The sequence below is a fragment of the Nocardia sp. NPDC059691 genome (assembly GCF_042733915.1).
Lineage (GTDB): Bacteria > Actinomycetota > Actinomycetes > Mycobacteriales > Mycobacteriaceae > Nocardia > Nocardia sichangensis.
Genome location: NZ_JBHWFB010000001.1, coordinates 432,119 through 489,789, shown reverse-complemented (window position 1 = coordinate 489,789; position 57,671 = coordinate 432,119). Strand labels below are relative to the sequence as shown.

Here is a 57,671-nt window from a genome sequence, read left to right as displayed (position 1 = left end):
TACGGCTTCTTCGCCTCCGGTGGCCCCGAGGGCGTCGGCGTGGCCGCGGGCCGCGCGATCAAGATGTGCATCATCGCGGTCGTTTTCGCGAACCTGTTCATGACATTGGCGATCTGGGGCGTCAACCCCGGCATCCGGATCTCGGGGTAGACACCAGATGATCATCGATCCCAGTGGGCGCGGGCCCACGATGCGGCAGCTGCTCATCGCAGGCGTGTGCGGTCTGGTCGTGTTCGCGCTGGTGCTCGGCTTCCTGATGCTGCGCTACAAGGGCTACTTCCAGGAGAAGGTCAACGTCACCGCCAACCTGACCACCACGGGTGACGGTCTGCCCGAGCAGGCCGACGTCAAGTTCCGCGGCGTGCTCGTCGGCGCGGTGAAGACGGTCGACGTGGCGGCCAAGGGCGAGCTGCAGCAGGTGCGGATCGAGATGAAGCCGGAGTTCGCCGGCGACATCCCGTCCAACGTGACCGCTCGCGTGGTGCCGAGCAACCTGTTCGCCGTCACCTCCGTCGAACTCGTCTTCAACGGTCCGGCCGACCAGTACCTGCACGAGGGCTCGGTCATCGAGGAAGACCGCAGCAAGGGCACCATCGCGCTGCAGGACACGCTCACCACGGTCCGCAACATCCTCGACAAGATCGATCCGGTGCAGTTCGGCCGGGTGCTGGGCACCCTGTCGCAGGCTCTCGACGGCAGCGGCCGGATGCCCGGCTCCACCGTCGATCGGCTGGACCGCTGGCTGCTGGCCGTCGACGAGTCGATTCCCGATCTCGGTGTGCTGCTCGGCGACTTCTCCGCGTCGTTCCACGCGCTCAACCAGTCCGCGCCCGAGCTGGTCGACGTGCTCGGCAGCTCGGTGCAGACCGCACGCACCATCGCCGACCGGCGCAGCGAGCTGGTCTCGCTGATCACCGGCAGCAGCGGAACCATCGACACGGTGAACGACCTGTTCGCGCGTAACCCGAACGTGGGCATCGAGGTCACCGCGGGCACGAACGACATGTTCGGCGCCCTCGCCGCGGACCCCGACGCGATCACCAGGAGCTTGCTGAACCTCAGCGAGACCATGCGCCGGATGGACACCACGTTCACTTGGGGTCCGCAGAAGCAGCAGGTCTGGGACGCGGGCATCACGCTCACCCCATACCGGCCCTACACCGTGGCCGACTGCCCGCGCTACGGCGAGATGGTCGGACCGAGCTGCTACACCGCCCCCGCCGTCGCCGATGTCGGCGAGCTGCCGGAGCAGCTGAAGCCGCGCGCGCTCGCCTCGGCCGCCGGGCTTCCTCCGGTGGTGCCGATGCCCGGTCTGCCGCTGATTCCCGGCGTCACCACCCCGGATCCGAACCGCGCCACCGCGGCCGCCCCGACCGGCGGCGCTCCCGCTCCGTTCGCGGGCACCCCGCTCGAGGGTCTGTTCCCGATGCTGCCCCCGGGACTGCTCCCGCCCGCCGCGGCTCCAGCGCCCGCGCCCTCGGCTCCGGCCGCCGCGCCGGGGGGCACGCCGTCGGCGGCGCCGATCTCCTACCGGGGTGACTCGGCGATCACCGCGCTGCTCGGCCGCACGCCGACCACCGCCGAATACCTGCTGCTGAGCACGATTCTGAAGGGCGGAACCATGCAGGTGGCCGACAACGGTGCCGCACGATGAGCATTCGCAAACCGCTGATCGGATTCAGCATCTTCGCCATCGTGTCGATCCTGGTGACGGTGGTGGTGTGGAACACGCTGGCGCGCATCGTCAGCGGCGACACCTACACCTACTCCGCCACGTTCTCCGATGTGCTCGGCCTGCACGAGGGCGACGACGTCCGCATGGCGGGCGTTCGGGTCGGCAAGGTCGAGAAGATCGAGCTCGGCCGCGACGGGAAGCTGAAGAAGTCGGTCGCCAAGGTCACCTTCGTGGTGCAGCGCGACCAGACGATCTACAACGACACCAAAGCGCTGGTCCGCTACCAGAATCTGATCGGTCAGCGGTACGTGGCGCTGGCCCCCGGCAAGGGGTCGAACCCCGCGCCGCTGAAGAACAACGGTTCCATCCCGATCGACCGCACCGAGCCGTCGTTCGACGTGTCGGGTCTGCTGAACGGGTTCCAGCCGCTGTTCCAGGTGTTGCAGCCCGAACAGGTCAACCGGCTGTCGGAAACCTTCATCCAGGCATTGCAAGGTGACGGCGTCTCGCTGAGCGCGTTCATCGTCCAGGCCGCCCAGCTGGCCACCGACTTCCAGCGCAGAGACGCGATCCTGTCCGATGTGATCACCAACCTGTCGGGCGTGATGTCCGGGTTGGCGAAACGAGGTGATGAATTGGAGACCCTGGTGACCCAGACCCGGGCCTTGATCGGCGGGCTGTACGAACAGGGACAGTCGTTGCTCGCCTCGACCGAGCAGATCGCGAGCGCGACCACATCGGTGGTCGGCATGCTCGACCGGGTCCAGCCGAGTCTGCGCACGGCGCAGAACTCCACCAGCGCGGCGCTGACGCTACTGCTGGACAACGGCGCCAAGCTCGACCAAGCCGCGATCGACCTGCCGAACGTCCTGTCGGCGGCGGGCAGGCACACCTCGGAGGGCGGCTACGCCAACGCCTACCTGTGCGGCCTGGACGTGTCGCTCTACGGCGTCCTGTTCCCCCGCGGCCTGTTCTCCCAGATCGGTGGCACCTCGCACTCGGCGGTGTGCCGCCCATGATGACGAAGCTCAGGTCCAGGTTCGAGAGCAACCGGTACTTCTGGTTGGGCATCATCGGCGGCGCCCTCATCGTGGTGCTGCTGTTGGTTTCCAGCGTCTACAAGCTGATCGGCGTCGGCGAGCAGTCGATCAAGGCCGAGTTCGTGCAGGCCGCGGGCATCAGGGTCGGCGACAAGGTGAACATCGCCGGGGTGTCCTCGGGCCGGGTGGTCGGCGCCGAACTAGAGGGCAGTCACGTGCTGCTCACGCTGAGCGTCAGCGACGACGTGAAACTCGGCCCGGACGCGCGTGCCTCGATCAAGATGGCCACGCTGCTCGGCGCCAGGTACGTCGACCTCGAGCCGGGCGACGGTTCGGGGCTGAAGGGCAAGCGGATCCCGGTGTCCAACACCTCGGTTCCGTACAACCTGGCCGACGTGGTGCAGGTGGGCACTCCGAAGTTCGAGGCGCTCGACACCAAGAAGCTGGCCGATTCGCTGAACCTGATCAACGAGCAGATGAACGGCTCGCCCCAGCTCACCGCCCAGGCGCTGGACAGCGTCGGCGCGCTGGCCAAGGTCATCGACAGCCGCAAGACCGAAGTGGACGCCCTGCTCAAGGATCTGGATCGGGTCACCAGGATCCTCGCCGACAACCGCAACAGCATCCTGCTGGTGATCACCCAGGGCGAGGCCATCGCCAACCGGGTGATGGAGCGCCAGGCGCTGCTGCGCCAACTGCTGGACAACGTCGCGGCGCTGACCAAGCAGCTGGAGGCGATCGGCGCGGAGAACAACGATCAGCTCGGCCCGACCATCCAGCAGCTGAACACCATGGCCGAGGGCCTGCAGAAGAACAAGGACAACCTGGATCGGATGCTGTCGCTCATGCCGCCGACCCTGCGCTACCTGGCCAACTCCTGGGGTGGCAGCGGTCCGTACGGCGATGTCGGCCTGCCGTGGCTTTTCCCGGACAACTGGTTGTGCTTCGCCCAAGTTATCGAGGGGTGCCAGGGATGAAATTTCGCACGGGCTTTCCGCTGAGGACCGTCGCGAAGACGCTCCTGATCAGCGCCGCCGCGCTGACGGTCGGCAGTTGCTCGCTGCTGCCGAGTTCGGTGAACGACGCGTTGGGCAACACCCTGCGGATCACCGCCGACTTCGACAACATCGCGGGCATCTACGAAGGCAACCCGATCACGGTGCTCGGGCTCGACGTGGGCAAGGTCGACAAGATCGTGCCCAAGGGCACGCTGATCGAGGTGCACATGTCCCTCGACAAGGACGTGAAGATCCCGCAGGACGCGATGGCGGCGATCATCTCGCCGTCCATCGTCACCGACCGGCACATCGAACTCACCCCCGTGTACACCGGCGGCGCGACCTTGTCCGACGGTTCGCACCTGCCCAAAGCCCGCACCAAGACCCCGGTCGAGCTGGACACGATGATCAAGACCATCGATCAGTTCGCCGCCGCGTTGAAGCCGGAGCCGGGACAGGAGGGCCTCGGCCCGTTGTCGGGTCGAGTGCTGTACCCGATGCTCAACGGCAACGGCGAGAAGATCCGCGACACCCTCAACGCGCTGTCCAGCGCGCTGAAGGTCGGTGTGGACAACAAGGACGCGATCTCCAGCATCATCATCAAGCTGAACGACCTCACCACCATGCTGGCCGACAACGATCAGTCGGTGCGCGATTTCAGCAACCGGGTGACCCAGATGACCGGCCTGCTCGCCGAACAGGCTCCCGGCTTGCAGGCCACACTCGACCAGTTGCTCGCCTTCCTGCAGAACACGAGCACCACGCTGACGCAGTACCAGGACCAGTTGCAGGGCACGATGACCGGTCTGACCAACGTGACCCAGCAGCTGCGCGACAACGCTCGCGGCCTCACCGAGGTCGCCGACCTGGCGCCGATGGTCATGCAGAACGTCGACAACATCATCAACCGCGAGCATCAGTACGTCCGGTTGCACGCGGTGATCGGCACCGCGCTGTCGGGTGAGATCGTCAGCCTGTTCTGCGAACGCATCCAGATGAAGGCCGATGGCTGCCGCACCGGAAACATGCAGGACTTCGGCCCCGACTACGGGCTCACCGCCGCACTGCTCGGACTGACGAAATGACGTACCGAATGACGATCAAGGCACGCAGGGCACTGGTCGCCGTCGCCGCGGTGGCCGGTGTGGCGGTCACCTCCGGCTGCGGGCTCACCGTGGAGAAGCTGCCGCTGCCGAAACCGGGCCAGGGCGGGGAGACCTACACCATCCACGCGGTCTTCGAGAACGCGCTGAACCTGCCCGACCAAGCGAAGGTGAAGATCGGCGGTTCGGACGTCGGCGTGGTCACCGACATCAAGACCAAGAACTTCCAGGCCATCGTGGACCTGACCATCCGCAAGGACATCGAGTTGCCCAAGGGCAGCACGGCGGAACTGCGTCAGGCCACCCCGCTCGGTGACGTGTTCGTCGCGGTGTCCAAGCCCAAGACCGAGCCCGGCGCGGCAATGCTGCACGACGGCGACACGCTCACCATCGACAGCACCTCGGCGGGCGCGACCGTCGAGCAGTTGCTCATCTCGGTCTCCATGCTGTTCAACGGCGGCGGCATCGCCAGCCTCTCCAAGCTCGGCTCGGAGCTGGACTCCATCGTCGGCGGGCGTGGCGAGCAGCTCGCCCATCTGATCACCGAGATGACCGGAGTGGTTGGCAGTTTGAACGCCAACTCCGCCCGGGTGGACAGCGTGCTCGGCGAGTTCAGCACCCTCGCCAACACCATCGAGGGGCGGCGCTCGGAGCTCGGCGAGGTGGCCGACACGTTGCCGCAGATGATCGGCGCGATCGCCGAGAACAACCGGGCCCTCGGCGATCTGCTCACCAAGTTGTCCACCACCAGCGCCGCGCTGGGCGACTACGCGAACACCTCGACCGAGAACCTGAACGGGCTGCTGGACAACACCCGCCAGCTGATGGACGCCATCGCGAAGACCGGTGACGGCTTCGGCGTCCTGCTGGATCGGCTGCGGGTAATTCGGCCGAAGGTGGACGCGACCTTCCGCGGCAGCAGTTTCGCGGTGTACGCGACCGCGACCAACCTGGACATCAGCGCGCTCACCGATCCGCAGCACGGCAAGCTCCAGGATCTCAACGACTTGCAGGACTTCGCGGGCAGCCTGATCCAGGTGCTCCAACTCGTTCAGGGTCGAGTGGCGGGAGGCCAGCGATGACCTCCGTGCGCAAAGTGTTCGGAAGCAAGATCTTCCTGTCGAACCTGGGTCTGGTGCTCGTGCTGCTGGTCGGCGCCGCCTACCTGATGGTGAACGTGATGCGGGTGAACCCGCTGCGGTCCGACTACACGGTCACGGTGAATCTGGACCGTTCCGGTGGTCTGCAGCCGGGCAACGACGTGACGTTGCGCGGCTGGCGCATCGGCAAGGTGACCTCGATCCAGCTGACCGATCGCGGCCAGGCCATCGCCGCCACCGCGCAGATCGAGTCGAAGTACAAGATCCCGGTGGACACCCAGATCGCGGTGCAAGCGCTGTCCGGTGCGGGTGAGCAGTACATCGACTTCCGGCCGAACGCCGAGCAGGGGCCGTATCTGGCCAACGGCGCGGTGATCAAGTTCGATCCGGACAAGATCCACACGCCCACGCCGGTGTGGTCGGTGCTGGACAACTCCAGCGCCCTGATCGCGCAGATCGACCCGGATCACTTCCAGGTCATCCTGAACGAGCTGGACATCGCGCTGAGCGGAGGCCCGGATCAGCTGCGCGGGCTGGTCAACGGCATCAGCTTGGCGATGGCGGGCCTGGATTCGCTGCTGCCGCAGACCACGAATCTGATCACCAACCTGCGCACGATCGCGAACACCACGTCCATGGCGCAGCCCGATCTGGCCACGCTGACCAGCAACTCCGGCGTGCTGTTCGAGCAGTTCAACAAGGCGAACGCGGAACTGCAACGGGTGCTGGAGACGGCGCCGGGCCAGCTCACCAGCCTGGGCGCGGTGGTGGACAAGACGGCCGATCCGATCACCAGCCTGGCGACCAACTTCCAGGCGATCACGAAGGCGGCGCAGCTGCGACTGCCCGCGCTGCGCGCGCTGTTCCCCTCGCTCGCGCTCGGTGGCGAAGCGCTCGGCATTCCGGCGCACGACGGCGAGTTCCACGCGATGATCGACATCTGGCCGCGGCCGTTCTGCACCTACAACACTCCCAAGATCCGCAACGAGGTCGTGCAGGACGGCACGATCCCGAAGTGGAACTACTGTGAGAACCCGCCGCCGGGTCAGCAGATCCGCGGCGCCGCCAACGCGCCGCGGCCCGACGTGCCCGACAACGGCGCGCACATGCCGCCGGGCGTGGATCCCAACGAGCGGACGCTGCCTCCGGTGCGGTGAGTCGTACCCGGCCCGGCGGTCGTCCCGCCGGGCGGGCATACTCGCCGGTGGAACCCGTAAGGTTCGCTGTCGCGGGCCGCTGAAGCCAATCGGTGCGCACCGACGCGCGCCGGGAAAGTGCAGGTTTTATCGATGTCTACCGACGACGCCGAGACCGGCAAGGACGCCGAGACCACGCCCGCCTCCGACCACGACACCGACGCGGTGACCGAGAAGTCGCAGGATGCCGCCGGCGCGGCGAAGCCCGACCTGTCCAAGGCGGAGAAGGCAGACAAGGCCGGGAAATCCACCTCGCTTCCGCTGGTGGCCGCGTTCGCGGCCGGCGTGCTCGCGGTCGCCGCGATCACCGCGGTGGTCGTGTTCTTCTTGCAGGGTAAGGACCGCGGCGACAAGCTCGACGCGATCCGCGACTCGACCAACGCCGCGTGCGCGTTCGGCAAGGACGTCTCGGTCTACGACTACTCGAAGAACCTCGACGACTACTTCACCACGGTGAAGGCGGGCTCGTCGGGCGAGTTCCTCAAGGAGTTCGACGACGCGACCAAGGCGTTGAAGGACGCCATGGTGCAGGCCAAGGTCAAGTCCTGGGTCGATGACGTGCAGTGCGGCTACCAGTCCGGTGACCAGACCTCGGCCAAGGTGCTGGTGACCCTCACGCAGTACCGGACCAACTTCACCCAGGCCAACCCCGAGCGGCAGTTCGTCGTGGTGATCGCCCAGCTGCACAAGTCGGGCGACAAGTGGCTGGTCGAGAAGCTCGATTCGCCGATGTTGAAGGGCGCGGGCACCGGCCTACCGGGCGCTCCCGCGCCGGGCGGTGCTCCCGCGCCGGGCGCCCCGGGGCAGCCCGCACCATCTGGTCAGCCCGTACCGCAGCCGGGCAACTAGCCGAGCGCCTCCGGCGGTGGGCCGAGCCACCACCGCCGGAGGTCATTCGGGCAGCTCGCGGCCCTTCGGCGGGCGCATCAGAACAGCGTCAGAGCCTGTGGCGCCGACGGCGCGGCCGCCTTCCCCGCGGCCTCGTCTTTCGGCGCTTCCGGCGCCGTCGGCGTTTCCTCCACAGTCACCGCGAGCATTTCCACGGTGTTCGCCTCGGCGACAGCCGCGGTGACCGCGGCCTGCCGAGCCGCTTCTCCGGCCAGTGCGTCTGCCTGCTCGTTGAAATAGTTGCCGACGTGTCCGCGGACCCAACGGAACCGGACCGGTCCCGGCCTGCTCGCGATGGCCCGATCGATCTGCCGGACGAGTTCGACGTTCTTCACCGCCCCACCGGTCGACGTGCGCCAGCCGTTGAGCCGCCATCCCGACACCCACTCCGAGGCGCATTTGATGGCGTAGAGCGAATCGCTCTCGATGAGCAGGGGTTCGGACCCGGGGTGGGCGACGATCGCCTCCAGCACCGCGCGCAACTCCGCGACCTGGTTGGTTCCGGAAGCGGCTCCCCCGCTCGCCGAGGAGCCCTGATGATTGACCCAAGCCCAGCCGATGGCGCCGCCGGGATTGCGGAGGCAGGATCCGTCGGTGCTCACGATGATCATGGCTGGCACCCTACGCAATCCGACCGACAAGATCGGTACCGTGGAATTCCTCTATCTCCCTCCGTAACCGCGACTCCGTGCGGCGCAACGCCGTTCTCACCGCGGCGTCGAGCAGGCCGGCGCTCAGGCGTCCGAGCACTCCGCGAGGTGGACTGTACTCCGCCTCGGAGGTCAGCACCGAGCGCCCGTAACCGAGCGGGTCGAAGCGCAGCCGCAGTGTGCCGGAGAAATGTCCGCGCAGTGCGTACCCGATCACCGCGTTGCGACGGTATTCGGTGATCTCGCAGGTGGCGGTCGGCTGCCAGAGCGCGAGGCGGCTGGTGGTGGCGAAGACCGCGCCGAGTCCGCGGTCCTGGTCGCCGGTCGGTACGAAGTCCGCGATCCCGAACATCCAATCCGGTACGAATAGATGGTTGTCCGTGTAGTTGAAAGCGACCTCGACGGGCGCTCCGACGTCACTCGCGTACTTGATGTGGCCCATAGGCCCTCCCTGTTCCACGACTGGCGTTAAAAGTACTACAGCTCTCCTCTTTATTCGAGGGCTCGGCGCGATTCGATGCGACGAATCGCAAGATTGCGACCGAGTAGTTGCTTGGGAAAAGGCTCCTCCGCAGCGCGCTCAGAGTTGGTCGACGATGTATTCCGCGATCGGCATGGCCGAGGTCGCCGCAGGTGAAGGGGCGTTGAGCAGATGAACCGAGCGCTCGGTGCGCTCGATCATGAAGTCGTGCACCAAGGTTCCTTCTCGCAATACCGCTTGCGCGCGAATTCCCGCTTCCCGGGGGAGCAGATCGGCGAGCGTCAGCTCCGGGCAGTAGCGGCGGCACTGTGCCAGGTATCCCCGCTTGAACAGCGAATTGCGCAGCTCTCGCAGGCCGGTGCGCACGTTCGCCTTGGCGACGCGGTGGAAACCCGGGAACCCGAGCACTTCTCGCGCGTCCCGCAGGTCCAGACTGCCTTTGCGGTAGCCCTCCCGCGCGAGACCGAGCACCGCGTTCGGACCCACCGTGAGCGCTCCGTCGATCGTCGGGCTCAGATGCACGCCTAGGAAAGGCAATTCCGGATCGGGGATCGGATAGATCAGCGTGCTGACCAGGCCGTTGCGCTCCCGCGGCAGCTGGTAGTACTCACCACGGAAGGGAACGATGCGAAAGTCGGTGTGCAGCCCGGCGGCTCGTGCCATCCGGTCGGCTTGCAGCCCCGCGCAGACCACCAGGCGGCGAGCTGTCCACGACCCGGTCGGGCCGGCGGCGGTCACCGCGTCCGAGGTCTCGGTGAGCGTCGCGACCTCGGCGCCCAGCACGAATTCGCCACCGGCGCAGCGGACTTCCTCGGCCAGCGCCTCGGTCACCCGAGTGAAGTCGATGATGCCGGTGTCCGGGACGAAGAGAGCGCCGACACCGGTGACGCGCGGTTCTCGCCGCGCGAGCTCCGCGGCGTCGATCAGCTCGACGGCCACGCCGTTGACGACGGAACGTTCATGCAGTGCGAGCATGCGTCCGTACTCGGCATCGTCGGTGGCGACCAGCAATTTGCCGCAGACCCGGTACGGAATGTCGTGTGCCGCCGCGAAATCCTTGGTCCATCGCGCACCCCGGCGGCACAGCTCGGCCTTCAGGCTGTCCGGTGGATAGTAGATGCCGGAGTGGATGACGCCGCTGTTGTGCCCCGTCTGATGGACTGCCAGACGCTCTGCCTTCTCCAGCAGCACCAGGCTCGCACCGGGATGGCGCACCAGAATCCGGTGCGCGGTCGCCACGCCGACGATGCCGCCGCCGATGACGCAGAAGTCGTAGGCGCTCATGCCGAGCAGGGTAAACGGTGTGTCACACCACGGTGGAATCCGCTGCGCCGTGCGTGGACGCGCGTTCGTCGGTTCCTTTCGCCGCGGGAGCGGGGTGCCGATCCAGGCGCAGGTCGTGCTCGCCCAGACTCGGGTCGGAGAATGCCACTCGCACCTCGCCGCGCTGGGTATCGAGGTCGGTGCGCATGGTGGTCACGGCGCCCGGTTGCTCCGGCATGGAGCCGGAGCGGAACAGACCCGTGAGCGCCGTCAAGGCATTCGTGTCCACGGTGACCGAGACCGTGTCGGCCGCGCTCTCCGCGACTTGCGCGCCGACGTAGGCGTCACCGAATCGAACTCTCCCGCCCAGCGGCGTGCGCCCAGGCGGTGTGGCAGGCGAATCGACCTGCGGCTCGGCGATTTCCGGCTGGCGGGCACGCGGAGCGGAAACCGCTGCGGGCAAGACGAAGCTGTTGCCGGTCAGCACGGGATAGAAGCCCGTGCCTCGTCCGCGATCGGGCTCGTCCGGGGCGGCTGGGGTGACCGGCGCGGCGATCGGAGTATCGGGGCGCTGCGTATCGGCGATCTGGTGGACGATATAGGCGCCGGCCGCGACGGTCAGGCTGAGACTGGCCGCACCGGCGAGCACGACGGCGGCATGCCGTGCGACCTGGGCAGGTCGGTGTGCTGTCACGATGCGCTCCTTTCCCTGCGACGCTGCTCCCCACAGGCGATCAGCACCATGGAAAGCTGTACGCCTGACCAGATTACCTGTGCGGTGGAGGGGCATACCTCATCGAAGAGAGCGGAATCACAACAGGGCGCGGCACGGTGCGAGCCGGTGCGCCCTGGTGTGCATGGCATCGATGTTTCCGTGAACGCACGGGCGGGTAAATATTCGGGTAGCTGGCGAGCGCCATTCTCGACTGCCATCTCGAGACACCCGGCCAACGGCGTCCGGCCGTCGACATGAACACGGCGCACCCAAGTGTGGCGCTCGCCCGCTCCCGATTCCGCATGGATCGGGCCGGGTGTGGGCGGGTCAGGCGAACTGGCCCGCTGTCCTTCCTTCGCCCGTCGGTCCCGCGAAAGCTTGTGCGATAGTGAGCCATTCCGCGGCGTCGTCGCCGTGCGCCAAGATTTCCAGATCGTTCGGATGGCGGCGCTGTGTCACCAGCAGACAGAAGTCGAGTGCGGGTCCGGTCACCCGCTGTTCGGCGTCCTCGGGGCCCCACGACCAGACGGTGCGATCCGGCGCGGTGAGTTCGACCCGGAATTCCGCTGCGGGCGGGGTCTTTCCGTGCACGGTGTAGGCGAAATTCCTGGTGCGCACGCCGATATGGGCCACGGTGCGCAACCGCGCCGTGGGCGAGCGGTGCACGCCGATGGCATCGGCCACGTCCTGCCCGTGCGCCCAGGTCTCCATGATGCGGGCGGTGATCATCGACGCGGCGCTCATGGGCGGGCCGAACCACGGCAGTTTGGCGCCCGCGGGCACGGCGCGCAGTGCGGCGGTGAGCGACGCGCGCCCACGCCGCCAGCGGTCGAGCAACTCGGCGGGCGGTTCGGTCGCGGCCTTCTCGGCGGCCTCGTCGACGAACGTAAGCGCGCGAGGTCCGGCTTCGGTCAGCAACTGCTGGAAGCGGGCGGCGTCCGCGGTGGCGATCGCCGCGATCTCATCGGTCCAGGCCAGATGCCCGATCTGGTGTGCGATGGTCCACCCGGGCGCGGGTGTGGCGCGCGCCCATTCCGCGGGCGCCAGCGGGGCGACGAGTCGTTCCAGGTCCGCGCATTCGTCGGCGAAGTCGCCGAGCAACGCCTCTAGATCAGCCATCTGTGCCCCTGCCGGTTCCGGGCCCACCGCCTCGTGCGCCACCGTCGTCCAGCATCGCAGCGAGCTCAAAAAAAGGCAAGCACGCTTGTTTTATATTGGGGGAGGCAGCCCTGCTACCAGCCGAAAAGGATCAAGTGGGCGGCTCCGACGACGAGTCCGAGGACCGCACCGTGTAGATACAGCAGCCAGGCGTCCTGCTCGACGGAGGCGTAGAACATCTCCATGAACTCCCCTGGCGTGAGCCGCCGCAGCTTACGCGCGGCGAACTCGTCGATGGTCTTGGCCTGCTCCCGGGTGAATTCCTCGTCCTCGACCAGGGTCGGCGCCAAGCCGACCGCGGCGCCCGCCGCGCCCACCGTGAGGTTGTCGAACTGGCGACGCCCCAGCGCCGCCCGCACGAGTGTGGTGGTCGGCCCGAGCTGACGATGGATCTCGTCGGCGATCAAGCGCTCCAGCAACTGCCTGGTCTTGTCCCCGTTCGGGCCTTCCAGCAGTTCCTTGGACAGATTCGGCAGCGTCAGCACCTGGTAGGCCAGGATGTGCGCCAGATCGGTCGCCGCTTGCGGCTGCCGTTTGGCCAGTAGTGCTTGCTTCCACAGGTACTTGTACCTCGGTTGCGGATCACCCGGCTCGAACACCATCTTCACCGCGATGACATTCACGATCACGCCGATCGCCGCCGAGGCGAGCAGCACGATCACCCAGCCGGGGACCAAGCCCAGCACCGGAATCTGCTGGTGCACGTGCAGGTACAGAGCCAGCAGCACGCCGAAGGGCGCGCCGAGCAAGCCGATGCGCACCATGAAGCGCAGTTCGGGCGCCGCGATGGTGGTGGTCAAGTCCTTCAGAATGGCCGGGTTGTCCTGCAGGTAGCGGATCACGAAACCCTTGATGCCGATCAATTGGTCGACGTTGTCGCCCAGCGACGCGAACGCGCGGCGCGACAGTGCGGGCAGTTCCCGATCCACTCGCTGGTAGATCAGCTGCTTGGCGGCGCGCGGCACCGTACGCCACAGGTCCGGGTTCTCCCGGTGCATCAGCTCGTCCACCAGCGGGCGCACCTGCTGCCGCGCCAGCACCGCGATGTAGTCGGCGATGCCGTCGAGATCGAGTTCGTGGATGAAATCCTTGGGGCTGCCGATCCGCATCAGGGCCTTGTCCACGCAGATGCTGGCCATCTTCTCCGCCCGCGCCGGGATGAAGCCCTGGAATCCGAGGCGCCGGCCGTCGCCGGAGAAGGTCGGCAGCACTTGCACCCGGCGGGGGAAGTACGGATAGAGCACGTGCAGGCCCGGGATGCGGATGCCGCGAAAGACGATCGGCCAGAACAGCATCAGCACGCCGGTCCAGTTCGTCAGCCATCCCGCCAGCGCGCTGAAGATCGGGAACGTGATCAGGTCGACTACGAATTTCGGCTGCCCGGTCACGCTCTCCCAGTCGATGAACACGCCAGCGGCGAGCGACGACATCGATGGGACTCCCTAGGCCGATCCGGCGGTACCGCCGGTATGAGATATCAAGGCCCCAACGTTCTCATTGCCTTGGACGGGGTGTCAACGCGAAGCGGGGGCCGTACCGGTCGGCACTTCGCCGTCAGCGAACGGACCGGTCGGGGCGGAACAAACCCACACACCCCGGGGTTGAGTAGGCATCGCTCAACTTTTGGAAGGTCGAAGACGTGACTACACCTCAGAACCTGCCGGTGCTGTTCCTGACCGATCCGATCGTGCTGCCGGGCATGGTCGTGCCCATCGAACTGGACGAATCGGCGCAGGCCGCGATCGATGCCGCGCGCGCCGCAAAGACCGACGCCGTGCTGCTCGCGCCGCGGCTGAACGAGGGCTACGCCACCTACGGCGTGGTCGCCACCATCGAACAGGTCGGCCGGATGCGCGGCGGAGCCCCGGCGGCCGTCCTCAAGGCCGAACGGCGCGCCAAGATCGGACACGGTGTCACCGGGCCGGGGGCCGCGCTGTGGGTCGAGGCCGAGCCGGTCGAGACGCCTGCTCCGGACGGTCGCACGAAGGAACTGGCCGCCGAATACAAGAAGCTGGTCGTCTCGGTGCTGCAACGCCGCGAGGCCTGGCAGATCATCGACGCGGTCAATCAGCTGACCGACCCGTCGGCCATCGCCGACACCGCGGGTTACGCCCCGTACCTGACTTCCGAGCAGAAGCGTGAACTGCTCGAGACCCCCGACGCGGCCGAGCGGCTGACCACGCTGATCGAGTGGACCAAGGCGCACATCGCCGAGGCCGAGATCAGCGAGAAGATCAGCGAAGACGTGCGCGAGGGCATGGAGAAGAGCCAGCGCGAATTCCTGCTGCGCCAGCAGCTCAACGCGATCCGCAAGGAACTCGGCGAGGACGAGCCCGACGGCGCCGACGACTACCGCACCCGCGTCGAGCAGGCCGACCTGCCCGACACCGTGCGTGAGGCGGCGCTGCGCGAAGTCGGCAGGCTGGAGCGTGCCAGCGATCAGAGCCCGGAATCCGGCTGGATCCGGACCTGGCTGGACACCGTGCTCGAGCTGCCGTGGACGGTGAAGACCACCGACAGCGCCGACGTCTCGGCCGCCCGCGCGGTGCTGGACGCCGACCACCACGGCTTGGACGAGGTCAAGGACCGCATGGTCGAGTACCTGGCCGTCCGCGCTCGCCGGGCCGCCCGCGGCCTGGAGGTGGTCGGCGGACGCGGGTCCGGCGCGGTGCTGGTGCTGGTCGGTCCGCCCGGCGTGGGCAAGACCTCGCTGGGAGAGTCCGTGGCGCGAGCCCTCGGCCGCAAGTTCGTCCGCGTGGCCCTGGGCGGCGTGCGTGACGAGGCCGAGATCCGCGGTCACCGCCGCACCTACGTCGGCGCGCTGCCCGGCCGGATCGTGCGGGCCATGAAGGAAGCCGGTTCGATGAACCCGGTCGTCCTGCTGGACGAGATCGACAAGGTCGGCTCGGACTTCCGCGGCGACCCGGCGGCCGCGTTGCTCGAGGTGCTGGACCCGGCGCAGAACCACACGTTCCGCGATCACTACCTGGATCTGGACCTGGACCTGTCCGACGTGCTGTTCATCGCGACCGCGAACGTCATGGAGACCATCCCCGGCCCGCTGCTGGACCGGATGGAACTGATCACCGTCGACGGCTACACCGAGGACGACAAGGTGGCCATCGCGCGCGACTTCCTGGTGCCGCGGCAGCTGGAGCGCAACGCGCTGACCGCCGAGGAGGTGTCGATCAGCGAGGAAGCGCTGCGCGAGATCGCCGCCGACTACACCAGGGAGGCCGGGGTCAGGCAGATGGAGCGGCTGATCGCCAAGGCGCTGCGCAAAGCGGCCACGCGGCTGTCGGAGCGCGAAACCGGATCGGGTTACGACCCCGAACTGGGTTACGACGTCGAGCGTGACGCCGGAGCCCTGACGATCGGTCTGGACGACCTGAAGGACTACTTGGGTCGTCCGCGCTTCACTCCCGACTCGGTGGAACGCACGGCCGTCCCAGGTGTGGCCACCGGCCTCGCCGTGACCGGCGCGGGCGGCGACGTCCTCTACATCGAGGCGAACGCCGCCGAGGGCGAGCGCTCGCTGACCCTCACCGGCCAGCTCGGCGACGTCATGAAGGAGTCGGCACAGATCGCGCTGACCTACGTGCGCTCGCACTTGGAGGAGATCGGCATCGAGCCGTCGGTGCTGGATCGCAATATCCACATCCACTTCCCGGCGGGTGCGGTGCCGAAGGACGGGCCGTCCGCGGGCGTCACGATGGTCACCGCCCTGGTGTCGCTGGCGCTGGGTCGTCAGGTGCGATCGGACGTCGGCATGACCGGTGAGGTCACGCTGAACGGCCGGGTGCTGCCGATCGGCGGCGTGAAGCAGAAGCTGCTCGCCGCCCAGCGGGCCGGATTGAAGACGGTGTTCATCCCGGCGCGCAACGAGCCGGATCTGGACGACGTTCCGGCGGAAGTGCTGGCCGCGCTCGACGTCCGGCCGGTCGCCGACGTGGCCGACATCCTGGCCTACGCGATCGAGCCGGTCGCCGAGCCTGCCTTGGGGCCTGCCTTCGCGGCGACCGCCTGATGGGTGCGATCGGACGCAGTCCGTCCTCAGCCCACGCATGGCCGGAGCGAAGGCGGAGGCACGCCTGACCTTGGGCGGAACGGGCCGGGCACGGAGCTATCCGGGCCCGGCCTTTCGCATGCCGCGATCGGCGGAGGGACGTTGGTGAAGCACCGGAGCGGCTCATCGCTCGCCGTGCCCGGTGTGGCCACCATCGACGGACCTCGCCACACCGGGTCGGCGGCTGACCCTCGCCGAATGTGCTGTGTCGCAACGCACTTGCCGAGCTGCGGCACAGGCGGTCGGCGGATCTCGTTCCTGAGTACGCCCGCGCGCCGACACCCCGGCCAGTGCCGCCGTCACCCGATAGCGCGGGCGACGTGCGAACGGACGTCGTGAGGTCAGGGACTGGTGTTCGTGCCGGCCAGATCCGTTTCCGCGAGCCGGGTGGTGCCTTGGCCCACCGCGCACAGGACCGCTTCGCGCCCGGAGCTTTCCGCGTAGATCGCGCAGTGGGCAACCGCCTGGCGGCGCGTCGCCCCGGTGACGGATGCCTCGATGCGCAACCGGTCGCCGGCGGCGGGCCGCAGGTAGGTGATGGTGACACCTCCCGTGAGTACGTTCGCGCCGAGAACCGTTCCCGCGGCGAAGGTGAGGGCGTTGTCGGCGGCATAGGCGAGCACGCCGCCGTGCACGTAGCCGAATTGCTGGGTCAGTTCGTGGCGCAGCGGGATGATCAGGGTCGCGGCGCCGTCGCCGAAGGCGGTGATCTCGGTGCCGATCAGCGTGGCGAAGGGCTGGGCGGCGAGTACCTTCTTGGCGCTGTCCAGGTCGAGGGTGTTGGTGGCGGTCACTCGGACAGCTGCCCTGCGGCCGCGGTGCGATCGGCGGCGAGCGCCAGCCAGGCGGCGTCGGCCAGCTCGCCCGCGACTTCGGCAGGGGCGACGCGCATGTCACCGCCCAGCCACTGCCGGGTGTATTCCTGCGCCGGACCCAGCCACAGCGCGTAGACCAGATCGATGGGCACATCGCGCACCACCCCATACCCCGCGTGGGTGCGCCACCACCGCGTCACGTCGGACATGAAGCGGCGATTGCTCTCGCTCTCGCGCACTCCCGGCGGCCGCGCGGAGGTGAGTACCGTTGCGCGATATTGATTTTCGCTCACCCACCGCAAGTGTTCGCGCACACCGGCGGTGATGCCTTCCCGCGCGTCGGCGCTGTCGCCGACCACCGCCCAGAAATGCTTCTGATAGTCCGCCAGCGCGTTGGCCCACACCTGCCGGTACAGGTCGGCCTTGTCCGGGAAGTGGTGGTAGAGCGCACCGACGCTGGCGCCCGCCGCGCCCCGGATCTGGGTCAGCGTCGCGTCGAGCGCCCCGTGCTCGGCGAACTGGCGCTCGGCTGCCAGTAGCAACCGATCTCGAATCTTCATATCCAGAATTTAGTTCTGTTCTGCGGGCCGCGCAATGTCAGGGCCTCCGTGTGAGTGGGATCAGGCAGTGGGACTCATCGCGGTGCTGCGGACGATGGCACGACCGGCGGCGGGTGCGGCGATGCCGGTCGGCGGGCGCTCGCGCCGGAATTGCGGCCGGGTGTCGCACCCCTGCGGTAAGAACGGCATGTGGCCAGATGGCTGTTGCATGTCGATCTCGATCAGTTCCAGGCGGCGGTGGAGTTCCGCCGTCATCCAGAACTGCGGGGCCTGCCGGTCATCGTCGGCGGCCACGGCGATCCCGCCGAACCGCGCAAGGTGGTGACCTGCGCGTCCTATCCGGCGCGCGGGTTCGGTGTGCGGGCCGGAATGCCGCTGCGCAGCGCTCAGCGCAAGTGCCCCGACGGAGTGTTCCTTCCTTTGGACATGGCCGCCTACGAGGACGCCTCCGACGAGGTCATGGCCCTGCTGCGGACGTTTCCGGGGCGGGTCGAGGTGTGGGGTTGGGACGAGGCATTCCTCGCCGCCGACACCGACGACCCGGAAGCCCTCGCGCAGCAGGTGCGCGACGCGATCGCCGGACTAGAACTGACCTGCTCGATCGGCATCGGGGACAACAAGCTCACCGCCAAGCTCGCGACCGGCTTCGCCAAGTCGGCGGGCAAGTCGTCGGCCGAGCCCGCCGCCGATGCGGGCGCCGCCGCGGGCGTCTTCCGGCTCACCGCCGCGAACTGGACCGAGGTGATGGCCCATCGCCCGACCAACGCGCTCTGGGGCATCGGCAACCGCATCGCCGCCCGGCTCGCCGAGCTCGGTATCGGGACCGTAGGCGAGCTGATGACGGCGGACCGGCATCGACTCGCCGCCGAATTCGGGCCGAACACCGGTCCGTATCTCTGGGTGCTCGGCCACGGCAAGGGCGATACGGACGTCACCACCGAACCGCGAATCCCGATCGGCCGCAGCAAATCCGAGACCTTCCCGCACGATCTGACCGATCCCGGCGAAATCCGCGCCCAGGTCGCGCGGCTGGCCACCGAGGTCGCCGAGGAGATGGCCGCGGCGGGCCGGATCGGCACCCGCGTTTCGGTGACGGTGCGCACGAACACCTTCTACACACGCAGCAAACAGGAAAAACTGCCCGAACCGACCATCGACGTCGCGCGAATCGCCGAGACGGCGCTGCGCATCATCGAACGGTTCGACCTCGACCGCCCGGTTCGCCTGCTCGGCGTGCGGCTGGAACTCCTGCCGCGGTAACTCCCGGACCCGTCCGGACGCTCGTATGCTCGTCCGCATGGAGTTCTGGGCGATGGTGGCACACGAATCGGATAGCGGGATCGTCCTGACCCGGCAGCAGGCCGGCGAGGATTTCCTCGGGCCGGGTGACGTGACGATCAAAGTGCACTACTCGAGCGCGAACTACAAGGACGGGCTGGCGATCACCAAGGGCGGCGGTGTGGTGCGCAACTACCCGATCGTCCCCGGGATCGACATCGTCGGCGAGGTGGTCGAGTCCGCCGACGACGATTTCGCCCCGGGTGACCAGGTGATCGCGCACGGATACGACATCGGTGTCGCGCACAACGGCGGCTTTGCCGAATACGCCAGGGTGCCCGCCGAATGGGTGGTCAAGCTGGAGGGCCTGAGCCTGCGCGACGCGGCCGCGCTCGGCACCGCCGGGTTCACCGCGGCCCTGAGCGTGCAGGCCCTGCTCGATCGCGGCCTCATGCCGGACGCGGGCCCGGTGCTGGTCACCGGCGCGACCGGCGGGGTCGGCAGCGTGAGCATCGACATTCTCTCCGGGCTCGGCTTCGAAGTCATCGCTTCCACCGGCAAGACCGACGCGAACGATCTGCTCAGCGAGATCGGTGCGAACGAGGTGATCGGCAGGCTGCCGGAGGACCCGAACGCCAAGCCGCGGCCATTGACCAAAGCGCGGTGGGCCGCGGCCGTGGACAGCGTCGGCGGCGCGTCGCTGGCCTACGTGCTGAGCGCCATCGGCTACGGCGGCGCGGTCGCGGCCAGCGGGCTCACCGGCGGAGCGGAACTGCCCACCACGGTGATGCCGTTCATTCTGCGCGGCGTCACCCTGGAAGGCATCGATTCGGTCAACCTTCCGATCGAGCGCCGCAGGGAGGTGTGGGCCCAGCTCGGCAAAGAACTACGACCGCAGCATCTTTCGACCCTGGAGAACTACGCTCCGATCACCGATGTGGAGCGGGTGCTGCACTCCATCCGCAACGGCAGCCACCGGGGGCGCACCGTTCTCGGCGTCAAGGGCGAATTCTGACCGCAAGTACTCGGTAGCGCTCGGACGACATCCACGCCGGATGCGTTCCGGACCTACCGAGACCGCAGGGCATGAGACCGATCAGCGAAGCCCGGCTCGATTCGTTCGAGCCGGGCTTCGCCGGTTCGCCCGAGCGTGCTCCCCTTCCGCGGACGGCCTCGATCGGAGCTCGCCGCGCGGGGGAAGCCGTTGCCACCGTCGCGAGCACCGATCCGATACGGTTCTTCCGCATCCACCTACGTACTCGCTCCGGTCGAGAGGCGAATTTCGTTGTCCACGAATCCGTTCTGGCGTTCGATGTCGATAGTGGCGGTGTCCGCACTGCTGGCCGCGCCCGCGTACGGCCGGGCCGAGCCGGTGGCCGACTCGCACCCGAGCGGCGCGGACCGCTTCTACCGCCAGACGCTCGAGTGGAAGCCGTGCGGCGTCGAGAACTTGGACAAAGCCGGTGGCGAGTGCGCGAATGTCCTCGTGCCGCTCGACTACGGGCGTCCCGACGGTCGCACGATCACCTTGGCGATATCCCGGGTGAAGGCGAGCGATCCGGCGCGGCGGCGGGGCATCCTGGTGTCGAATCCGGGCGGTCCCGGCGGCCCGGGCCTGGACAGTGTGGATCTGCTCGGTGACGTGCTGTCGACCGACGTGCTGGCGAGTTACGACCTGATCGGGATGGACCCGCGCGGAGTCGGCGAATCGACCTCGAGTCCGCGGTGCGGGTGGCCGGTCGGCGAGATGGTCCGGTCGGCGGGCCTGGATCCGCTGGGTTTCGCGCACGACACCGTTCAGTCCGCAGGCATGGCCGCGAGCTGCGTCGTTCGTGATCCGGAGTTGGTGCGGCAGTTCACCACTCGCAATACGGCGCGGGACATGGACGTCGTCCGGGCGGCCCTGGGCGAGGAGAAGATCAATTTCTACGGCTTGTCCTACGGCACGTATCTCGGGGCGGTGTTCACCCAGATGTTCCCCGAGCGCAGCGATCGGGTCGTGCTCGACAGCGCGATCGACCCGGATCGGTATTGGACGGGCTTGGTACAGGATTGGGGACCCGCCGACGAGATCGCGCTGGACGATTGGGCGGTGTGGGCCGCCGCCCACGACGAAGAGTTCCGGCTCGGCGCGACACCGCAGCAAGTGCGCGCGAAGATCGAGGAGCTGGTCCGCATCGTCCACCGCCAGCCGATCGTCATCGACGGATTCGCGATCGACGACCATTGGTTGCCGTTCATCCTGCACGCCTTGCTGTGGAACTTCCGGCTGAACGAACCGCTGGCCGCGACGGTGCGCGAACTCGCCGACGCCGCGGGCGGTCCGCCCACGACCTCGCAGACGCCGCGGTTGCGCGCCATCGTGGCGGCGCTGCGGGACAACGAGAACTCCGTCCTGGCGGAGGTCGCCTGCGGCGATGTCAGCGCGCCCATCGATCCCCTCTGGTACTGGCGCAACATCGAGGAGAGCCGGGCCACGCAACCGGTGTTCGGCGCGCTGGCGGGCAACATCCAGCCGTGCGCCTTCTGGCCTCGACCGGTCGAACCCGCGACCGTAGTGCGGAACGCGGCGCCCGCGCTCATCGTGCAGGCGACGGGAGATCCGCGCACGCCCTATGCGCACGGCGTCCGGCTGCACCAGTATCTGTCGCAGTCGCGGATGGTCACCTTGCAAGACGTCCGTATCCACATGACGTTCCGGCCGGAGCTGAGCAGTTGCGTGAACAACGCGATCAACACCTATTTCGGCGCGGGAACCCTGCCGGACGCCGACACGACCTGTACCGCGGACCAGACGGCGAGCTGACCGGACGACGGATCACGCCGCGGCCGTGACGGGTTCCTCGGCGAACTGCGTGCGGTACAGCTCCGCGTAGCGGCCATCGGCGTTCAGCAGCTCGGGGTGCGTGCCGCGTTCCACGATCCGGCCGTCTTCCAGAACCAGGATCTGGTCGGCGGCGCGGATGGTGGACAGCCGGTGTGCGATCACCAGCGCGGTCCGGCCCTCCAGCGCTTCGGACAGCGCCTCCTGCACGGCGGCTTCCGAGGTCGAGTCCAGCGAAGCGGTCGCCTCGTCCAGGATCACCACGCGCGGCTGCTTGAGCAGCAGGCGCGCGATGGTCAGGCGCTGGCGCTCACCGCCGGAGAGCCGGTAGCCGCGCTCGCCGACCACGGTCTCCAGCCCGTCCGGTAGCGACGCGACCAAGTCGCGCAGCCGGGCGCGCTGGAGTGCGTCCCAGAGTTCGTCCTCGGTGGCTTCCGGCCGCGCGAGCAGCAGATTGGCGCGAATGGTGTCGTGGAACAGGTGTCCGTCCTGGGTGACGAGCCCGACCGTGTCGCGGATCGATCCGGTGGTCAGCTCGCGCACGTCCACGCCGTTCAACCGGACCGCGCCCGCGTCTACGTCGTAGAGGCGGGAGACCAGCTGCGCGATGGTCGACTTGCCCGCGCCCGACGAGCCGACCAGCGCGATCAGCTGACCGGGCTCGGCGCGCAGCGACACGTCGTGCAGGACCTCCACCCCGCCGCGGGTGTCCAGATTCGCCACGTCCTCCAGCGAGGCCAGCGACACCTTGTCGGCCGACGGGTAGCCGAAGCGCACCGCGTCCAGCTCCACCGCGATCGGGCCCGCGGGCACCGTTTTCGCATCCGGCGCGTCCTCGATCAGCGGCTTCAGGTCGAGTACTTCGAAGACGCGCTCGAAGCTCACCAGCGCGGCCATGATCTCCATCCGCGCGCTGGCCAGCGCGGTGAGCGGCGTGTAGAGCCTGGTCAGCAGCAGCGACAGCGACACCACCGCGCCCGCGTCCAATTGCCCGCGCAGCGCGTACCAGCCGCCGAGCCCGTACACCAAGGCGATCGCCAGCGCGGACACCAGCGTGAGCGAGGTGACGAAGACCGTTTGCAACATCGCGGTGCGCACGCCGATGTTCCGCACCCGGCGGGCCCGCAGCGCGAACTCGTCGGACTCCTGTTCCGGACGGCCGAACAGCTTGACCAGCGTCGCGCCCGGCGCGGAGAACCGCTCGGTCATCTGGGTGCTCATCGCCGCGTTCAGCCGGGCCGCTTCCCGCTGCAAATCGGCTAGGCGGTTGCCCATCCGGCGCGCAGGCAGCACGAATACCGGAAGCAACACCAGCGCCAGCAACGTGATCTGCCACGAGATGCTGATCATCACCCCGAGGGTCAACGCGAGGGTCACCAGATTGGCCACCACGCCGGACAGGGTGTCGCTGAACGCGCGCTGGGCGCCGATGACGTCGTTGTTCAACCGGCTGACCAGCGCGCCGGTCCTGGTTCGGGTGAAGAAGGCGACGGGCATCTTCTGCACGTGGTCGAACACGGCGGTGCGCAGGTCGAGGATGAGCCCTTCCCCGATTCGCGCCGACATCCACCGGGTCGCCACCCCGAGTCCGGCGTCGAACACCGCGAGCACGCCGATCACCACCGCGAGGACGACCACCACCCGCGGCGCAGCGCCGCCGACTATGTGGTCGACGACCCGGCCGGCCAGCACCGGCGTGGCCACGGCGAGTACCGCCGATATCACGCTGAACAGCAGGAACGCGCCGATCCGCCGCCGGTGCGGCGCGGCGAACCGGACGATGCGCCCTGCGATGGCGCGGCGGAACGGGCGCTGTTCCTGTGGCGCGTTCGCCCGCCGGTACATCTGGCTCCACGCCACGGATTCGATGCTCACGTTGTTCTCCCTCTCGCTCCCCGCCCCATCCAAGACCTGGCCACCGACACTAAGACCTCAACAATGGTTGAGTTCAAGTCGATTCCGGGCAGGCGGTGTTTCCGCCCACGGCGAAACCGACCGCCGCCCGAGCCTCTGACCGACCCCTGGCTGGGCTGAGGTTCGCGCAACTGACGCATCGGGCACACAAACGCAGCAGTTCCGCACGGGCGGATAGGCCCAGCCGGAACACGGAGGCACCGGTTCCTCGAGTGCGCCGTCCGGATCTCGATACGGCGAAACAGCGACTACGACCGCACGGACTTCGAGCTGCTGAAGTCGAACTCGAGAAGGATTCTTGTCGGGCCCACAAGTGATCTCGTGGCGACCACATCGCCGTTATTGCGAGCGGTCGGTCCAGAGGACTACCCCGTCCCCGGCGAGCCACGCCTGCCGACAACCTGCCAATGGCCGCCCCGACCCCGCGCGCGCTGGATCCGGGGCTTACATACAAACGCGCTCAGCGCACCGCAGCCACGTCTTTCGAGCGAAGCGAGACCGAGCATCCGCGTTCGCGGCCCGGCTCGCGTCCGAGCGGCCGCCGCGTCCGCGACGAAGTCGCCAGCGGCGGTCGATCGGACGCGAGCCACAAAGGGGCCGCGAACACCCAGCGCCGCAGGCGCTGGAAAATAAACACCGTGAACCGTATGGCGGCGCTGCGCGGCAGGATCGCGGGTGAGGTCGACGCCTCCGAGCGGCGGCGGGCGGAGTACTCCTCGGACGCGTCGAACTATCGGGTTCTCCCGGCGGCGGTCGTCTTTCCGCGGACCGACGAGGACGTCGCGGTCACCTTGGAGTTCGCCGGAGCCGAGGGGCTGCCGGTGACCGCGCGCGGCGCGGGGACGTCGGTGGCGGGCAACGCGATCGGTCCCGGGCTGGTGCTCGATTTCAGCAGGCATATGAACCGGATCGTGGCGATCGATGCGGCCGCGCGCGTGGCTACCGTGCAGCCGGGCGTGGTGCTGTCGGAGTTGCAGCGCGCGGCCCGTCCGCACGGCCTGCGCTTCGGACCGGACCCTTCGACACAGAATCGCTGCACGCTCGGCGGCATGATCGGCAACAACGCGTGCGGACCGCGCGCCGTCGCGTGGGGCCGCACCTCCGACACGGTGCGCGAACTGCGCATCCTGGACGGCACCCGCACCGAACGCACACTGGCCGCCGACCTGTCCGCGGTGCCGGGTCTCGCGGAATTCAGCCGGGCAAATCTCGCGGTGTTGCGCACCGATCTCGGGCGCTTCGACCGCCAGGCGTCCGGATACGGTTTGGAACATCTGCTGCCCGAGCGCGGCGCGTCGGCGGCGAAGGCGTTCGTCGGCAGCGAGGGCACCTGCGGTCTGTTGCTGGACGCGACCGTCGAGCTGGTCGAGCTGCCCGCGGCCACCGTGCTCACGGTGCTCGGCTACCCGGACATCGCCACCGCGGCCGACGATGTCGCCGCCGTGCTGGCCTGCGCGCCGATCGCGGTGGAGGGCATCGACGCGCGGCTGGTCGACGTGGTCCGGGCGCATCGGGGAACGGTGCCCGACCTGCCGCGCGGTGGCGGTTGGCTGTTCGTGGAGACCGCGGGCGCGACGCAGGCCGACGCGCTGGCCGTCGCACAGCGACTGTGCCGGACGGCGGGCGCGATGGACAGCAGGATCGTCACCGATCCCGGTACCGCCGCGCAGCTGTGGCGGATCAGGGCCGACGGCGCGGGGCTGGCCGGTCGCACGCCGGACGGGCGGCCGGCCTGGCCGGGCTGGGAGGACGCGGCCGTCCCACCGGAACGGCTCGGCTCCTACCTCCGCGATTTCGCCGCGCTGACGCGCGAGCACGGTGTCGACGGGCTGCTCTACGGGCACATCGGCGACGGCTGCATCCACGTCCGCCTCGATCTTCCGATCGCCGACGCGCCGCACCGCTTCCGCGCCTTCCTGTTCGACGCGGCGGAGCTGGTCGTCCGGCACGGCGGTTCGCTGTCCGGCGAGCACGGCGACGGCCGGGCTCGCTCCGAGTTGCTCTCGGCGATGTACTCCCCCGCGGTGCTCGATGTCTTCGCCGGGTACAAGGCCTTGTTCGACCCCGGCGACATCTTGAATCCGGGCGTGCTCGTCGCGCCGCGTCCGATCGATGCCGACCTGCGGCTGGCCGGACTCGGTGACGTCGGCACATCGAACGGTTACCCGCTCGGAGAAGACGACGGCGATATCAGCGTCGCGGTGCACCGCTGCGTCGGCGTCGGTAAATGCCGGGCCGACGGCGGTTTCATGTGCCCGTCCTACCAGGCCACCCGGGACGAGAAGGACAGCACACGCGGGCGGGCGAGGGTGCTGCAAGAGGTGGTGCGCGGCGCGCTGCCCTGGTCGTCGGAGGCCGTCGCCGAGTCGCTCGATCTGTGCCTGTCCTGCCGGGCGTGCCGGTCGGACTGCCCGGCGGGCGTGGACATGGCCACCTACAAGTCGGAGACGCTGTATCGCCGCTACCGCCACCGGCTCCGGCCGATCGATCACTATTCGCTGGGCTGGTTGCCTCGATGGCTGTCCGCCGCGAGCCGGCTGCCGCGGGTCGTCAACGCGCTGGCGGCCCGGACCGCGCTGCGCCGAGCCGGGCTGCGGGCGGCAGGCATCGACCCGCGTCGTGAGGTGCCGCGCCTGGCCGCGCGTACGTTCCGCCGCATCTGGCGCGATCTGGACGAAGGCGCGCGCATGGCCGAGTCCGCCTACGCGCCCGAGGTGCGGGCCGAAAGCGGTGCCTCCGGCGAGGTGATGCTGTGGATCGATACCTTCACCGACGCGTTCGACCCGGAGATCGCCTTGGCCGCGGCGCGGCTGCTTGCCACCTTGGGCTACCGCGTTCGCATCCCCGAGCAACGCGTCTGCTGCGGACTCACCTGGATCAGCACCGGTCAGCTCGACGGCGCCCGCGCGCGGTTGCGGGCCACGTTGACCGCGTTGCAGGAGCATGTGGAGGCGGGTGGCGTGGTTGTGGGACTGGAACCGTCCTGCACCGCGGTTCTGCGCGCGGACCTCACGGAATTGTTGCCGGACGATCCCAGATCCGCCCCGACCGCCGCCGCGGTGCGCACCTTGGCCGAATTCCTCGCCGATCAGCCCAGCTGGCGCCCGCCGCAGCGCACCGGCCGATCGGTGGTGGTTCAACCGCATTGTCACCAGCACGCGATTCTCGGATTCGATGCCGATCGCCATTTATTAGCCAGTATGGGCGTGACGGTGACGGAAATCACCGGGTGCTGCGGTCTGGCGGGAAATTTCGGAATGCAGTCGGGCCATTACGACATTTCGGTCGCGGTGGCCGAGAACGGCATGCTCCCCGCGCTGCGCGCCGCGGGAGACGACGCGATCCTCCTCGCCGATGGCTTTTCCTGCCGCACTCAGGCCGCGTCCCTCGCTGGACGCCGGGCGCGGCATATCGCGCAATTCCTACTGGGCGAGTGACCTTTTCGGGCGCGCCCGCCGGACAGGCCGGGCGGGCGCCGCGCGGTTCAGCTGCCGAACGGCAGGGTGCCCGGCGGAATCTGGTAGCCCGAGCTGCCCGCGAAGACTCCACCCCAGGCGTTGAGCAGCCAGTTGAGCAGATTGGTAATCATCGAAGAACCTCCGTCATTGCTACTGCCAGATATTTGCCGAACGAAAACAATATCGCCGTGAATCTCATGCCGTTACATCTGATTGCGAAACCATAATCATGTGCGATAGGCATGAAAGGCTTTAGGTGTGGCTCAGATAATAATCCGCGTGTCCCGGTGGAGGGGGACGCGGCGCCGCGCGCCGCACCGGGCAGAATGTCTCGGGTGCGCAGCATGACGGTCGAGCCGGGAGCCAGCCGGACCGTGACCACGGATCGGCCGATCGACCTGGCGTGCACGCTCGCTCCCCTCGGTCGCGGCACCGGCGATCCGTGTCATCGGGTGACCGGCGACGGCGCGTACTGGCACGCCTCCCGTCTGCCGACCGGGCCGGTCACCTACCGCCTGGCCCAGTCCGATCCGCGCACTGTGCAGGCCCGCGCCTGGGGGCCGGGCGCGGCGGAATTCCTCGCGGGTCTCGAGCACATGCTGTGTCTGGACGAGGACGTCTCGGCGTTCCTCCCGGATCATCCGAAACTCGTGGACGCCCATCGTCGTTTTCCCGGGCTCCGCATGCTGCGCACGGGCTTGGTCTTCGAAGCCCTTGTGCCGTCGGTGCTGGAGCAGAAGGTGCACACCGTCTCCGCGCGGGCGTCGTGGCGGAAACTGGTGCGGCAGTACGGCGAACCGGCGCCCGGCCCCGCACCGGAGGGAATGCGGCTGCCGCCGGACGCGGACACTTGGCGGCGAATTCCCTCCTGGGTGTACCACCGGGCCAATGTCGGACCGCAACGCGCGCAGACCATCGTGCGCGCGGCTCGGATCGCCGAATCGCTGGAGCGCGCGGCCCGGGTCGATCCGGTCGAGGCGGCACGAAGGTTGTGCAGTGTCCCCGGTATCGGGGTGTGGACGGCCGCGGAGATCGCGCAGCGGGCTTTCGGCGACGCGGACGCGCTGTCGGTCGGCGATTACCACCTGTCCGCCGCGGTCGGCTGGACTCTGCTCGGCCGTCCCATGGATGACGATGCGATGGTCGAATACCTTGAGCCGCTGCGCCCGCACCGTTATCGGGCGATCCGCCTGCTGGAAATCAGCGGCCACTTCTACAAGCCGAAGTTCGGCCCCCGCACCCCGCTGACCGATCACACCTGGCACTGAGTTCACAGCGGCCCCTCGGCGCGTTCACTTTTCCGCAGTTTTGCCCATTCTTTATCAGTCGGTTCCGGCCGGAGAAAAGCAAAACTAGAGGTAGTCGCGCCACACTCGGCCATCGCCGCATTCTCATCGGTCCGCGAGCGGTAGCCGGAGGGGTTCCGTATGGCGCGCACTCATCGTCGAACCACACAACTGCAGGGGTTGTCAGTGGAGCAGAGGCCACTCGGGGATACGCCACGATCCAGATGCCTGTTCTACCGGCGGGAATGCGATCTGCCCGCCGTTGTGGATCCGCCCGAGCTCGGCCGGATCGTGATGCGCGCGGGGTCGGTGTGGGCGTTGACCATGCCGAGCAGCCTGGGTCAGGCGGTCAAGGCGCACATGCAGAGCAAGAGCGTGCGGCTGGGCCCGATCCTGGCGCACCCGCGATCGAATCGCTGGACCTTCCTGATCGCGCCGGACCTGCCGGAAAACGATACGCGTCTGTTCGCGGAGTTGTTCCGGCTCAACGTCTCGGTCTGCCGCACGGGGTCGACGATCGCGTTGCCGTCCCCGACGGCGTCGGTCGGCGCGATTCGTTCTTGGATAGTGCCGCCGCGGAACAGGTTTCGCCCGTCCGGCCGGGTGGTCGTCGCGGCCATTCGTGCGTGGGCGGAGCCCGCACCACGCCGCCGCTGAGCGCAGGCGGCGAATCACGTGGCCGGTCGGAGTACCGGGCCGTTCTTCGTCGGTTGTTCGCCCGACAGCGCCGGTCGGCGGCGGTACTATCGGGCGCGCGTGCGTGCGCCCAGCGGTGGTGCTGGGTTCTCGGTCCGTACACACGTCTCCCACGGCAGATAGCGAAGGAGTCCGTCTCGTGAGCATTCAAGGCAACACGAACATCGACCTGTCCGGCGCCACGTGGCGGAGGGCCGGGGAAGGGGCGGGCAACGACAGCGTCGAAGTGGCGCTGCTCGCCGACGGACACGTGGGGATGCGCAACGGGAACGATCCCGAGGGGCCGGTGCTGATCTTCACGCCCGCGGAGTGGGCCGCCTTCACTGCCGGTGTGCAGGACGGAGAGTTCGACCGGCCGCGATAAGACACGGCCGCCTTCGTAGATCACGGAATGACACATTTTCGGCAACGAAAAGACGTTTACCGAGGCTGAATTCGGGTAGTCCATCATCTGTGGACCGAGGGCTCAAGAGTTCCCATCCCCGGTACCGGAAATTGCGGCCGGACGATTGGGTGGAATGGCTGATCGTCGCGCTGTTGTTCGCGGTGTCGGCGGTCGGAGTCTTCGTCCTCACCAGCTCGCTGCTGTCGGCGCTGTTCGTCGGCCTGCTGGTGTGGGTCGTGGCCCTCGGCGTCGTGGCCATGTTGTAAGGGTGCGCCGACCGGCCGGGGATTGCCCCGGCCGGTTGTCCGGCGTCCTATCGGCGGAACAGCTTGTTGCCCAGCCAGACCAGCGGGTCGTACTTGCGGTCGGCCACCCGTTCCTTCATCGGGATCAACGCGTTGTCGGTGATCTTGATGTGCTCGGGGCAGACCTCGGTACAGCATTTGGTGATGTTGCACAGACCGAGCCCTTGCTCGTCCTGGGCGAGTTCGGTGCGGTCGCCCGCATCCAGCGGGTGCATCTCCAATTCACTGATCCGCATCAAATAGCGCGGCCCGGCGAACGCTTTCTTGTTCTCTTCGTGGTCACGCACCACGTGACAGGTGTTCTGGCACAGGAAGCACTCGATGCACTTGCGGAATTCCTGCGAACGTTCGACGTCGACCTGCTTCATCCGGTACTCGCCCGGTTTGAGATCGGCGGGTGGCGTGAAAGACGGTATCTCCCGCGCCTTTTCGTAATTGAACGACACGTCCGTCACGAGGTCCTTGATCACGGGGAAGGTGCGCATCGGCGTCACCGTGATCACTTCGTCCTGGGTGAAGGTGGACATCCGGGTCATGCACAACAGGCGCGGCCGCCCGTTCACTTCGGCCGAACAGGAACCGCACTTGCCCGCCTTGCAGTTCCAGCGCACGGCCAAATCGGGCGCCTGGGTGGCCTGTAGCCGGTGGATGATGTCGAGTACGACCTCGCCCTCGTTCACCAGCACGGTGAAATCCTGCAGTTCTCCGCCGTCGAGATCGCCGCGCCATACGCGGAATTTGGCGTCGTAACCCATCGTTACGCCTCTCGCTCCGTCGATTGCCCGGCCGCGGCCGGGTGCCCGGCGAGTTCATCCGGGGTGTAGTACTTCTCGAGCTCGCCGAGATCGAAGAGGGCGAGCAGGTCCGATCGCATCGGGATCTGATCCTTGCGCGTCACGGTGACGCCGGGGATCGGGTCGCCGGCCGTGCCCGGATCCACCGCGCAGACCAGCAGTTTGTTCCGCCAGTCGGGGTCCATGGACGGGTGGTCGTCCCGGGTGTGCCCGCCGCGGCTCTCGGTCCGCAGCAGCGCCGCGTGCGCCACGCATTCGCTGACCAGCAGCATGTTCTGCAGGTCGAGCGCGAGATGCCAGCCGGGGTTGAACTGGCGGTGGCCCTCGACGGTCACCTGGCGGAACCGGGCACGCAACTCGGCGAGTCTGTCGATCGCCTCGCGCACCTCGTGTTCCTTGCGGATGATGCCGACCAGGTCGTTCATCGTCTGCTGCAAATCGGTGTGCAAGGTGTAGGGGTTCTCCCCTTTGCCGTCGGCGGGCGGATCGAACGGCGCCACGGCGGCCTTCGCGGCGTTCGTGACATCGTCGTCCGCGACTGCGGGCCGCTCGCCGAGCTGTTCCACATAGGCCGCGGCCCCGAGCCCGGCCCGGCGGCCGAACACCAGCAGGTCGGACAGCGAGTTTCCGCCGAGGCGGTTGGATCCGTGCATTCCGCCGGAACACTCACCCGCGGCGAACAGACCGGGCACCGTGGCCGCGCCGGTGTCCGGATCGACCTCGACTCCGCCCATCACGTAGTGACAGGTGGGCCCGACCTCCATCGGTTCCTTCGTGATGTCGACGTCCGCCAGCTCTTTGAACTGATGGTGCATCGAAGGCAGTCGTCGCACGATCTCCTCGGCGGGCATCCGGGAAGCGATGTCGAGGTAGACGCCGCCGTGCTCGGTGCCGCGCCCGGCCTTGACCTCCTCGTTGATGGCGCGGGCGACCTCGTCACGCGGCAGCAGGTCCGGTGTGCGGCGAGCGGAGTCGTTGTCGCGCAGCCACTGGTCGGCCTCTTCCTCGGTCTCGGCGTACTGCCCCTTGAAGACCGGCGGAATGTAGTCGAACATGAACCGCTTGCCCTCGGTGTTCTTCAGCACCCCGCCGTCGCCGCGTACGCCCTCGGTGACCAGGATGCCCTTCACGCTGGGCGGCCAGACCATGCCGGTGGGGTGGAACTGCAGGAACTCCATGTTGATCAGCGTCGCGCCCGCGCGCAGCGCCAGCGCGTGCCCGTCGCCGGTGTACTCCCAGGAGTTCGAGGTCACCTTGTACGACTTGCCGATGCCGCCGGTCGCCAGGACCACCGCGGGGGTCTCGAACAGGATGAAGCGGCCGGATTCGCGCCAGTAACCGAACGCGCCGGAGATGCGGTCACCGTCCTTGAGCAATTCGGTGATGGTGCATTCGGCGAAGACTTTGATGCGCTTCTCGTAGTCACCGGTCTCGGCGAAATCCTCTTGTTGCAGCGACACGATCTTCTGCTGCATGGTGCGGATGATCTCGAGGCCGGTCCGGTCGCCGACATGCGCGAGCCGCGGGTAGGTGTGGCCGCCGAAATTGCGCTGACTGATGCGGCCGTCCGCCGTCCGGTCGAACAGCGCCCCGTAGGTCTCCAGTTCCCACACTCGATCGGGCGCTTCCTGAGCATGCAATTCGGCCATGCGCCAGTTGTTCAGGAACTTGCCGCCGCGCATCGTGTCCCGGAAATGAACCTGCCAATTGTCCTTCTCGTTCGCGTTGCCCATCGACGCCGCGCAGCCGCCTTCGGCCATCACGGTGTGCGCTTTGCCGAACAGCGACTTGCACACCACCGCGACGGACAGGCCGTGCTCCCTGGCTTCGATGACCGCCCGCAATCCGGCGCCGCCCGCTCCGATCACGACGACGTCGTACTTGTGCCGTTCCACTTCTGCCATGCAGAGAAACTCCTCGATGAGGCGGTCAGTCGATGAACCGCAGGTCCGAAATCGTTTGGCTGGCAACCAACATGACGTAGAAGTCGGTCAGCACGAGCGTGCCGAGAGTGGTCCAGGCCAGCGCCATGTGCCGGGTGTTCAGCTTGGAGACCTGAGTCCAGAACCAGTAGCGCACCGGATGCGCGGAGAAGTTCTTGAGCCGTCCACCCGCGATGTGCCTGCACGAGTGGCACGACAGCGTGTAGGCCCACAGCAGGATCACGTTGACCAGCAGCACGATATTGCCGAGGCCGAAACCGAAGCCACCGGTCTTGCCGTGGAAGGCGACGATGGCGTCGTAGGTGTTGATCACCGAAACCACCAGGGCCACATAGAAGAAGTAGCGATGCGCGTTCTGGACGATCAGCGGCAGCCTGGTCTCACCGGTGTACTTGGCGTGCGGCTCGGCCACGGCGCAGGCGGGCGGGGAGAACCACACCGCCCGGTAGTAGGCCTTGCGGTAGTAGTAGCAGGTCAGGCGGAAACCGAGCAGGAAGGGCAGCACCACGAAGCCCAGTGGCAGGATCGCGGGCAGATCGCCGAAAGGGGTGCCGAAATGGCTGGAGCCCTCGACGCAGGAAGTGCTCAGGCACGGTGAATAGAACGGGGTCAGATAGTGATAGTCCGGGACCCAATATGCCGTGCGCACATACGATCTGATCGTCGCGTAGATGACGAACGCGGCTAGCCCGAGCACCGTGACGAGTGGGGGGATCCACCATCGGTCGGTGCGCAACGTGCGATCCGAGATTCGGGCCCTTGTTCTGCTGAATACGCCGGTGCCCGCTTCGGGGGCGGCGGTCGGTGCGGCACTCACAGGCGGATGCCTCGCTGATCTTGTGTGCGGGTGGTCATCGTTACCTCCGCAATCGAATGTGATGCTGAGCACCATACGACACGTGCGCTATTGATCGAACGGGGTCTCGACAAACATGCCCCGCCGTCAACCGTATGATTTGCGCCACATCAGGCACGCCGCATGCTTGTCTACGCGGGTTCCGGGCCAACCGGACTTTTCGAAGTCACCTTCCGCGAAACAAGATTCGAGCAGGCAAAAACGGGATGCCGGAATTGTCTCTTCAACCGCCGTGTGAAGACATTGATCCTCGGCCATATCCGACCGGAATCAACGTGTTGACCTGCTCGGATGCACCCGGCAACGGGAGGGTGCGACCGGAGCGCCTGTGCAGGCAGCTGCACGCGCCGCGCGGCCTCGCCGGAGGTCGGCCTCGATGGTGTGCCCGCCGCGGTGACCGAACGCTCGGTGCGGGAGCCGACACGGGTGGCGGTCTCGGCGCCGGTGCGCGGGAGAACGACTCGATCGTCGCGCCGGGCAAGGTGAACATCTTCATCGCGCTCGGTGTCCGGCGGGGGTGAGCGGCTTGCGCGCCATGGCGGGTCGCTGCACGAACTGTGTCGTGCGGAGGACCGATACGGCTCAGACGTCGTCCATCGCGCGCTGTGCGATCACGGCGGCGCCGTGCGCCAGGCCGCCGGGACCGCGCGCGGCCCGGTGGCACGGGTGCGGCCGCCACGGCAGGCATCGGGCAGGGAGTACCGCGATGGGCGGCTCGCGCCGCCCACCCCGGAACTACTTCGTCCGCGGACGGGAGTGGAAGCCGAGCCCCTCGTCCTGTGCGCCCATCCAAGCGGCCTCGTCGGACTTGCTGTCCGGCACGTAGATGACGTCTTGGGCGGTCTGCCGCACCTCCGGCGGCGGTGACTGCTCGAGTTCGTCGGCGTCGATGGCGAGGCGTTCGAGGTCGTTCTCCAACCGCCGCACCGTGCTGGCGTCGCCGTACTGGGTGCGGAGTACGCCGATGGATTGCCGGAGTTGGCCGACCGCGTAGCGTAGTTCCGCGAATTCGCTGCGAGTCATCGATACCTCCTGAATTCCCTGGCGGACATGCGAACTCGGTGCCGTGACGCGCGGTTGCCCGTTTGCCTTGGGCCGCGCTGTACCGAGCCGTGTGACCCACCACACAACGTGATCTACAACACAGTACCGAAAGAATTCGATCCTGGCTCGCGTGCGGTCGAAATCCGATGGTTGCCGCTCGATTGCCGAGCTCAGCCCGCTGCGGCGTATCCGGCACCCGACGGCGCCGCGGCGAACGCGCGCTCGGCGAGTCCGGCGATGGACAGCGCGACTTCTTCGGCCCGCTCGAGCAGCACGCTGTGCCCGGCGCCTTCGAGCCGGACCAGTTCGGAACCGGCCAGCTGGGAGGCCAGTGCCACCGAGTGCGCGAACGGGAAGATGAGGTCCGCCGAGCCCGCCAGCACCAGCGTGGGAATCGCGCCGAGCCGGTGCAGAGTCGCCGTCTCGTCGAAGGTGATCAGCGAGTGCAGGAATCCGGCCATGGTCAGCAGCGGCGTGTCGTTCAGCATGGCCGTGGCCAGCGCAGCGATCCGGGGGTTCACCTTCCTGGTGCCGAATTCGGCCTCGCGCAGGATCGGCGTGAACAGGCGGCGGGTCAGGTGTCTGGACGCCCGCATCACCCTCGGGGCGTGCGTGACGGCGGCTTGCAGCGAGTTCACTGCCCGCCGGTTCAACAAGCGCGCCAGCCCCACCTCGGTGATCCCGGCGGCAGCGGCCGCGAGCAACCCGACGCCTGCGATCCGCGTGCCGATGGCCTGCGGGTAGAGCCGGGCGTAAGAGAGCACGACCATCGCGCCCATCGAGTGGCCGACCAGGATCACCGGACCGGTCGGCGCGACCGTCCGCAACACGGTGTCCAGGTCGTGCCCGAGCTGTTCGATGGTGTAGGTCGACGGATGCGCCACCCCGGATTCGCCGTGGCCGCGGTGATCGTAGAACACCATCCTGGTGTCGTCTCCCCACTGTCGCAGGAGGTGCTCGCGCAGGTAGGTCCAGGATTCGGTGCGCAGGCAGTGGCCGTGCACGAAGACGACGGTCGCGAGGGCGTCGTCGCCGCCGAAGACGCGGACCGCGAGGGGAACGCCGTCTTCGGCAGACACTGTGACGTGGTGGCCGTCGTGATCGACGGCGCGGCGGGTGATGGTCGTGGACATGGCACCCTCCTGTGGGCGCGGCGCATGTTCGGCGCCTCTTGCCCAGATGTCGCACTGGATTTCCGCTCCGTTAACCCCCTACACCTGCCGTTACGTACACGTTGTCCAACCGAGGCTGCCGGTCGATCGAGCAGCTGGCTTCAATCGCACAGGAAAATCTACGAAACACTAGTCGGAAAACTAGATAGCTTTAGATTGCCCTGATCGCTATGCGCGGCACGCTCGCGAGAAATATCTGCGGTTCTCTAGGAGAATTCCGATATTGGCGAATAGTTCGCGAGCGACCGCCCGCCGCACGCTCGGGTGGGCGTGCGGCGGGTCCGCTACCGCTCAGGCTTCCGCGCGGGGACGCGTGGACGGCAGGAATGGATGCAGGAGGTTCTCCTCGGTGGATGGGCCCATCTGCCACTCCGCGATCCACGGGCCGGTCCCCTCGCTCGGGTCGAGCACGCCGCCCTCCAGCCATTCGTAGCGGCCGTCGAGCACGCCGCGGGTGAGGGTGCGGTCGTCGTCGTCGGTGTTCTCCCACAGCGCGTCGAACAACTCGCGCACGCGCAGCCGTGACTGCCTGCAGAAGGTGTCCGCCAGTTCTTCGGCCGCCTTGCCCTCCGGCGCGTCGGCGGCGCGCAACGCGTGGGCTCGCACGCAGGCCGCCGACATCGCGAACAGCTCGGCGCCGATGTCGACGATCCGGCCGAGGAAGTTCTGCCGGTACTCCAGGCCCGCCTGCCACCGGCCCATCGCGTACATCAGGGACCTGGCCTGCTTGCGCGCACTGCGCTCGACGAAGCGCAAATGCCGGGCCAGCACGCCGAATTCGGTGTACGCCGCGGGTACCGTCCCCGCGCCGACCGCGAGCTGCGGGAACCACTTGGCGTAGAAACCCGTCGCGCCGACCGCGGCCTTCGCCTTGTCCTTGAACTCGGCCTTGCGGTCGACCAGCGCGCCGGCGGCCGCCATGTGCGCGTCCGCCATCTCCCTGGCGATCAGCAACCGCATGATCTCGCTGGAGCCTTCGAAGATGCGGTTGATCCGCAGATCGCGCACCAGCTGCTCGGCGGGGACGGCCCGCTCGCCCCGCGCGGCGAGCGAGGCCGCCGTCTCGTAGCCGCGGCCGCCGCGGATCTGCACGAGTTCGTCGGCGATCCGACAGCTCATCTCACTGGCCCACAGCTTGGCCAGCGCCGCTTCGATCCGTATGTCGTTGCGGCCCTCGTCGGACATGGTGGCCGACAGATCGAGCGCCGCCTCCAGCGCGAACGTCGTCGCCGCGATGAACGCGATCTTCTGACCGACGGCCGCGTGCTCGCCGACCGGCCTGCCCCACTGCACCCGCTGGGTGCTCCACTCCCGCGCGATCTTCAGCGACCACTTTGCGGCGGCGGTGCACAACGCGGGGATGGCGAGCCTGCCCGCGTTCAGGGTGGTGAGCGCGATCTTGAGGCCGTCGCCCTCCCGGCCGATCAGGTTGCGCTTGGGCACCCGGACGTCGTGCATCCGGGTCAGGCCGTTCTCGATGCCGCGCAAGCCCATGAACGAGTTGCGCCGCTCGACGGTGATGCCCGGTGAGTCGGCTTCGACCACGAACGCCGAGATGCCACCGCGGTGCCCCTCGCTCTTGGGCACGCGTGCCATCACCACCAGCAACTCGGCGACCACGCCGTTGGTCGTCCACAGCTTCACGCCGTTGAGCAGGTAGGCCTCGCCGTCCTCGGTCGGCGTCGCGGTACTGGCCATCCTGGCCGGATCGGAGCCGACGTCGGGCTCGGTGAGCAGGAACGCGCTGACCGCCCCGGCCGCGCAGCGGGGCAGGAACTCGGCCTTCTGCTCGTCGGTGCCCGCCAGTTTCAGCGGTTCGGGCACCCCGATCGACTGATGTGCGGACAGCAGCACGCCGAGGCTCGGGTGCGCCGAGCCGACCAGCATCAACGCTCGGTTGTAGCCGAACTGGGAAAGTCCCTGGCCGCCGAACGATTGTGGGATCTTCAGGCCGAAGCAACCGAGTTCGGCCAGGCCCTTGACGTACTCGTCCGGGATCCGGCTCTCCGCTTCGATCACCGATCCGTCGATGGACTCGCACAGCGTCCGCAGCCGGGACAGGAACGCCTCGGTCCGCTCGGCGTCCTCGGGGCCGGGCTCCGGATACGGGTGGATCAGGTCGAGCCGGAACCGCCCCAGGAACATTTCCTTGGCGAAGGACGGCTTGGCCCAGCTCGTTTCGCGGGATTCCTCGACCAGTGCGCGGGCCTGTTCTTCGGTGGCGTCGACTTTCGCGGCTGTCGCCATGATGTCCTCCCTCGGACGTGATCAGGATCACATCCGAGTGTAGGAGGGTTTGTTACTCATCGGTAGGCCTGCTGGTCGAGATAAATCTACGAATATCTACTGATCTTGAAAGACGGGCGAATAGTTGGCAATCAATCGCCGCGCGCGTGGCCTGCGGGCGCTCAGACCGAGCGCAGATAGCGGCCGAAGTGCGGCACCGTGAATCCGATGGTGCCGCGCTCGGCGGAGTAGATGAGGCCTTTCTTGATCAGGCCGTCCCGGGCGGGCGAGAGGGAAGCCGGTTTGCGGCCGAGTTCGTTGGCCACCGCCGCGGTTGCCACCGGGCCGTCGTCGCCGGACAGGTCGGCCATGGCGCGCATGTATTCCCGCTCAGCGGGGGTGGCCCGCTCATAACGGGAACCGAAGAATCCGACCGCCAACTCTTCCTCGGCGGCGGGCGAGGCCACCTCCACATCCTCGGCCGTGATCGGACTCTCCGGCGCCTGATCCCATGCGGCCTTGCCGTACGCCTGCACGAAATACGGGTAACCATCGGCCTTGCTGTACAACGAGTCCAATGCCTCGTCGGTGAACTTCACATCCTCGCGCTGGGCGGGCGCGATCAGCGCTTGGTCGGCGGACTCCCGATCCAGGCGGTCGATGCGGTGATAGCTGAATAGTCGTTCCGAGTAGCTCTTCGAGGCGGACAGCACCGCGGGCAGGTGCGGCAGGCCCGCGCCCACCACGATCAGCGGTGCGGCGTCCTGGCTCAGTTCGTGGCACGCGCCGCAGATCGCGGAGATGTCGGCGGGCCCCAGATCCTGCATCTCGTCGATGAAGATCGCGATGCCGACGCCGATGTCACCGGCCAGCGCCGCCGCCTCGACCAGCAGCTCCACCAGATCGATCTCGATGTCGCCGGAATCGGCCCGGCCGCTCACCGCGGGCACGTCGATGCCGGGCTGCCAGCGTTCCCGCATGCCCTTGTCCGCGGTGGACCGCAGCGCGAAAGCCTTGAGGATGCCGAGGAAGTCGTCCACCCGCTCCGGATTGCGGTGCGCCGTCGCGATCGCCCGCGCCGCCATGTGCAGCGCCGAGGACAGCGGGCGGCGCAATTCCTGGTCCGGGCGCGCCTCGATCTTGCCGGTGCCCCAGCCGCGCGAGATGGCGGCCGAGCGAAGCTGGTTGAGCAACACCGTCTTTCCGACGCCGCGCAAGCCGGTGAGCATGACGCTGCGTTCCGGCCTGCCGCGCGCGACGCGTTCGAGCACGATGTCGAAAGCCGTGAGTTGCTTGTCGCGCCCAGCCAATTCGGGCGGGCGCTGTCCTGCACCAGGGGCATACGGATTCCGCACGGGGTCCATGCCCCGACACCGTAGCGCGTTTCGTCCGGATAATCTGGGCACATCTATGGCGTGTTCTAGAAAGCCTTAGCGTTTCGTATTGCACTATTGCTCTCGCCGCCGGCTCTCTAGGCTGGTTGCGGTTCGCCAGAACGGTCGCGCGGCACGGCAGCGCGGGAACGGAGGGGCATGTCCGACGAACCACCTCTCGCCGGCCTCGCCGAGGTAGTCGGGTCCTGGAACGTACCGGCGGGCGCCACGGTGGCCCAGCGCATCCGGTCCAACATCCTCGTCGCGATCGAGCGGGGCTACGACGATCCACAGCTGGTCGCCGATCTCGCGGTCGGCCCGCTGGTCATGGCGCTCGGCAAGCTCGAGGTCGAGCTGGCCGAGGCGCGCCGCAGGATCGACGAACTCGAGCGCGCGGTGCACGGAACGCGCCCCTGAACCCGAGTGGTCGGACGGGTCGGCGATGTCCTTCGGTGACCTCGCGCCGCCCGGCGAGATCAGTCCGTGACCTTCGCTTGGGCGGCCATTTTCCGCCGATCCAAGCGGGCTCCGGTCGTGATGGAAAAGACGCAGCTCTGTGGGGTGGACAACATCGCGTCGGCACCGTAATCTCTTCGTGACTTAGTGGAACCAGTCGCTTCGTAAGAGAAACGGCGCCACTAGTTACCGCCTTAACGGCTGTCGGGGCCAACCGGTCTCGGCTGTCGTACCGGGGACCCACAGGTTCGTCTGGGGTGAATCCTCGAGGCCGATTTCGGTCGCGAGGTAGGGCCGCTCTCCCGGCCCGAGCCCGTCAGCTAACCCGGTCGGCGGGAGAGCAGCAAGATCGGAGACGTAGCTCGGTGGGTAAACACAGCTTGCAACGGGATTCTCGGGTTCCGAATTCCGTCAAGGGTGCGATTGTCATGGGTGCGGTGGCCGCGACCGGCGCCATGCCCGCGATTCCGGCCATGGCCGCGACCATCAACGTTCCCGGTGTCGGCAATTTCGATGTTCCGCAGGAATGGGAACAGCCGGTCCAGCAGCTCAATCAGCAGATCCAGCAGGCGCTCGCGGCCGTTCCCGCCGCCCCTGCCCAGGCGCCGCAAGAGGTCGCTCCTCAGGCTCCCAATTTCGCGCCCATGCTGCCGGGCCTGTTCGGCCAGCAGCAGAGCAACTCCCCGGGTGACATCGCCCTCGACGCCGCCAGGACCAAGGTCGGCGCCCAGTACTCCTGGGGCGCGGCGGGTCCCCGCTCCTTCGACTGCTCCGGTCTCGTCCAGTGGGCATTCCGTCAGGCGGGCATCGAGCTTCCCCGCACCAGCTTCGAGCAGTCGCACGTCGGCGCTCCGGTCGCTTACAACGAGCTGAAGCCGGGTGACATCGTCATCACCAACGGCGGCGGTCACGTCGGCATCTACGCGGGCGACAACAAGCTCCTGAACGCGGTGCAGACGGGTACGCCGGTTTCCTACACGCCGCTGCGCCCCGACATGGTGGTCACCGCACGCCGTATCGTCTAACGAGTGGCCCGCGCCGAATCCGGCATCCAGAACACCGCCACCCAGGCCCGCGTTGATTCGTGGACCTGGGCGGTGCGTCTGTTCAAGACCAGATCCGCCGCTGCGGAGGCATGTCGTGGCGGGCACGTCCGGGTGAACGGCGCGACAGTCAAGCCCGCACAGCCCGTGCGTCCCGGTGACGAGGTCCGCGTCCGCGCGGGCGGTATCGAACGCATCGTCATCGTGGAGCGGATCGTCACCAAGCGCGTCGGCGCTCCGATCGCCGCGCAGTGCTTGATCGATCGCAGTCCGCCTCCTCCCCCGCGCGAAATCCTGGCGAGCATGCCCCGCCGTGACCGCGGCGCAGGGCGGCCCACCAAGCGTGAGCGTCGCGAGACCGACCGTCTCATGGGCCGAGACGAGCACTGAACGAAAGCCGGCGACCGCTGGTCAGATCATGGCCACCGGGCTGAGTCGGCCCGCCAGATAGCGTGCCCTGCACTCGCCGCGGCGGAGCTTTCCGCTGCTGGTCTTGGGGATTCGCCCCGGCTCGAGGAGCAGTACCGCACCGGGCATCACCTCGTGGGTGGACGCGACCGCGGTGCGGATGCGCCGGGCCAACGCGAACAGTTCGATCGGCTCGCGTCCGTCGACCGTGCCGAGTTCGGCGGCGACGACCAGGTCTTCGCGCAGCCCGTCGTCGTGCCCGAACGCCGTCACGTGACCCGGCCTGACCTCGGGCGCGCATGCCTGCACCGTCGCCTCGATGTCGGCGGGATAGTGATTGCGTCCGTCGACCACGATGACGTCCTTGCGGCGGCCCGCGATGTAGAACTGGCCCTCGTGCTGGAAGCCGAGATCGCCGGTGCGCAGCCACCGGGCAGTGCTTCCCGGCAGCGTGGCGCCGAATATCTCCGCCGTGGCATCCGGTCTCCCGAAATATCCGTCGCACACATTGTCTCCGGCCACCCAGATCTCGCCGACGCGTCCAGCGGGCAGCGCGGTTCCGAGCACCGGATCGACGATCCGCAGCTGTTGTCCAGCGGGTGCGCCGCACCCGACCAGCGGCACACCGTCCACGGATCCCGCCGCGTCCTCGGACAGCGCGACCGCGCGGCCTTCGGACAGTGCGGCGCGGTCGAAACGGTGCCATACCGGGTTCTCGCGCTGGTCGCAGACGGTGACCGTCAGGGTGGCCTCGGCCAAGCCGAAGCCGGGAGTGTGCGCGTGATGGCGAAAACCGTAAGGGGCGAAGGTCTCGGTGAACTCCTGCAAGGCGTCGGCGCGGACCGGCTCCGAGCCGTTGAGCACGATGTCCAGTCCGGACAGGTCCAGCCCGGCCCGCTCGGCGGGGGTGGTGCCGGACACCGCGAGTTTCAGGCCGAAATTGGGACACCCCGTGGTACCGGCGCGGTAGTCGGCGATCGCGCGCAGCCAGCGGACGGGGCGCTTCACGAACTCGGCGGGCGCCAGCGTGATGCCGTGCACGCCCAGGAAGAGTGGCAGCGAAAGGCCGAGGATCAGACCCATGTCGTGGAAGAACGGCAGCCAGGTCACGACGGGCTGATCGTCCGCGACCGACACGGCGTGCCCGAGCTGCGTCAACGCCGTGGCGAGGTTGTCGTGCGTGACCCGGACGCCCGCGGGAGACCTCGTCGATCCGGAGGTGTACTGCAAATAGGCCAGCTCGTCGCACACCGGATCGATCACCGGTGCGGCCGACGGCGTGGCGGGACGAATGCCGGGTGCGACGAAGCGTGTCTCGAGTGACCCCGCGCGGCGTGCCGTCGGGTCGGCCACGCTCGCCGACGCCATCGCGGTAGGCGCGCCGGACCTGATTCCCTCGGCTGAACCCCAGTCCGGCACACCGGGATTCGCGGGCAAGGCGAGAGCTCGTCCCAGTGCGGTGCCCAGGATCGGCGCGGTGATCTCGTCGTGAGCGGAGAGCAGGCTGAGCGAGGGCCTGGCATCGGCCAGGACGGCGTGCAGGCGTTCGCGGTTGCGTGCGCCCGCGGCCGGGAACAGCGGCACCGCGACTCGATTGCTGTACAGGCAGGCGAGAAACGCCACCGCATAGTCGATGCCGTGGGCGCAGAGGATGCCCACGCGGTCGCCGGGGGCGCTTTCCTGCCGCAATCGTGCTGCCAGCGCGCCCGACGCGGCATGCAGGCGCGCGTAGGTCAGCGTGACGGGCTTGCGTTCCTGGACGCGGAACCGCAGCTCGGTGAAGGCGGGCTCGTCCGGGCGGGTGGCGGCCCACGCGGCCACCGAAGTCGCGAGACCATTCCCCGCCGGGTGGTCGCCGCGGCTCACGAGGTCTCTCCGGTGTTCGCGGCGACCCGGTCCAGTAGGGCGGCGCCGAGGGCGGTGATGGTGGGGTGCTTGAACAACTCCGCCGTCGCGATCCGGACGCGCAGCCGCGCTTCCAGGTTTCGGCGCATCTCGATCGCGAGCAACGAACTGAGTCCGAGGTCGTTGAAGTCGGCCCCGGCGTCGATGTGCTCGGCGGGCAGATCGAGCGTGCTCGCAAGAACGCGGCGGATGGTCGTGGTCAGCGGTTCGGCGGGCTCGGGCGTGCGCTCACTCGTCTCGGCGCGGGCGGGCGCGGGGTCGGGACGGCCGACGGGCACGAGCAGATTCGTCAAACGGATCGCGATCGGGGAAGTGTCGGTCGTCGGCATGTGCTCCAGCGCCAGGAGGTATGGGCCGTCGTAGCGCAGGACTTGGGACAGTACGGCGCTTCCGCCCGGCAAGTCGAACGCGCCGATGCCCGCTCGACGCAGATGGCTCGCGCCGCCTGCCGCCGCGGCGAGGCCGGAATCCCACAGCCCCCAGCCGATGCTCAGGATCCGTCTGCCCGGATCACGCTGCGCGAGTGCGTCCATCGCGGCGTTGGCGGCAGCGTACGCGGCCTGCCCCGGCGCACCGAGAGCGCCGGTGGCCGAGGAGAACAGCAATACGAAGTCGGTGGCGTCGGTGGCGGTGAGCTCGATCAGATTGCCCGCCGCAGTGGATTTGGGCAGGAACGTCCTGGTCAGCTGGCCCGCGGTAATCGCGTCGAACCCGGCGTCCTCCAGCACGCCCGCCGCGTGCACGACACCGCGGATCATCGAGTCGGAGGCCCGGATGTCGCTGAGCGCGTTGGCCAGGTCGTCCCGGTCGGCGGCGTCGCAGCGCACCACGACGATGCGGTCCTCCAAGCCGTCGAGCAGCGCGGGCACCGGGCGAGGCGCCCTGGTCAGCACCACCACGTCGCGCGCGCCCGCGTCGAGCAACCAGCGCACGGCGACCGAGCCGAGCGTGCCCAGTCCGCCGGTGACGACGTATGTTCCGTTCGCGTCGACGCCGACGGCAGGCACGGCGCGTGGTCGCGCGGGCGTGAAGCGACGCACCGCGGTCTCACCCGCCGACAGGCGCAGCTCGTCGGGAACGGCGCTGTCGGTGGTCGCCACCAGGCGGGTGAGCAGCGGCAGGTTCCTGGGGTCGGAATCGGCCCAGACCAGGCGCACCGTACGACCCGTCTCCAGTTGCAGCGAACGCACCAGCCCGGCGATCGCCGCGGGGACGACCGAGGCCGCCACGGCGGGCTCATCGGGCCGCGAGAGCGGGCGGGCCGGATCCTCGTGCGGCAGTACCACCGTCACGGACGCGGTGGCGTCCTGAGCGGAGATCAATTGCAGCAGTTCGAGGACACGACCGGCCGCCGCGGCGCTCTTGCCCGCACTCACGCCGAAACCGGTGGGCCAGACGGCCACTACGGCGTGGTCACCGCTGCGCCCGGCCAGTACCGCGCTGACGAGCGAGCTCGCGTCGTCCGGTTCCCGCGCGATCCGTTCGGTGGGCAGCTCGGCGTCCAGTGCGCGGGCGAGCCGGACGGCGAGGTCGGAGGCGCCGACCACCACCGCGCGCCGCACGAGGGTCGCGGGTGCGTCACCGAGCCCGAGTGAACCGGGATCGCGCGACTCCCAGGACTCCTGACGGAAGGGCGCGTTTCGCGTTTCGTATTCGGCGGGCGCCGTGCGAAGCGTGCCGAGCCCCTCCTCGTCGGTGGGGTCGGCATAGCGAATGTGCACACCGGAGAAGGCGAGACAGGGCACCCCGTGCTGGTCGGTCGCGATGACGTCGCCGATCAATCCGGTGTCGGCGCGCTCGCGGACCAGCGCGTGCACCTCGAGCACGTGGCGATTCGGTTCATGTGACAGCCAGGCCGAGTCGATGCCGATCGGCAGCGGAATCGACGTGCCGGGCAATTCGTCGAACACCGCCGCGGCGAGCACGTGCAGGCAGCCGTCCAGCGTTGCGGTGCGATGCAATTCGGCGGCGTCGAACAGGCCCAGCGCCCGTCCGGTGCCCGCGGCGATGCCGCGCAGCGTGCGGAATCGCGGACCGTACTCCAGCCGTCTGCGGCGCAATTCCTGGTAGAAGACGCCGGTGGTGATGACGCGCATGTGATGTCTTGCGGCCCGGTTTGCGTCGACCACCCGCATCCATGCGACGATATCCGCGGGTGTGGGGTCACCGGCGGGCCGGGCCGAAGCCAGCGTTCCGGTGCCCGTGACCTCCGCCCGTACGCTTTCCTCCGCTCCCGGCCCGCGATAGACGACCTCGGGCAGGGCGCTGGGATCGGTCCTCTCATGTACGGCGAAATCGGTCAGTGCGGCCGCCCCCGCCGTGTCCTTGGCGAGCCGCAGCAGCCGCCGCAGCCAGAAGACGGCGGGCACGATGTTGTCGCCCTGTACCACGTGATGGGTCAGATCCTCGGCGGCGAAGGCGGATTCGGGGACGTGCGCGCTCGCGGGTCCGGCCACCAGCAGCGGGAATTTCCGCTTGCGCCACTGCCGCGGTACGGGTGTGCCGAAGGGGCCGAGCGCGGACCAGTCGACCGGCCGCCCCTCCAGGTACAGCCCGGCCACGCCGGTGAGAAAGCCGTTCGCCTCGTCATCGCGCAGCGCCACGGCATGCGTGCCGTCGCGGAAGTCCGGGTACTCCCGCACCGCCGCGAGCAACACCGGCTGCGGGCCGATCTCCACCACGGTGGCGATGCCGTCTTCGGCCGCGCGCTCGAGCGCGGCCGCCAATTCCACCGTGCCCGCGGCATTCTCCGTCCAGTAGTCGCGGTCCATGGCGGCGGTGGTGATTTTCGCGCCGCGCCGCGCCGTCGAATACACCGGCAGGCGCGGCGTCAGGGGCGTGATCTCGGTCAACGCCGCGACGAAAGGCGCGAGCACGGTGGTGACCTGCGGGCTGTGCGCGGCGAAGTCGACCGCGAGCCTGCGCGCGAACATGTTGCGGCGGGTGGCTCGCCGCACCAGCGTGTCGATATAGCGCGGGGTGCCGGACACGACTACCGACCTCGGGCCGTTGATCGCGGCGACGGCCACTTCCGATCGCATCGGCTCCACGAGTTTGGCCGCCTCGCCCGGGGCCGCCTCCAGCACTGCCATCGCGCCGCGCCCGTCCAGATGCGCCAGCGTCGCGCTGCGCAGCACCACCACGCGCGCCGCGTCCGCGAGGGTCAGCGCGCCGCTCACCGCCGCCGCCGCGATCTCGCCGAGACTGTGGCCGGCCACCGCATCAGGGCGGATCCCCCATGCCGCCAGCAATTTCACCAGCGCCACCTGGAAGGCGAACAACGCGGGCTGCACCAGATCGGTGGCTTGCGCCGCACCCGCGGAGGTGAATCCGTCACGCGGCGTCCAGACCCGCGGCCCGCCCGCCGTCACGATCGCGTCGGTCGCCTCGGTGAGTGCGGCGGCGAAGACCGGATATCGCGCCGCCAGCGCACGGCCCATCTTCGGATGCTGGCCGCCTTGCCCGGAGAACAGGAACAACAGCCCGCCGCGGCGGCAATTCGCCACGGGGCCCAGCGCCGCGTCGGCGTCGCCGTGGCCGAGCGTGCGCAACCGGTGCACCGCGTCGGCGTGATCGTGCGCGAGGATCGCGGCCCGGGTCGGCTCCGGCACCGCTCGCACCGCCGCTGCGACCGATTCGGGCAAGGAGGGCCCTGTTCGGTCGAATTCATCGGCCAGCCGCAGTGCGCGGTCGCGCAGTTCCTCCTCGTCACGTGCGGTGAGCGGCAGCAGTATCGGGAAGTGCGCATCGTGTTCGGGCCGCGCTCGCGTGGCGCCGCGGAGCACGAGATGCGCGATCGTGCCGCCGAATCCGAACGAGCTGATGCCCGCCACGCGTTCCGTCGCGTCCACCCGGCTCCAGTCCACCGGCTCGGTGGGCACGCGCAGGCCGCGCTCGGCCAAGTGCAGCAGCGGATGCTCGGTGTGCACGTTGATCGTCGGGGCGATCACCCCGTGGTGGATGGACAGCGCGGTCTTCACCATCCCGGTGACTCCGGCGGCGGCCTCCAGATGACCGATGTTGGACTTCACCGAACCGATCCAGATCGGGTCGTCCGAGCCGGGCCCGAGCGCGGCGGCGAGCGCGCCGACCTCCACCGCGTCACCCAAAGGCGTTCCGGTGCCGTGGCATTCGATGTACCCCGCGCTGCTGGGCGGGCGCCCGGCTCGCGACCACGCGGCCCGCAACGTCTCCTGCTGTGCGCGGCCGTTCGGCGCGTACAGGCCGTTGGAGCGGCCGTCCGATCCGACGGCGGTTCCGACGATCTCCGCGTACACCCGGTTGCCCTCGCGTACCGCGTCCGCGCTGCGCTGCAGAATCACCACGGCGCAGCCGTCGCCGCGGGTGTAACCGTCCGCGGCCACGTCGAACGGCGTCGAGCGTCCGCCGGGCGACAGGAAGCCGCCCTCGGCCAGGTAGTTCGAGGTGTGTTCCAGCAAGACGAGATTGACGCCGCCCACGATGGCGAACGGGACGGCGCCGTCGGCGAGCAGCCGGACCGCGAGGTCGACCGCGGCGAGCGAGGACGAGCACGCGCTGTCGAGTACCAGACTCGGCCCGTGCAGGTCGAGCACGTACGACAACCGGTTGGCGATGATGCTGAGCGCCGACCCGGTCACCGCGTAGGGCGCGTCGTGACCCGCGCGGCCGAGCACCGCGATGCCGTGGTCGTACCCCGACGCGCCGAAGACGACGGCCGCGCCGGAACCCCGCGTGCGATAGCCGATCCCGGCGTCGTCGAGCGCCTCGACCGCGACTTCCAGCGCGAGCCGCTGCTGCGGATCCATCAGCGCGGCCTCGCGGTCGGAGATGGCGAACCAGTCGTTGTCGAAGGACTCGACATCCGCGAGGTACCCGCCGCGCCGCGAGCCCAGCCGCCCGGCGGGCGGGGCGGACGTGGCGTCCCGGCCCTCGAGCAACAGCTGCCAGAACTCGGCGACGCTCGCCGCCCCGGGCAGTCGGCAGCCGATGCCGATGATGGAGACGGGTGGATGCGAGCCGACGGAATCAGTAGCCGCGCTGCTCATCGCATCGCGAGATACTCGACAAGCTGTTCGATGTCCGGATGGTCGTAGAGCGCGGTAAGCGGAACTTCGACTCCCATGGCGTCCTCGAGATAGGCGGTCAGCCTCGCGAGCTGAGTGGAACCGAGGCCGAGATCGGTGAATGGCGAGCTGGTCGACACCGAGGCGGCGTCGACACCTAGTAGATCCGCTACGGCAAGGACGGCGGCACAAGTGAGTGCGGTGCGTCGGCTATTGCCGAGCGAACCGTCGTGTTCCGGTGCACCACTGTGCCCGTCCGGAAGACCGGGCCGCATCGCGTCCTCCCTCCCCGTCTCCCCGGCTGCTGTCACCGCTCGAGAACGGTACCCCCGCGATTATGCCGCAGAAACCGCCCGGAGCAACGTCGCATATCCGCTGCCTGCCCGGCTCTTTCGCGAACCGGCGTGATCACATACCGTGGCACCGTGACCGAACCGGACAGCGGTGCCGCCACCCGTGCCGAGCGCACGCCGACTCTGCCCACCCTGCTGCGCTGCTGCGCCGCGCTGGCGGCCACGCCGGGCCGGTTGTTGCGGCCGCGCCGCCCCGACACCGCCCTCCTGGCGAACCTCGAAGCGCTGCCGCCGCCCGCCGCGAGCGCAACGGTCCGGCTGACCGTGCTCACCCAGGCCACCATGTCGGCGCCGACCACGATCGTGGCAGAGGGCGTGCGCAGCCTGCGGGAGATGCGGCTGTCGATGGCGGCGTTCCTGGTCGAGCATCCGAAGGCGCGGTTCCTGGTCGACCCGGCCCTCTGTGCGGGCGTGCACGAGCGCGTGCTGCCCGAACTGCCGTTCCCGGTGCCGCTGCTCGTCGCACCGGACAAGCCGGTGCTCGGGCTGTCCGACGCGCTCGCCGCGCACGATGTCGCGGGCGAGGACATCGATTTCGTGGTGCCGACCCATCTGCACTGGGATCACGTCTCCGGCCTGCTGGAGCTGCCCGCCTCGGTCGAGATCCGATTGCCCGGAGTCGAGTACGACTGGGCGATGGGCGGCCCGCACGCACCGGCCGGTGTTGCGCGCGGACCGCTGCGTGGGCGCAGTTTCGACCGCTTCGAACTGGACGGACCGCCCGTGCTGACCTTCCCGCGCAGCAAGGACCTGTTCGGCGACGGCTCCGTGCTGCTGGTCGATCTCGCGGGCCACACGCCGGGCAGCATCGGCGTATTGCTCGCGGTGGACGACGGCAGCCGCGTGCTGTTCGCCGGCGACGCCGTCTGGAGCAAGTTGCAGGTCGATCTGCTGCGGGAGAAGGCGCCCATGCCGGGCAAGCTGTTCGACGCCGACCGGGACGCCGCCTTCACCACGATCCATCGCCTGCACGCGCTGCCCGACGGCATCGAACTCGTCGCGAGCCACGACTACGCGGCCGTCACCGCCCGCGCGGCCAAGTAGACGCGGTCAGCCGACCACCACGGTTTCGGCCAGACGCGCCGTGATCAGCTCCTCGGCCTCGTTGACCATCCGGCCGATCAGCTCGGCGCAGGTCGGGATGTCGTGGATCAGGCCCTGGCACAGGCCGACCGACCAGATGCCCGCGTCCAGGTCGCCCTCCTCGAACACCCGGCGGCCGCGCGCTCCCGCCACCAGGTCCCGCACGTCGTCGAAGGTGCCGCCGGACTTCTCGATCTCGACGACCTTGCGGCTGATCTCGTTGTCCGCCACCCGCGCCGTGTTGCGCATGGTGCGGAAGATGAGCTGGGTGTCGCGCTCGGAGTTCGCGACGATCTTCTCCTTGACCTTCTGATCGATCGAGGACTCCTGCGTGCACAGGAACCGGGTGCCCATGTTGACGCCGTCCGCGCCGAGGGCGAGCGCGGCGACCAGGCCGCGGGCGTCGGCGATGCCGCCGGAGGCGATCATCGGGATGCTCAGCTCCCGTGCGGCGGCCGGGATGAGCACCAGGCCGGGGACGTCGTCCTCACCGGGGTGGCCCGCGCATTCGAAGCCATCGATGCTCACGCCGTCCACGCCGATCCGCTCGGCCTTCAGCGCGTGCCGCACGCTGGTGCACTTGTGCAGCACCTTGATGCCCGCGTCCTTGTAGTACGGCAGGAACGGTTCGGGGTTGCTGCCTGCCGTTTCGACGATCCCGACGCCGCTGTCGATGATCGCCCGCACGTATTCCGCGTACGGCGGCGGATTGATCGACGGCAGGATGGTGACGTTCACGCCGAACGGCTTGTCGGTGAGTTCCCTGGTGCGCTCGATCTCGCGGCGCAGGTCGTCCGGGGTCGGCTGGGTCAGCGCCGTGATGAAGCCGAGCCCGCCCGCGTTGGCGACGGCCGCGACGAGTTCGGCCCGCCCGACCCACATCATGCCGCCCTGCACGATCGGGTGTTCCACCCCGAACTTCTCGGTGAACCTGGTCCGCAGCATTGCGCTTCTCCTATGTCTCGCGCGGGCGTGCCGGTTCGCCCGTTCGGGTCGATGGTGACACGAGAATCGGCCCGTCTTCAACTCACAAGTGAGCCGTGGTTCGCATATCTGAGGATCTTCATCGCTGCCGTTTCCGCTTCGCCACCGTTCGGTGGTAGGTCAAATGGCCTGCTAGAAGAGTTCAACCCGAACCGGGCCCCAGTTCCGGGCTGATTAACCCGGATTCATTCCGCAATCTCTTGTGGGGCGTTTAAGTTAGTTGCTATTCTGCACGCGATTCAGCCCGTCGCCGCCGTCGGACAACCCGGCGGGCCGATGACGGTCCGAGAGGAGTTCGTGGCAATGACCACCGGGGCAGCAGCGCTCGACGAGCCGATCAGGTCGCGGCGTAATCACTGGAACAACCAGATCGCCGTGCACGCGCAGATGCGCCCGGACGCGGTCGCGATCCGGTTCCGTGGCGTGGACACGACCTGGCGGCAGTTGCACGAGCGGTCGCTGAAGTTCGCCGACGGACTGGCGCGCCGGGGCATCGGGTTCGGCGACCGGGTGCTGATCCTGGCGCTGAATTACCCGGAATACCTCGAGGCCGTGTTCGGCATCAACGCGCTGGGCGCGATCGCGGTCCCGGTCAACTTCCGGCTCACGCCGCCGGAGGTCGCCTATATCGTCGGCGACAGCGGGGCCGAGGCGGTCGTCACCGATACCGTGCTGCTGCCGCTGGCCGCCGCCGTGCGAGCGCAGGCGCCCGCCCTGGAGACCCTCGTGGTGATCGGCGGCGCGTCCGAGGACGGCGTGATCGGCTACGACGACCTGATCGCCGAATCGGGTGAGCCGCACACCCCGCTGGACATCCCCGAGGACACCCCCAGCCTCATCATGTACACCTCGGGCACCACCGGCAGCCCGAAGGGCGCGGTACTGACCCACGCGAATATGAACGCGCAGGCGCTGACCTGCATCCGAGCGCTGGCGCTGGAACCGGACTCGATCGGGCTGTGCACCTCGCCGCTGTTCCACATCGCCGGTCTCGGTAGCCTCGCGCCCGCCTTCCTGCTGGGCTCGAAGACGGTGCTGCATCCGCTCGGCGCCTTCGACGCCGGTGAGTTCCTGGACGCGCTGGAGCGCGAGCAGGCCACCTCCGCGTTCTGCGTGCCCGCGCAGTGGCAGCTGGTCTGCGACCATCCGACGGTGAAGGATCGCAAGCTCGCGCTCGAGGTGCTCAGCTGGGGCGCCGCGCCCGCCTCCGACACCGTGCTGCGCGCGATGGCCGAGTGCTTCCCGAACTCGTTCAACGTCGCGGTGTTCGGCCAGACGGAGATGTCGCCGATCACCTGCGTGCTGGAGGGCAAGGACGCCATCCGCAAGCTCGGCTCGGTCGGCAAGGTGATCCCCACCATCCAGGCGCGCATCGTCGACGACGAGATGAACGACGTCGCGCCCGGCGAAGTGGGCGAGATCGTCTATCGCGGTCCCACGCTCATGCAGGGCTACTGGAACAAGCCGGAAGCCACCGCCGAGGCCTTCGCGGGCGGCTGGTTCCACTCCGGCGACCTGGTCCGCCAGGACGAAGAGGGCTTCGTCTACGTGGTGGACCGCAAGAAGGACATGATCATCTCCGGCGGCGAGAACATCTACTGCGCCGAGGTGGAGAACGTCCTGTTCGCGCACCCGAAGATCCGGGAGGCCGCGGTGGTGGGCCGCACGCACGAGAAGTGGGGTGAGGTGCCGGTCGCGGTGGTCGCCCTGCACAACCCGGACGACGAGCTGACCTTGGCCGAGTTGGAGCCGTTCCTCAACGAGAACCTCGCGCGCTACAAGCACCCCAAGGAGCTGGTGCTGCTTGCCGAGCTCCCGCGCAATGCGAGCGGCAAGGTGGTCAAAGTCCAGTTGCGCAAGGACTATTCGTCCTGAGCGTGCGGTGCGTTCGGTTTCACGTGAATCGGACGATGCACGCGGGCGCGGATGCGTAAGGTCGTCACATGGCGATCCGACGCATTCGCGCCGCCGTGCTGGCGCTGCACTGGCAGGTGAATGTCATTCGGCCGGAGGGGTTCTTCGGTCCCATGCTGGCCGCGCCGGTGGCGGCTTCTGGCGTCGTGGCGCGGGCGACGGACTTCCACGCCGCGGCGCTCGCGGCGCGGCTGCCGGTGGTCTTCACCCGGTTCACCATTCCGATCGGCGAAGGCGAACTGGTGCGCAACACCGGATTCATGCGCTCGGTCGGCGCGGCGCAGACCGAGTTCCGGCCGGAATCACCGGGCGCCGCGATCATTTCGGAGATGGCGGCGCAGCCGACGGAAGTCTTCGACAACCAGAAACTTTCCGGCCTGGCGGGCAGCAAACTGCCGGAATGGTTGGCCGATCAAGGGATCGAGACGCTCTTCGTCACTGGCGTCGCCACCAACCTGACCGTCGAGCAGACCACACGGCACGGCACCGATCTCGGCTTCACCGTGCACCCGGTAGCCGACTGCGTGGCCGCCGCCACCCCGGAAGCGCACGAAGCCGCGCTGGCCAACCTCGAACTCGTCACGGCGGGCAGCGTGCGCGCCGCGGACGCGCTGGAACTGATCAGCGGCTGAGCATCGCTCTCCTCGCGGAGGAAATGGCTTCTCGGCCCACACGGAAATCGACCACATCGGAACCCCCGCACGAAGATCGGATAGCTCGGCTCTCGAGGAGCGGCCGATGGCGCACACCGACAAGCTGGTCGGCGGGGAAGGCCGGTCACCCACTCCGTCCGGCCAACCCTGGACCGATGAGGCGGACCACCTGCTGGTACGCCTCCTCGGCCGAGAGCGGTGGGTGTCCTTCCGCGATCGCGCCGAGCAGGCCGACCACACCCCAGGACAGGAACGTCACGGTGGTCGCGAACTCGTCTTCCGGCATCGTCAGCCGGTCGCGCAGCCGCTCGGCGAGGATCTGCGCGACCATCACCCGCGTGGTGCGCAGTAGCACGGTGCCGCTCTTGCGGCCGAGCAGCGCCCGGTAGATCTCCGGGTGACCGGCGGCCAGCTCGAACAGCGTGCGCACCGGCGCGAGCGGTTCGGGAGCGTCCGCGTCGGTCTCCGCCGCGGTCATGGACGCGCGCAGGTAGTCGGTGCTGCTGCGCAGCAGCAGATCGTCTTTGTCCCGGTAGTGGGTGTAGAACGTCGACCGCCCGACGTCCGCGCGCTCGAGGATGTCGCGGACGGTGATCCGGTCGTAGGCGCCTTCGACCATGAGTTCGATCAGCGCCCGGTGCAGCGAGGCCCTGGTGCGCCGGACCCGGCGATCGGCGCTGTCCTGTTCTTCCGGCACGGTGCCTCCCGGACAAATGTCTCGTACGCGTCCGGTTACGGACGGTTTCCGTGGCATTGATCCTGTTCGGCACCGCCATATCGGCAGATCCTGAACTCATGTCCGGAAACGAACACCAGTCTGCCACCGATAGCCGCCCCGACGTCGGAGTGCTGCTCACCCAACCGCGCCGCTACCGTGCCCTCAAAGCCGCGCTTCTACTCGGCCGGGCGAACCGCCTCAACGCCCGGCTCACCGAGTTGGCTCGTCCCGCCGTCGGCGCCGAGGTCGTCGATGTCGGTTGCGGTCCGGGCGACCTCGCTCGCGTGCTCGCTCGCCGCGTCGGCCGGGTCACCGGCGTCGATCCGTCGCCGCAGATGATCGACTACGCGACCGCGCGCTCACACGGCCTGGCCAATTGCCGGTTCGAAGTCGGGACGGCACAGGATCTTCCGCTGCCCGACGCGTCCGCCGATCTCGTGACCTCGACCTTCGCGATGCATCACATCCCCGCGTCGCACCGTGCCGACGCCATCGCGCAGATGTTCCGGGTATTGCGCCCGGGCGGTCGGCTGCTGCTCGCCGACACGCTGCCGACCGATCCGTTGCTCTCCACCGTGGTGCGCGTCATGGCGAGATTCGCGGCGCACCGCACCCACGATGCCGATCACGACCACGGTGATCCACTGGCGGGCATCGATATCCGCCGGTATCGAGACGACTTGCGCGCGAACGGTTTCGAAAGTGTCGAATTCGTCGTCGTTCGCCCCGCGACCGCCGTGCTGCTGGCGAACAAACCAGGCGAGACCGCCGCTTAGATCAGGTCCTTCTTCGCCAGCCAGCGCATCGCGCCCCAGCCGCAGAACACCGGAAGCCAGCAGGTGAGCACCCGGTAGAGCAGCACCGAGGGCACCGCGATGTTCGCGGGCAGGCCGAAGGCGGCCAGACCACCGATCAGCGCCGCCTCGACCGCGCCGACACCGCCCGGGGTCGGCGCGGCCGCGGCCAGCGTGCCGCCGATCATGGTGACGATCGTGACGGTGATGAAGGTGGTGCCGCCGCCGAACGCCTGCACGCTGGCCCACAGCGCGCCCGCCATACCGACGGTGAGCGCCGCGCATCCGCCGATGATCACCGCGGAACGTTTGGGATCGCGGGCCAGGTCGGCGAGTTCGCCGATGACCTCCTGCAACTGCGGCCGCACCGCGTCGTTCAGCCAGCGGCGCAGTTTCGGCACGAACATGAACGCGCCGACGATCCCGACGCCCACGCCGGCGAGCAGATACAGCACCGTGGCGTGCGGGACGAAATGCGACAGGTCCGTCGAGGTGCCCGCCAGGATGCTGAACGCGAGCAGCAGGCCGACATGCGTGATCACCTGCACCGCCTGTTGCAGCGCGACCGCGGCGGTGGCGCGCACCGTGCCGATACCTGACTTCTGCAGAAATCGCACGCTCAACGCGAGTCCGCCGACGCCTGCGGGGGTGGTGGTCGCGGCGAAAGTATTGGCGACCTGCATGATGAGCAGATTCCGGATGTTCACCGCGCCGAACGCACAGGCCCACAGCGCCGCCGCCGCGCCGACGTAGGTCAGGGCGGAGACGAGCAGCCCGAGCAGCGCCCACCACCAGTTCGCCGTGCGCAGCTGGGTGAAGAAGGTCGGCACGGCGCTGATGAACGGGTAGGCGACGTACACCAGCCCGATCAGCAGGACCAACTGGATGATCTGGTTGCGGGAGAACCGGGTGATCTGCTCGGCTTCGATCCGGTCCTGACCGGTCTGTTTGCGCACCTCGTCGCGGGCGTCGGACAGCGCGGTCTTCCATTCCGGGACCGCTTTGCGGATGCCGGTCGGTATGGCCGACTTGGTCAACCGGCCCGCCGCGGCGAGTACCCGCGCCTCGCCCAGGGTTTCGATCGCCGCGCGCACGGCGGGCTCCTTGCCGAACGTCGCGGTGGTCGTCACCAGCAACTGGGCGATGTCGGATTGCAGTTGCGCGTCCGACGCTCCGTATTCGGCGTTGCCGAAGCCGCCGAACAGCGTGACGCCGTCGGCCACGCGGATGTCGACCGGCCGCAGGTCGCCGTGTGAGATCTGCTTCTGTTGCAGAGCGTCCAGCGCTCGCCACACTCCGGGCAGCACTTCGGCGGACTGTTCGGTGATCGCCGTGCCGCACGGCTGCGTGTGCGCGTACAACATCCAGCCACGCGACAGCGCGGCGACTGCGACGGGGGTGCCGCTGCCGAGCCCCAGGTCGGCGACGGCGATCGCCATGAGCGCGCGATGCTCGACCGCACGGTGCATGGAACCGTGGATGGCCGCGGTTTCGCTGGAGCGGAAGGTCAGCCAGCGCCACAGCTGGCGCAGCGCGCCGAAACTGCGCTGGTTCTTGCCGAACATCTCGACGAGCAGCTCGCGTTCCGGCCCTTCGATGGCGGCGGCGAGCACCAACGGACCGCGGCCCGCCGGATGCACCACGGTGAACCCGGTGACCGTGTGGCCGCGTTTGGCGAGCACCCGCACGGCCGCGTCGAGCGGGACCTCCAGCGCGGGCGTGCCCACCACGAGCACGATCACCGCGCCGACCAGCCAGCCGACCGCGAGCCCGAACATCGCCCGGGCGGGCACCACGGTGCTGACCACGAGGTGGATCGGCGCGAACGCCAGCAGCAGGAACCACAACCAGCGCCGCGGGCGGGTGGGCAGCCACGGACTGGCGACGGTGAGCATGGCGGCGATCATCGCGATCCAGCGCGGATCGTCGAGGAACTGGGACAGGAAGGTGTCCAACCGGTCCGGCACCTGCAGATGCCATTTCGGCGCGGAGAGGCCGGTGCCGGTGATGGACAACAGCAATCCCGCTACCGCCCCGGCAGCGGCGTAGCCGGCGAGCAGCTTCCACTGCCTGCCGATGATCAGCTCGATCAGGATCGCGAACGGCAGCGCGAGAATCGCCATGCCGTAGACCAGGTACACCAGGTTCGACTGGTCCGGGTTGAGGAAACCGACGATGGTGGAGACCGAGCGTTCCAGGGCCAGCCATTCCGGGCGGGTGATCAGTGAGGCCGCGATCACGACCGCCACCCACAGTGTTGCGAGGACGACCCGGATGATGTCGCTCGTGCGCCGGATCAGCGGCTGTAGCAGGCTCCCCGTGACCGGGATCTCCCGCCCGTCCACTCGCATGCTCGCCCGCCTCTCCGGGTATTCAGGCCGTACTGGTTGGAGCCGCGAGACCCGCGTTCAGGTCCTGCGTCGAGTGCCGCTCCCCTTTTCTGGGCGTACCCGGTGAGTTACCCATGTGCGTACGAAGTCTGTTGTTACGTTCGCTGCACGATACCGGCTGGTGTGGACGATCCGGCTCGCGGAACCCGCCGCTGTCTCCGCTCGGTTGTGCAGTGTGCCGGACATCACTCACGCTCGAGGTTGATCTTCACATCAGTGTCAAGTTTCAGCATGAGGGCATGGACAACGAACTCTTCGAGTACAGCCCGATCATCGATCGTCCGCCGTTGCGGTGGCCCGGCGGCGCCAGGGTCGCGTTCTATGTCGGGCTCAATGTCGAGCACTATCGGGTGGACCGGCCGTCCACGAGCATCTTTCCCGGTACCGCCGGGCTCGCGCCGGATCCGCTGAACTACGGCTGGCGTGATTACGGACCGCGGGTGGGCATCTGGCGGGTGATCGAGGTGCTCGACCGGCACGGTATCCGGGCCAGCGCGTTGCTCAATTCCGATGTCGCCGAGCGGTATCCGCAGATCATCGCGGCGGGTGTACGGCGGGACTGGGCGTGGCTCGCGCACGGGAAGAACAACTCGATCTTCCAGCCGGACGTTCCGGCGGAGGAGGAGGGCGCCTACCTCGCCGATGTGGTCGCGACCATCGAGC

At 68.4% G+C, this 57,671-nt stretch carries 47 protein-coding genes and 1 riboswitch (2 of these 48 running past the window's edge); of the genes, 25 read left to right on the top strand and 22 right to left on the bottom strand.

Annotated elements, in window-relative coordinates:
* From ACFV2O_RS02305 to ACFV2O_RS02270, 8 genes are all read left to right on the top strand, one after another.
* Positions 1–150, top strand: partial view of an ABC transporter permease gene (locus tag ACFV2O_RS02305; protein WP_355078859.1) — the end only. 714 nt of this gene lie to the left of the window's left edge; 150 of the gene's 864 nt are visible here — the last part of the coding sequence; the start codon falls outside the window, past its left edge; it ends in the stop codon at positions 148–150.
* Positions 151–157: 7 nt separating this feature from the next.
* Positions 158–1,654, top strand: coding sequence for an MlaD family protein (locus ACFV2O_RS02300; protein ID WP_379249577.1), 1,497 nt, complete (start codon positions 158–160; stop codon positions 1,652–1,654).
* Complete coding sequence (locus tag ACFV2O_RS02295) at positions 1,651–2,694, top strand: MCE family protein (protein ID WP_379249575.1); 1,044 nt, start codon at positions 1,651–1,653, stop codon at positions 2,692–2,694. Before ACFV2O_RS02300 ends, ACFV2O_RS02295 begins: the two co-directional genes overlap by 4 nt.
* Entirely contained in the window at positions 2,694–3,692 is a 999-nt protein-coding gene (locus tag ACFV2O_RS02290; RefSeq protein ID WP_379249573.1) for an MCE family protein, read from the top strand. Before ACFV2O_RS02295 ends, ACFV2O_RS02290 begins: the two co-directional genes overlap by 1 nt.
* Positions 3,689–4,798 carry an MCE family protein gene (locus ACFV2O_RS02285; protein ID WP_379249571.1) on the top strand — a complete coding sequence of 370 codons (1,110 nt, stop codon included), beginning with the start codon at positions 3,689–3,691 and terminating at the stop codon, positions 4,796–4,798. Before ACFV2O_RS02290 ends, ACFV2O_RS02285 begins: the two co-directional genes overlap by 4 nt.
* Positions 4,799–4,806: 8 nt before the next feature.
* A complete protein-coding gene (locus tag ACFV2O_RS02280) occupies positions 4,807–5,898 on the top strand; it encodes an MCE family protein (RefSeq protein WP_379249569.1) in 1,092 nt (363 codons plus the stop codon).
* Positions 5,895–7,073: an MlaD family protein gene (locus ACFV2O_RS02275; protein WP_379249567.1), complete on the top strand. Its 1,179-nt coding sequence runs from the start codon at positions 5,895–5,897 to the stop codon at positions 7,071–7,073. Before ACFV2O_RS02280 ends, ACFV2O_RS02275 begins: the two co-directional genes overlap by 4 nt.
* A gap of 132 nt (positions 7,074–7,205) precedes the next feature.
* A complete protein-coding gene (locus ACFV2O_RS02270; RefSeq protein ID WP_379249565.1) occupies positions 7,206–7,961 on the top strand; it encodes a hypothetical protein in 756 nt (251 codons plus the stop codon).
* Positions 7,962–8,038: 77 nt separating this feature from the next.
* On the opposite strand, the gene ACFV2O_RS02265 is transcribed toward ACFV2O_RS02270, so the two are convergent.
* From ACFV2O_RS02265 to ACFV2O_RS02240, 6 genes are all read right to left on the bottom strand, one after another.
* Positions 8,039–8,611, bottom strand: a complete 573-nt coding sequence (locus tag ACFV2O_RS02265; RefSeq protein WP_355078866.1) for a ribonuclease H — start codon at positions 8,609–8,611, stop codon at positions 8,039–8,041.
* Positions 8,612–8,621: 10 nt separating this feature from the next.
* Positions 8,622–9,092: an SRPBCC family protein gene (locus tag ACFV2O_RS02260; RefSeq protein WP_355078867.1), complete on the bottom strand. Its 471-nt coding sequence runs from the start codon at positions 9,090–9,092 to the stop codon at positions 8,622–8,624.
* A gap of 138 nt (positions 9,093–9,230) precedes the next feature.
* The gene (lhgO, locus tag ACFV2O_RS02255) at positions 9,231–10,415 is read right to left on the bottom strand and encodes an L-2-hydroxyglutarate oxidase (protein ID WP_355078868.1); all 1,185 of its coding nucleotides are present in this window, start codon (positions 10,413–10,415) and stop codon (positions 9,231–9,233) included.
* Positions 10,416–10,437: 22 nt separating this feature from the next.
* Positions 10,438–11,088, bottom strand: coding sequence for a hypothetical protein (locus tag ACFV2O_RS02250; RefSeq protein WP_379249563.1), 651 nt, complete (start codon positions 11,086–11,088; stop codon positions 10,438–10,440).
* A 348-nt stretch (positions 11,089–11,436) separates the two neighbouring features.
* Positions 11,437–12,228, bottom strand: coding sequence for a TIGR03084 family metal-binding protein (locus ACFV2O_RS02245; protein WP_355078870.1), 792 nt, complete (start codon positions 12,226–12,228; stop codon positions 11,437–11,439).
* Between the two features lie 113 nt (positions 12,229–12,341).
* Positions 12,342–13,697: a hypothetical protein gene (locus tag ACFV2O_RS02240; RefSeq protein ID WP_379249561.1), complete on the bottom strand. Its 1,356-nt coding sequence runs from the start codon at positions 13,695–13,697 to the stop codon at positions 12,342–12,344.
* A gap of 269 nt (positions 13,698–13,966) precedes the next feature.
* Here ACFV2O_RS02240 and lon point away from each other — a divergent pair, with 269 nt between their 5' ends.
* Positions 13,967–16,294, top strand: a complete 2,328-nt coding sequence (gene lon / locus ACFV2O_RS02235; RefSeq protein WP_355078977.1) for an endopeptidase La — start codon at positions 13,967–13,969, stop codon at positions 16,292–16,294.
* 380 nt (positions 16,295–16,674) lie between these two features.
* On the opposite strand, the gene ACFV2O_RS02230 is transcribed toward lon, so the two are convergent.
* Both ACFV2O_RS02230 and ACFV2O_RS02225 read right to left on the bottom strand, forming a co-directional pair.
* Entirely contained in the window at positions 16,675–17,127 is a 453-nt protein-coding gene (locus tag ACFV2O_RS02230) for a PaaI family thioesterase (protein ID WP_379249559.1), read from the bottom strand.
* Complete coding sequence (locus tag ACFV2O_RS02225; RefSeq protein WP_379249557.1) at positions 17,124–17,708, bottom strand: TetR/AcrR family transcriptional regulator; 585 nt, start codon at positions 17,706–17,708, stop codon at positions 17,124–17,126. The genes ACFV2O_RS02230 and ACFV2O_RS02225 overlap by 4 nt, the downstream gene beginning before the upstream one ends.
* 189 nt (positions 17,709–17,897) lie before the next feature.
* On the opposite strand from ACFV2O_RS02225, the gene ACFV2O_RS02220 reads away from it, so the two are divergent.
* The 3 genes from ACFV2O_RS02220 to ACFV2O_RS02210 all read left to right on the top strand — a co-directional run bounded on the left by ACFV2O_RS02220 (position 17,898) and on the right by ACFV2O_RS02210 (position 21,792).
* On the top strand, positions 17,898–18,968 hold the full coding sequence (locus tag ACFV2O_RS02220) for a DNA polymerase IV (protein WP_379249555.1): 1,071 nt from the start codon (positions 17,898–17,900) through the stop codon (positions 18,966–18,968).
* A gap of 37 nt (positions 18,969–19,005) precedes the next feature.
* Positions 19,006–20,001: an oxidoreductase gene (locus tag ACFV2O_RS02215; protein WP_355078875.1), complete on the top strand. Its 996-nt coding sequence runs from the start codon at positions 19,006–19,008 to the stop codon at positions 19,999–20,001.
* A 270-nt stretch (positions 20,002–20,271) separates the two neighbouring features.
* Positions 20,272–21,792, top strand: coding sequence for an alpha/beta hydrolase (locus ACFV2O_RS02210; protein ID WP_379249552.1), 1,521 nt, complete (start codon positions 20,272–20,274; stop codon positions 21,790–21,792).
* 12 nt (positions 21,793–21,804) lie between these two features.
* Here the strand turns inward: ACFV2O_RS02210 and ACFV2O_RS02205 are convergent, their stop codons facing one another.
* Entirely contained in the window at positions 21,805–23,685 is a 1,881-nt protein-coding gene (locus tag ACFV2O_RS02205; RefSeq protein WP_379249550.1) for an ABC transporter ATP-binding protein, read from the bottom strand.
* 686 nt (positions 23,686–24,371) lie between these two features.
* Between ACFV2O_RS02205 and ACFV2O_RS02200 the strand changes: the two genes are divergently transcribed.
* The 5 genes from ACFV2O_RS02200 to ACFV2O_RS02180 all read left to right on the top strand — a co-directional run bounded on the left by ACFV2O_RS02200 (position 24,372) and on the right by ACFV2O_RS02180 (position 29,815).
* On the top strand, positions 24,372–27,161 hold the full coding sequence (locus ACFV2O_RS02200; RefSeq protein WP_379250110.1) for an FAD-binding and (Fe-S)-binding domain-containing protein: 2,790 nt from the start codon (positions 24,372–24,374) through the stop codon (positions 27,159–27,161).
* 365 nt (positions 27,162–27,526) lie between these two features.
* On the top strand, positions 27,527–28,450 hold the full coding sequence (locus ACFV2O_RS02195; protein WP_379250108.1) for a DNA-3-methyladenine glycosylase family protein: 924 nt from the start codon (positions 27,527–27,529) through the stop codon (positions 28,448–28,450).
* Positions 28,451–28,654: 204 nt separating this feature from the next.
* Positions 28,655–29,125: a DNA-directed RNA polymerase subunit beta gene (locus ACFV2O_RS02190; protein WP_364424856.1), complete on the top strand. Its 471-nt coding sequence runs from the start codon at positions 28,655–28,657 to the stop codon at positions 29,123–29,125.
* Positions 29,126–29,303: 178 nt separating this feature from the next.
* Positions 29,304–29,528 (top strand): DUF397 domain-containing protein, encoded by a 225-nt coding sequence (locus ACFV2O_RS02185; protein ID WP_355071076.1) that lies wholly within the window; start codon positions 29,304–29,306, stop codon positions 29,526–29,528.
* A gap of 89 nt (positions 29,529–29,617) precedes the next feature.
* Positions 29,618–29,815, top strand: coding sequence for a hypothetical protein (locus ACFV2O_RS02180; protein WP_379249548.1), 198 nt, complete (start codon positions 29,618–29,620; stop codon positions 29,813–29,815).
* 47 nt (positions 29,816–29,862) lie between these two features.
* Here the strand turns inward: ACFV2O_RS02180 and ACFV2O_RS02175 are convergent, their stop codons facing one another.
* The 7 genes from ACFV2O_RS02175 to ACFV2O_RS02145 form a co-directional block, all read right to left on the bottom strand.
* Entirely contained in the window at positions 29,863–30,609 is a 747-nt protein-coding gene (locus tag ACFV2O_RS02175; protein ID WP_355071079.1) for a succinate dehydrogenase/fumarate reductase iron-sulfur subunit, read from the bottom strand.
* A gap of 2 nt (positions 30,610–30,611) precedes the next feature.
* Positions 30,612–32,552 (bottom strand): fumarate reductase/succinate dehydrogenase flavoprotein subunit, encoded by a 1,941-nt coding sequence (locus ACFV2O_RS02170; protein WP_379249546.1) that lies wholly within the window; start codon positions 32,550–32,552, stop codon positions 30,612–30,614.
* Positions 32,553–32,577: 25 nt separating this feature from the next.
* Entirely contained in the window at positions 32,578–33,408 is an 831-nt protein-coding gene (locus ACFV2O_RS02165) for a hypothetical protein (RefSeq protein WP_355071083.1), read from the bottom strand.
* A 774-nt stretch (positions 33,409–34,182) separates the two neighbouring features.
* On the bottom strand, positions 34,183–34,470 hold the full coding sequence (locus ACFV2O_RS02160; protein WP_379249544.1) for a hypothetical protein: 288 nt from the start codon (positions 34,468–34,470) through the stop codon (positions 34,183–34,185).
* 191 nt (positions 34,471–34,661) lie between these two features.
* Entirely contained in the window at positions 34,662–35,624 is a 963-nt protein-coding gene (locus ACFV2O_RS02155) for an alpha/beta fold hydrolase (protein ID WP_379249542.1), read from the bottom strand.
* Positions 35,625–35,954: 330 nt separating this feature from the next.
* The gene (locus ACFV2O_RS02150) at positions 35,955–37,910 is read right to left on the bottom strand and encodes an acyl-CoA dehydrogenase family protein (protein ID WP_379249540.1); all 1,956 of its coding nucleotides are present in this window, start codon (positions 37,908–37,910) and stop codon (positions 35,955–35,957) included.
* A 161-nt stretch (positions 37,911–38,071) separates the two neighbouring features.
* Positions 38,072–39,253, bottom strand: a complete 1,182-nt coding sequence (locus tag ACFV2O_RS02145; protein WP_355071089.1) for an ATP-binding protein — start codon at positions 39,251–39,253, stop codon at positions 38,072–38,074.
* Between the two features lie 168 nt (positions 39,254–39,421).
* On the opposite strand from ACFV2O_RS02145, the gene ACFV2O_RS02140 reads away from it, so the two are divergent.
* The 3 genes from ACFV2O_RS02140 to ACFV2O_RS02130 all read left to right on the top strand — a co-directional run bounded on the left by ACFV2O_RS02140 (position 39,422) and on the right by ACFV2O_RS02130 (position 41,151).
* Positions 39,422–39,679 (top strand): hypothetical protein, encoded by a 258-nt coding sequence (locus ACFV2O_RS02140; protein ID WP_355071090.1) that lies wholly within the window; start codon positions 39,422–39,424, stop codon positions 39,677–39,679.
* 219 nt (positions 39,680–39,898) lie between these two features.
* Positions 39,899–40,068: riboswitch (cyclic di-AMP (ydaO/yuaA leader) on the top strand.
* A 78-nt stretch (positions 40,069–40,146) separates the two neighbouring features.
* A complete protein-coding gene (locus tag ACFV2O_RS02135; protein WP_355071092.1) occupies positions 40,147–40,743 on the top strand; it encodes an NlpC/P60 family protein in 597 nt (198 codons plus the stop codon).
* A 3-nt stretch (positions 40,744–40,746) separates the two neighbouring features.
* Complete coding sequence (locus ACFV2O_RS02130) at positions 40,747–41,151, top strand: RNA-binding S4 domain-containing protein (protein WP_356963164.1); 405 nt, start codon at positions 40,747–40,749, stop codon at positions 41,149–41,151.
* A gap of 21 nt (positions 41,152–41,172) precedes the next feature.
* Here the strand turns inward: ACFV2O_RS02130 and ACFV2O_RS02125 are convergent, their stop codons facing one another.
* The 3 genes from ACFV2O_RS02125 to ACFV2O_RS02115 are packed head-to-tail and all read right to left on the bottom strand — an operon-like array spanning position 41,173 to position 48,394.
* The gene (locus ACFV2O_RS02125) at positions 41,173–43,035 is read right to left on the bottom strand and encodes a fatty acyl-AMP ligase (protein ID WP_379249537.1); all 1,863 of its coding nucleotides are present in this window, start codon (positions 43,033–43,035) and stop codon (positions 41,173–41,175) included.
* Positions 43,032–48,101: an SDR family NAD(P)-dependent oxidoreductase gene (locus ACFV2O_RS02120; protein WP_379249535.1), complete on the bottom strand. Its 5,070-nt coding sequence runs from the start codon at positions 48,099–48,101 to the stop codon at positions 43,032–43,034. Before ACFV2O_RS02120 ends, ACFV2O_RS02125 begins: the two co-directional genes overlap by 4 nt.
* Complete coding sequence (locus ACFV2O_RS02115) at positions 48,098–48,394, bottom strand: acyl carrier protein (protein WP_364424850.1); 297 nt, start codon at positions 48,392–48,394, stop codon at positions 48,098–48,100. Before ACFV2O_RS02115 ends, ACFV2O_RS02120 begins: the two co-directional genes overlap by 4 nt.
* Before the next feature lie 150 nt (positions 48,395–48,544).
* Here ACFV2O_RS02115 and ACFV2O_RS02110 point away from each other — a divergent pair, with 150 nt between their 5' ends.
* Positions 48,545–49,516, top strand: a complete 972-nt coding sequence (locus ACFV2O_RS02110; protein ID WP_355071100.1) for an MBL fold metallo-hydrolase — start codon at positions 48,545–48,547, stop codon at positions 49,514–49,516.
* A 6-nt stretch (positions 49,517–49,522) separates the two neighbouring features.
* Here ACFV2O_RS02110 and ACFV2O_RS02105 read toward each other — a convergent pair whose 3' ends face one another.
* Positions 49,523–50,500: an NAD(P)H-dependent flavin oxidoreductase gene (locus tag ACFV2O_RS02105; RefSeq protein WP_379249533.1), complete on the bottom strand. Its 978-nt coding sequence runs from the start codon at positions 50,498–50,500 to the stop codon at positions 49,523–49,525.
* A 342-nt stretch (positions 50,501–50,842) separates the two neighbouring features.
* On the opposite strand from ACFV2O_RS02105, the gene fadD5 reads away from it, so the two are divergent.
* Both fadD5 and ACFV2O_RS02095 read left to right on the top strand, forming a co-directional pair.
* Entirely contained in the window at positions 50,843–52,414 is a 1,572-nt protein-coding gene (gene fadD5 / locus ACFV2O_RS02100; protein ID WP_379249531.1) for a fatty-acid--CoA ligase FadD5, read from the top strand.
* Between the two features lie 68 nt (positions 52,415–52,482).
* A complete protein-coding gene (locus ACFV2O_RS02095; RefSeq protein ID WP_379249529.1) occupies positions 52,483–53,085 on the top strand; it encodes a cysteine hydrolase in 603 nt (200 codons plus the stop codon).
* 145 nt (positions 53,086–53,230) lie between these two features.
* Here ACFV2O_RS02095 and ACFV2O_RS02090 read toward each other — a convergent pair whose 3' ends face one another.
* Positions 53,231–53,803 (bottom strand): TetR/AcrR family transcriptional regulator, encoded by a 573-nt coding sequence (locus ACFV2O_RS02090; protein ID WP_379249527.1) that lies wholly within the window; start codon positions 53,801–53,803, stop codon positions 53,231–53,233.
* Positions 53,804–53,901: 98 nt separating this feature from the next.
* Between ACFV2O_RS02090 and ACFV2O_RS02085 the strand changes: the two genes are divergently transcribed.
* Complete coding sequence (locus ACFV2O_RS02085; protein ID WP_379249525.1) at positions 53,902–54,600, top strand: class I SAM-dependent methyltransferase; 699 nt, start codon at positions 53,902–53,904, stop codon at positions 54,598–54,600.
* Here ACFV2O_RS02085 and ACFV2O_RS02080 read toward each other — a convergent pair.
* A complete protein-coding gene (locus tag ACFV2O_RS02080) occupies positions 54,597–56,969 on the bottom strand; it encodes a YbhN family protein (RefSeq protein ID WP_379249523.1) in 2,373 nt (790 codons plus the stop codon). The two genes, ACFV2O_RS02085 and ACFV2O_RS02080, sit on opposite strands and share 4 nt — an antisense overlap.
* A gap of 278 nt (positions 56,970–57,247) precedes the next feature.
* Between ACFV2O_RS02080 and ACFV2O_RS02075 the strand changes: the two genes are divergently transcribed.
* Positions 57,248–57,671: the start of a polysaccharide deacetylase family protein gene (locus ACFV2O_RS02075; RefSeq protein ID WP_379249521.1), read on the top strand. Its footprint extends 476 nt past the window's final position; the window shows 424 of its 900 coding nt (coding positions 1–424); the start codon lies at positions 57,248–57,250; its stop codon lies beyond the right edge, outside the window.

Bases quoted from the DNA above. Each gene is read 5' to 3' on its own strand.
- ACFV2O_RS02175 (WP_355071079.1), bottom strand. From the start codon at position 30,609: ATGGGTTACGACGCCAAATTCCGCGTATGGCGCGGCGATCTCGACGGC.
- ACFV2O_RS02215 (WP_355078875.1), top strand. From the start codon at position 19,006: ATGGAGTTCTGGGCGATGGTGGCACACGAATCGGATAGCGGGATCGTC.
- ACFV2O_RS02200 (WP_379250110.1), top strand. From the start codon at position 24,372: ATGGCGGCGCTGCGCGGCAGGATCGCGGGTGAGGTCGACGCCTCCGAG.
- ACFV2O_RS02300 (WP_379249577.1), top strand. From the start codon at position 158: ATGATCATCGATCCCAGTGGGCGCGGGCCCACGATGCGGCAGCTGCTC.
- ACFV2O_RS02145 (WP_355071089.1), bottom strand. From the start codon at position 39,253: ATGGACCCCGTGCGGAATCCGTATGCCCCTGGTGCAGGACAGCGCCCG.
- ACFV2O_RS02265 (WP_355078866.1), bottom strand. From the start codon at position 8,611: ATGATCATCGTGAGCACCGACGGATCCTGCCTCCGCAATCCCGGCGGC.
- ACFV2O_RS02150 (WP_379249540.1), bottom strand. From the start codon at position 37,910: ATGGCGACAGCCGCGAAAGTCGACGCCACCGAAGAACAGGCCCGCGCA.
- ACFV2O_RS02295 (WP_379249575.1), top strand. From the start codon at position 1,651: ATGAGCATTCGCAAACCGCTGATCGGATTCAGCATCTTCGCCATCGTG.
- ACFV2O_RS02275 (WP_379249567.1), top strand. From the start codon at position 5,895: ATGACCTCCGTGCGCAAAGTGTTCGGAAGCAAGATCTTCCTGTCGAAC.
- ACFV2O_RS02120 (WP_379249535.1), bottom strand. From the start codon at position 48,101: ATGAGCAGCGCGGCTACTGATTCCGTCGGCTCGCATCCACCCGTCTCC.
- ACFV2O_RS02245 (WP_355078870.1), bottom strand. From the start codon at position 12,228: ATGGCTGATCTAGAGGCGTTGCTCGGCGACTTCGCCGACGAATGCGCG.
- lon (WP_355078977.1), top strand. From the start codon at position 13,967: ATGGTCGTGCCCATCGAACTGGACGAATCGGCGCAGGCCGCGATCGAT.
- fadD5 (WP_379249531.1), top strand. From the start codon at position 50,843: ATGACCACCGGGGCAGCAGCGCTCGACGAGCCGATCAGGTCGCGGCGT.
- ACFV2O_RS02155 (WP_379249542.1), bottom strand. From the start codon at position 35,624: ATGTCCACGACCATCACCCGCCGCGCCGTCGATCACGACGGCCACCAC.
- ACFV2O_RS02240 (WP_379249561.1), bottom strand. From the start codon at position 13,697: ATGTCGTCGCTCGCCGCTGGCGTGTTCATCGACTGGGAGAGCGTGACC.
- ACFV2O_RS02105 (WP_379249533.1), bottom strand. From the start codon at position 50,500: ATGCTGCGGACCAGGTTCACCGAGAAGTTCGGGGTGGAACACCCGATC.
- ACFV2O_RS02160 (WP_379249544.1), bottom strand. From the start codon at position 34,470: ATGACTCGCAGCGAATTCGCGGAACTACGCTACGCGGTCGGCCAACTC.
- lhgO (WP_355078868.1), bottom strand. From the start codon at position 10,415: ATGAGCGCCTACGACTTCTGCGTCATCGGCGGCGGCATCGTCGGCGTG.
- ACFV2O_RS02260 (WP_355078867.1), bottom strand. From the start codon at position 9,092: ATGGGCCACATCAAGTACGCGAGTGACGTCGGAGCGCCCGTCGAGGTC.
- ACFV2O_RS02135 (WP_355071092.1), top strand. From the start codon at position 40,147: ATGGGTGCGGTGGCCGCGACCGGCGCCATGCCCGCGATTCCGGCCATG.
- ACFV2O_RS02170 (WP_379249546.1), bottom strand. From the start codon at position 32,552: ATGGCAGAAGTGGAACGGCACAAGTACGACGTCGTCGTGATCGGAGCG.
- ACFV2O_RS02280 (WP_379249569.1), top strand. From the start codon at position 4,807: ATGACGATCAAGGCACGCAGGGCACTGGTCGCCGTCGCCGCGGTGGCC.
- ACFV2O_RS02140 (WP_355071090.1), top strand. From the start codon at position 39,422: ATGTCCGACGAACCACCTCTCGCCGGCCTCGCCGAGGTAGTCGGGTCC.
- ACFV2O_RS02195 (WP_379250108.1), top strand. From the start codon at position 27,527: ATGACGGTCGAGCCGGGAGCCAGCCGGACCGTGACCACGGATCGGCCG.
- ACFV2O_RS02270 (WP_379249565.1), top strand. From the start codon at position 7,206: ATGTCTACCGACGACGCCGAGACCGGCAAGGACGCCGAGACCACGCCC.
- ACFV2O_RS02115 (WP_364424850.1), bottom strand. From the start codon at position 48,394: ATGCGGCCCGGTCTTCCGGACGGGCACAGTGGTGCACCGGAACACGAC.
- ACFV2O_RS02285 (WP_379249571.1), top strand. From the start codon at position 3,689: ATGAAATTTCGCACGGGCTTTCCGCTGAGGACCGTCGCGAAGACGCTC.
- ACFV2O_RS02290 (WP_379249573.1), top strand. From the start codon at position 2,694: ATGACGAAGCTCAGGTCCAGGTTCGAGAGCAACCGGTACTTCTGGTTG.
- ACFV2O_RS02095 (WP_379249529.1), top strand. From the start codon at position 52,483: ATGGCGATCCGACGCATTCGCGCCGCCGTGCTGGCGCTGCACTGGCAG.
- ACFV2O_RS02225 (WP_379249557.1), bottom strand. From the start codon at position 17,708: ATGAAGATTCGAGATCGGTTGCTACTGGCAGCCGAGCGCCAGTTCGCC.
- ACFV2O_RS02080 (WP_379249523.1), bottom strand. From the start codon at position 56,969: ATGCGAGTGGACGGGCGGGAGATCCCGGTCACGGGGAGCCTGCTACAG.
- ACFV2O_RS02085 (WP_379249525.1), top strand. From the start codon at position 53,902: ATGTCCGGAAACGAACACCAGTCTGCCACCGATAGCCGCCCCGACGTC.